Below are 57,671 nucleotides of genomic sequence, written 5' to 3' on the forward strand. Positions count from 1 at the left end.
GTAAAAACGGTCTTGCCGTACTCTGTGCATGTCGCCGGATAATACGTCGCTTCATAGTTATGACCGAGCGGATTTGTATAATTATCCGTATAACTGTCGCCGCAGCGTGTACAGGTATATATTGTATAACCGCCGCTCGTACAGGTTGCTACGGTTGTTGAAGCAACGTAGTAATGTCCTGTTTCCTCTATCGAGTAATTGGTATAGCTGTATCCGCATTGAACACACTCATACTGCAAATACCCCTCGTGCGTACAGCTCGGGCTTTCTACCGACTCCAAATAATAATGATCGATGAAATAAGGAAAAACTGCACTCTTTGTTTTCGATGACAGCTTTATCGTGTGTTCACCTTCATCACGGATCCACGTACCTTTTGTGTATTCAACGCCGTCAAGCGTAGCCGTCCACGACGGTCGATCCCAAGTGAAGTAAACGGTATTATCGGTATCGGACTTAACAAACTCGCCGCTAAGCTCCGCGCCGAGCTGTACCCATACTTCGCTCGACTTGTTACCGTAGTTCCCGTCTATCGCGTAAAAATAATAGGTCGCATCCTCTGACGTATCGGATATTGTGCATGAGTTTCCGATTGCGCCCCAATTACCGTCATTTACTTTCCTATACAGCGTAACGCTTCCCGAATTATCTTCCGCTTTAACGGTAAAGCCTTTATTCGTATTCGAGCCGAAGCTTGCACCTACGCAAGTCAATGTCGGCGGCGTATCGTCAAAGTTGACATAGTAATACGCCGTAGTATTTCCGGCATTGTCCTCTGCATAGAACGTATAACGCCCGTTTGTACTTCCTCTATTTATGGTCGTAGACGTACCCACCGAATAAAACGTACTGTTGTTCGGCGCTTTCATGTACAACGCTTTCAAACCGCTAACACTATCCGATGCCGCCACAGTAAAAGCACTGTTCACGAATTTTCCCGTAGTCGAAGTGCTTGCTCCGCTTATAGACGGCGCTTGACCATCTATATTAAAGGTAAAAGAACCTCTGAATGCACAGTTCGCACCCGCACGAGAATTTATCGTCCACGTGTTGCTATACGACAAAGATACAGAGTATGTTCCGTCGGATAAGCCCGAAGCGCTTGCCGAATTCTTACCCGAACCCAAGCTCTTACCGTCTGCATTATATATTGTTACAGTTATTTTCGTACCGCAACTAACTTCTACCGTAACGGAATCGGACTTTATATATCCGCCGCTTTCCATTGTAGCCGTACCCGACGTGCCACTGCCGTACAAGAACACGCCCGAAATCGTGGTGGTACTTCTTAAACCGCTCGTAAACGACGTACTGTAAACACTGTTACCCGAATAGCCCGTATTAGTTATTCCGCCTGCCGAACCTTCGGAATATGAATATGTATAGTCAAACGCTACGGAATACTTCGGCGTGGTCGCCGCACTCGCTGACATCGGCTTATCCGTGAAAACCACAAGCAGCGTTACAAGTGCAATAAGCACTATGAACACTGCGGCTGTCAAAAAACTTTTTGTTCTGACTTTCAAATCTCACCCTCCTCTTTAATTTCTTCGGTGAATAATTCTCTTGCACACTTGCCCGCTTGTATGCGAACGCAAGCGCGAAGCTCTGTCGAGCCGACAAAGAACGCTTGTCCCGTCACCGCCGAGATTATCATGCGCTGTTCCTCATCATTAAAGCTGTCGCCCGCTCTGTATATGTCCAAGACGTCTTTCATGTCGGGCGCGGACAGCTTAAAGATGAACGTGTACTGACTGTTCTTAATTATCGCGCTCGTCTTGCCGCGCAACTCCTCGTTGGCATTCCAATCAGCTATGTTCTGCGTAGCCGGAATAAAGCTGCCGTTGTATTTACGGATACGCTTCGACATCGAATAGAAGAAATCGAGTGCTATCGGGAACTTCGGATCGATGTACAAATGCGCCTCGTCCGCTATTATAAGCGTTCGTAGGTTCGCTCCGTTCTTGTTACGTTCTCTCGCGTTTATAACCTCCTGCTCTATAAACCTGAACACCAAAAGCATTTGCGCGTTTGCCACTACGTTGTTCTTATTGGCGAACAGGCTTTGGAAATCGAAGTCGATAAGATTGGCATTTACTTGCAAAGTCGAAGGCGCGTTCCAAATGTCGGAATAACGTCCGTTTACGAACTTCTGCAAATACAGCTCGGCCGTCCGCATATCTCGCTGAGTGAGCGCGTCCATTTTCTTTCTGTCCTTACTCTGTAATGTTTCGAGCAAGTCCGAGAATAACGGGAAGTAGTCTGCGGGGAACGCCGAGCAATCCGTGTTTTCCGTAATGCCCATACGCTCATATGTTTCAACGGTCAAGTTGTTTATAAGTTCAATGACGTCGAGCGGCGCGTCTGCAAGAACTATCTTGAAAAAGCTCTCCAACATTTTCAAATGGGTATTGAACGTAACCTTGCTGTCGGCGGGTGTGCCGTCCTCTGTAAGAATCTTATATATATGAAAAGGGTTAATACGCCCTTCTCTCGCATTACCGACGTTGATAACATTGCCGTAAAGGTTGCGCGTAAGCGCAAGATACTCGGCTTCGGGATCGAGCATTATTACTCGCGTTCCGTTTGCCCATTCGTTAAGCACAAGGTTTTTTAGGAAGAAAGACTTGCCGCTCCCCGACTTGCCGATAATCATGGCGTTACTGTTCTGATACAAGTTTCCGCGCTTCCACATATTGAAGATAAACGGAAAGCCGGTCTTGTTATTCTCGCCGAGCAGTATGCCGCCCTCGTCCATAACGAAAGTACGAACGAACGGAAATGCCGCGGCGAGCGACGAACTGTTTATTCCGCGCTCTTGGCTTTTAAGCGTCGATATGGGCGACACCGCCGCTGACTTGAAGCCCTCGATTTGTAAACCGTAAAGCGTAGACGGACGGAAGTTTCCCGTGAGCATCGAACGCCGCGCCGCTTTCTTGTAGTTGTCGTTCTTTGTGTAGTTGTAAGCAGTTACCGTGAGCGTTACGTCGAACAAGCTCTCGTTCTCGGTTTGAAGAGCGTCCAACAGCGTATCCATTGTCGCTCTGTGCGTTTCCGCACTGTTCGCTTCGCTCGCCTTGTCCGAGATGATTCGCTTAGTTTCCATTTCGCCTATAACCTTGTCGATACGCCGAATAGCCTTGAACTTATCTACGGGCTTAACGTGCATTACGACTTTGGTATTTGGTATGTTGAAAAGCTCCGCGCCCCAAGCGTTCCTGACTCGCAAGGGATAATCGGATACGGCGAGCACCGCCGCTTCCGTTCCGTCTACCTTATATCTGTTCGCGTGGAATACTATCTCTTTCGGTTTTACCCAATCGAGAAGCTCCTCGTCTTTCAAGTCCTTGATTTCTCGCTCGTCGAAGTTACGCGAAAAGCTGTACTTCAAAAATACTGCCGTGTCGCGCAATCCAAGAAGCTGCGTACCGAGTCCGCATTTAGCGATTTCGCTTGCCACGTTGACTGCCATGCTTTCCAAATCAAGCTCGTTACGACCGTAAACGATTATGTAGTAGTCCGACAAATACTGTTTGCGGATATTGTTCAAACGGTCAATGCGGTCTATGCGCTCTGTCAGTATGCTTTCCTTTATCTCTTTGATACAGTTCTCTTCGTCGCTGTCCTTTACCGCCGACAACCGCGCAAATAAGTCGCTCGAAAACACGTCCAAGTTTACGGGACGGTCTATCTTGACAATATCCGCGCTTTGGTTTTGGTCTAACAGCTTGAGCGCGTTCGCAAAGTAATTGATGTCGATGTTCTGCTGAACAACATCCTCGATACCGAAGTTCTTTTGACCGACCTTTATAACTCGGCCGAACATACCGCCCTTGTAAGCGATCAGTCCGCTATCCTTAATTTCTTTTAAGTCCACGATCGCGTCTATACTTTCTTTTGCATTCTTCGCACCGACCGTGTATTTCTTTTTCGAGAATAGAAATCGTATATTCTCGTAGACACAGGTATAGAAAATTCCGTCGGGCGTAGGTATAAACATCCCAATACCCAAAAGACCGAGTATGGCTGCTATAACCCATTGCCCCATTGTTATGGAAATGAAGATAATACCGAACACGATAAGCGCGACTATAATGTCAGCCATCGAGTAACATTTCCATACGGTATTTTTTACCTTGATTTTTTTAGGAATAATCCTCATTCACTATCTCCTTCCGTCACGCTAATATCTGCGCTTCCGTCATCTGAAAATTTCTCATCGTCGCCGCTATCCGACGAATCTCCGCTGTCCGAGCTGTCGCCGGGATTGCCGCCGTCGCCGCTATTCTTACTAACGCCGCGCCGAACAACACGGTAAAGTCCCCTTGCACCTTTGACGGCGAAACCGACTGCCGTGCCGCCGATTACTCTTCCACCGTAGAATGCGCTTCTGAGCCAACCACCGCCGGCGTGCATATCGTCCGCGGTTCCGAACAGCCTTGCGAACATTGTTTGCCCCGCGGGTATAATCATCGCTCCGCCTACTATCATAAATATCGTGAACACGGAATTGCCGAAGCTGCCCAAGCCCGGAATACTCATTTGCTGTACAAGCGGCAAAAGCAATATGAACACGTTTACAGCCAATACCGCGCCGTATGCAAGAATGATTTTCGTAACGAACTGCTCACGCCAATTCTTGAACCGCGCCCCGTCATCAAGCGGAAGCGTAGACATTGCAACCGGCATACAGAAATACAGGTAAATGATTTCGTACACCCTTTTGGCAAGATTGAGTATGGCGATGACAAGCGCAATACAAAGAGCTATACCCGAAATGAGCGCCGGAAGATACATAAAGGTATTGGGGTTGACCATACCATTGCACTTCCAGCTCGTCGGCCACACACCGAACAGCGCGGAATTGTAACCGCCGAATATAGCGCCGACGGACAACGAAGTAACGTTTATTTTGTTAATGTTCCAACCGTTGATCCAATTCCCCACACAGGCATTGAATATTACGTTTGAGAGCTTTTTCGAGTTGTCGAGCTGGAATATTCGAGCTAATAGCTGTAACAGCGAATTGGCGATAAGTATTCCTAAGAACACCACTGCAAGCATAGCCATAGTACCGAGCAACGCCAAGAAAAATTTGCCGACGATACTCGATATGTTTCGGTTGTTCGCTATCATGTTCTTGACGAGTCCGACTATCGTGAATATACACGTCAAGCCGACCGCAAGAATGAAAATGCACCAGAATATTGTGCCGACCGTACTGTTACCTGCAAGGAACTCTATGATATTTACCGACTGTCCGTTTATATGAACATTCGTTACCCCCGCTATTGCGGAGAAAATATCCATAAGACCGTCGATGAGCTTCAACAGCCATAAGAAAAGTTGCAGACAAAGCTCTTGAAAAAATATAAGCATTCATCCTCCTTACCGAATAAAGCAAGGCGGCAAGTTACCCTGCCGCCCTGTTCGGTTTTATTTATTCTCTTACGCTCCCACCCAAGCGGACAAGCCGTTAATGAGAAGCGGTGCACCCATCGCTACGACGAAGATAATGACGATACCGATGATAAGGTTTTTCACCATGTCGCGTGCATTTATCTTTTCTTCGTTACGGTGCGCTATTGCGATCTTAATACCTATGTAAGCTCCCCATATAACGACAACCGCCGCAAGAGCTATGACGATATACAGCCAAAACGAATCCATCAAGCCCTTGAGCTTACTTACGATTTCGGCGAGACTGCCGTTTAGTCCCTCGTTCTCTGCTGCCAATAAACCTATATTTAACATCTATAAAGTATTCCTCCTATTATTTCTGTTTTTTCGCCTTGATTTTCTTGTACGCTATAAACCCGCCGACACCGCCGAGCGCAAGCACGATAAGAATTACGAACAATGCGATTGCTACACCGTTACCGCCTTTCTTCGTTTCCGTTACATCTGCGTTAGGCTCGTCGGGAGTCTCAGGCACGTCCGTATTAGGTTCGTCGGGTTGATCCGGCTCAACGGGTGTTGTCGGCTCGGTCGGTTTATCCGGTTGATCGGGATCCGTCGGCTCAGTAGGCTCTACGGGAGTTACAGGCTCGGTCGGCTCAACGGGTTTCTCTTGCGCCGTTACCGATACCGTCTTTAACAGTTCGCCGTTCTCGTCGGAAATAGAGATAATGACTTGTCCGAACATTTCCGAATAGTCAATCTTGTTGCTCGTTTCCTTGAACTCAGCTACTTCACCCTCGTCGTTCGTGAAGGATACGTTGTAGTATCCGTTCTTTACGTCGCCGCAAGCGCACACGCGCATTACGATAACGCTCATATTCTCGCGATCGTCCATCGTTTGAATCTCATGGGCGTGCTTATGGATTTCGGGGATGTCGGGCTTTTCGGGTTCGGGAATATACCCTAAATCGCCGCTCGTTACAAAATCCGAAAGATAGCTGTAATTGCAGTCGATACAGATATGACGCGTATAGCCGAGACTGTCGGGTGTTGCCGGAACAAGCACGTCCAAATACTTATGCCCCGTGGGCGCAACGTAGTCCGTTACGAATCTATCGCCGCAGCCGTAGCAAACGTGATCGGTATAGCCGTAGGTTATGCACGTTGCCGCGTTTACCGTTTCCGTGTAGTCATGACCGTTCGGCTCGGTGTAATCCGCGACATAGCTGTCTTCGCAGGTCGAGCAAGTGTAGGTCGTAAAACCGCCCTCCAAGCACGTCGGCTCGGTGACTACTGCTTCGTAAGAATGACCGAGCGCATCGGTGTAGTTATCGAAGTACACGTCGCCGCAAACGGTACACGTATGTTCCGTATAGCCCCTTTCGGTGCACGTTGCCGCGACCTCTTTATCTTCGTAGCTGTGATTTATCTCGTCCATGTAGTTGTCTGTGTACTCATAGCCGCACGTCGTGCAAAAATGCGTCGTGTACCCTTTATGCGTGCATGTGTTAGGCACAACTATGATTTCGTAGGTATGCCCCTTCGCGCTCTCGGTCTGTTCGGTGTATGTATTACCGCAGTCCGCACAAACATAGAGCGTATAGCCCGCCGTCGTACAAGTCGCGGCTACCGCCGTTTCGGTGTAGTTATGTCCCTTTGCATCCGTGTAATTGTCTTTCCTCTCGTCGCCGCAGTCCGTACAGGTGTATTTCGTGTAGCCCTGATCGGTACACGTTGCCGCGATTTCCGTTTGCTCGTATGTGTGGTTACATACCTCGTCCGCGCTCGCCGCGCTTGCCGTCGTAAACCCGGCGCAGAAAATTCCGGTAAAAAATAACGCCGCACTTGCCGCAAGCGTTACAGCCGTTGATTTAATTGTCTTGTTCATAAACTCTCCTTTTTATTTGTTTTTTGCTTGGTTTTGCAATTCCAAAAGTTTAGGCAGCTCTTCGTCCAAGTATTTGATGAGCGCCTTTAACTTCTGCTGTACGCTTATGTCATAGTTGCCTATAAACATTTTCATAAGCGTAACCTTATCTTCGAGCTTCGCCCGAATCAATGCTGCGGCATCTTCTTCCAAAAGTGCTTCTGCCGCGCGGAATACCTTGTCGTGAACTTCCTTGACTTTGGCTTGCCATAGCTTGTCCAATTCGGCAACACTTACCGCTTGCTTCTTTTCTTCGGCAGCTTGTTCTTGCTCCCTGCGTTCCAAAGCGTCTAACGCCTTGTCTTCCTCGCGCGTATAACTGCCGCCGAGAATATCAAAGACGTAATTACGCTTTTCAAACAGCCTTGCTTCGCGCTTTCCTATGTCCGCCTTACCTGCCGCGAAGTAAACGTCCGCAAGCTCATACGACGGTGTAAACCTTGACCAAATCGGCTCGTATCCTCTGACAGATACTATCGCGTCGCCTTTCTCGTCGCCGTTCAACCTTTCAAGCATACCAACCGTTATTAGCGGCTGATTACTCGCGCCGGTGTTACTGCTCGCATTGACTTCGGCACTCGTGTTTACCGAGAAGTTCTTAATCTTCTTCTGTCCGCACAGCTCCGAGAACTCTCTTCGCGTTTCGGGATCGTCCGAGCCGATAAAGATTTTCACGTTACAGTTTGTTTTTACAATGTCGGCTATATCTTTTCCGTACTTTGCATTGAGCTGTGAAAAGCTCTGCAATACGAACAGGTATCTTATGCCACGTGAACGACCTACCGTAACCATACCCTCTATGTTTTCGAGCTTAGGAAGGTTGCCGAACTCGTCTAAGATGAAGTACGCTTTGCGTTTGAGTATCGCCGTTTCCGTGTCCTTGCGCCGCAAGTTAAGATTTGCCTTTTCGACAAGCTCTTTATAGGTTTGCGTGATGAACAGCGTAACAAAGCGGTGGCGTGTAAAGCGCTCATCGGGAACGATAACGAATATAGCGTTCGGCTTTTCGTCCATATTCACGATGTCTATGTCGTTCTCGCTCGTCATAGACAGAATACCGTCATCGGCGAGTTGCTGTATGTACGCATTAACTTCGGACAAGTAACTCGTAAGCGTTTTGTCGCTTGTTATTAGTACCGTATTGACAAGTCCGCGAACTTTGGAATACTCGTCGCGCCCTTCGAGCAAATACTGTTTGAGCGCGGTAGTGTCTTCCGAACAATACTTGGTGATGTTATGGTACACATTGAAAAGCTGTAACTGCTTCTCGTCCATCTTTCCGCTTATGACATCCTCGCAGAACGCCAAGATAAGTCCGAAGATTAGGTTTCTTGCGCCCTCCTCCCAAGTCGGTTGGTCTTTGTTCTGTACCGGGCAAAGCGTATAAACCAAGTCCATTGTGTTCTCAAAGATTTCGTCTTTAAGCTCTTGAACTCTCGTCCGCGCGTCGTCGTATGACAAGAACACTTCGCCGCAAGCGCAATACTTTCCGTCTTGGCATTTCAGATTGTTCTGCAATTCCTTGACCTGACGAATACGCCTTATAAGCACTTGCATTGGATTCCACCGCTGAGAACTGTACGGCTCGCGTAGGTCGAGCGTAGAGATTGTGTACCCCTCGTTCTTTAACTGCTCGGCGTGTTTCTCATATAGCTCTTTCTTGGGATCGGCTATAAGCAAGCTCGGCTTGCCTTTACTTCTGCCGAGTACCGCGATATTCTGATCGACGAAGCCCGTCGTTTTACCGCTACCCGTAGTACCTACGATAAGCGCATGTAGCTGACTTGTTGATATAAGCTCTAACGCCTTGCCTTTCTTTTCCGCGCCGATAACTATCTCGTCATCCTTGTCCTTTACGCCGTCCCACGTTGTCACGGTAAACTCTTTCATTTTCCGTAAGCGCTTGGTAGTCAACCACTCGGTATCTTCCAAGTCGTTCTCGCGCAACGCCAAGTTTTGTGCGTCGATCCTGTAAAGCATCAAGAAGCCGACAAGCAACAGTCCGTTAGCTACGCCTACCGTAAGCCAATAGTTGCCGTTACCGAATATGCCGCCGAAGCTCTTTACGAATAGCGCGAACAAAAACGCTATAAGCACGCTCACGAACACCGCGATAAAGCCGCCGACTATTAACCAAGTCTTCCACGACTTGCGTTTTTTGTGTTTGTAAGCCTCATGTCTGTTCATTCAAATTTTTGTTACCTCCTAATTATTTAGTTTCGCCGCTACCGCTTCCGTTGCCGCCGTCCGACGAACTTTCTTTTTTCTTTCGCTCACGCTCGATCTCTTCTTCGATTTCCCGTAAGCGGTGTGTAAAGTCCCTTTCAAACAACTCGCTATTTGGACCGAACGATTTGAAAAACTTTCTGCACGCGCGACCTATGTTATTGCGAGATATGCCGAGCACTCGTTTTAGACGTTTATCGTCGGGCCGATACTTGCGTTTGCGCTCCAAAATTTCGGGCTTTATAAACTTGCATAAACTCAAAACCAAGTTGCCTTGCCGCCGCTTGTAATCCGCCTTTAATTCCTCGATAATATGGATGTTCTTTTCATCGATTTTATTGTGATACTTAGGCAGATCGCTTTCCATTTCCTGCGGTGTTACGTTCGTGTTTGAAAACGCCGTGGGCAAACCGCAGATGTTTTTTATTTCGAGTTCGCGCTTATCTACCGCTTTATAGAAGCGCCTATTCGCTTTCATGGCTCTCTGATCCGAGCTGAGCAACAACTCAACGATACGGTCTATTCTTGGACGAAGGCTCTCCATGTCCTTACTGCCGTAAATAAGCCGTCCTGTTTTCGGTAGGTCTTTCGCAAGCGCGATGATTTCTTTTTTTATTTTATCGTCGCTCGCCAAAACCGCACGTACACCCAAAATCTTTTTCAGCTCGGCTATTCCTCTATCGCGGCTTTTGTAAACATTGTCCTTGCTGTCGCTCAAATATAATCCGAGCCGGACGAACATGTTGTCTATGCTCTTTTTGTCTATCTTGCCGCGCCGACGGTAACTCTTTGTTCCGTCATTGTTGTTGAACTTTGGCTCTTTTTCCCAAAACACAAAATGGATATGCAAGTGATGCGGTCTGTCCACGTGCAACGCGCACATTAAATCCACATTGTCCTTTTGGAATTTCGCGTCTTTGAGAAATTGCGGAAATGTACGCTTGATTAGTTCGATACATTTTTCAGGGGTGTCTATCTTGTGCGACTGTTCCTCGTTGAGAGAGATAAAGCCGTGAAAGATATGTCCCTTGTTTTCTTTGAGCCGAGCCTTCATCTCGTCAACTTGTTCTTGGGGTATCATCCCCTTGTCGTTGAATACGCCCGTATTCTTCTGCAAGTATTCGAGCGCGGTGCGCTTGCCCGTTCTCTTTTCTTCCGTCGTGATATACTTGAAAATGTTTTTCACCCCGGTCATATCAAAGAACGCTCGTTCGCCTGCGTGCTTCGTTATCTCCTCGGCAGTCGCGCCTTTCGGCAGTTTATACGGCGTGTACATTATGTTGAATATAACGGGTTGATTATTGCTTATCTTTTATCACCTCCGCATTTTCTTTAAGCCTTCCAACTCGTAATCGTAAAGATAGTCCGGCGTATCGCTCATCAAGCCTTTCTCGTACAAATCTCCATCCAATTTTAAGACATCGCTTACCCGACCTAATTCGTGATAGACCGACGATAAAATCGACTTGTTGATCGTTACGTTCAGCACCGTTTCTTTGAGCAGCTTGACGATAACGTTAAAGCTCTTTTCGTCCAAGCTCTCCGCGGCTTGTCTTTCCGACGGCGGCACGGATGTTTCAGGCAACGACACTTCTCCGAATAGCTTTTCACAAAGAATTGGTAAGCCATAGAACAGCGCATCGTTTACTGTCTTGCTGAAGCTCTTGTAATCGGGATGTTCCATTACTCGTTCAATCTGTTCGGTAATGTCGCTGTCCGTTATTCGTATGTGTTTTTGTATTCCTATTTTTTCTTTCTTCTCGTCCAAGTAACGCCCTCCCATGCGTCGCAGACGCCAAAAGCGGGTTTCCCGCTTGTTGCCTATCGAAAGGGGGATTTATACCACTTTCCTTATCCTGCCTACCTTTTTCCTTGAAAAGCTACCACTTCAACCGCTCTCTCCTTGCGGTTAAGTTACGGCTTCTCTACGCTATTGCAGTTACGTTATCTATCCGCTCTTTCGCTTTTTCAAGATACCGAGCATTTAGGTCTATCCCTATGTAATCCCTACCGTAGCGTTTAGCAACCGCGCCCGTCGTGCCGCTGCCAAAGAACGGATCCAAGACAACGCCGCCGACCTTACTTCCTGCAAGTATGCACGGCTCAATTAGCCGTTCGGGGAACATCGCAAAGTGTTCGTCCATTCGATAGCTGTTGGTACTGACTTCCCATACATCTCGCTTTCGCCGGAACTGTTGGTCAAAGTCCAAGCAGTTCTCGCGTCCGTTAGATATTCCTTGCTGTCCTGCGTACTTATTCGCTTCGCTTCTTCCACGCTTATAACGCGCTTTGCTAACATCCTTCAAAGGCTCTTGTATTGCCTTGTAATCGAAGTAGTATTGCCGCGACTTAGCGAACAAAAAGATATGCTCGTAGGTCTTTGTCGGTCTGTCTTTTACACTCTCCGGCAAGCAGTTTGTCTTGAACCAAATGATGTCAGAACGCAAGTACCAACCGCGCTCTCGAAGCGCGAACGCCGCCATCCACGGTATGCCGATCAAGTCTTTGGGCTTTATTCCACTCCAAGATTTAGGAACTTCGTAAATTCGATTGTGCATATCGAACACGTCTTTGTTCTTGCCGTCAGCGGCCAACGTCATAGGACCTTTGCCGCTCCCTGCGTAGCTGTCGCCCAAGTTAAGCCACAATGTTCCGTCTTTTGCGAGAACCCTGTAAACCTCGGCAAAGACCTCTACAAGCCGCGCTATGTAATCGTCTGGTGTTTGCTCGATTCCGATTTGTTTTTGTTCGCCGTAGTCACGCAATCCGTAATACGGCGGACTTGTTACGCACATATTTGCGCTTTCCGGCGGCAGAGATTTAAGCACCTCTGCCGCGTCGCCGCATAGGATTTTACTCACCCTTTTTCGCTTCCTCGTTCATCGCACTTGCAACCATAACGCTGCCGATAATAACGCCGACCGCTCTTTCTTTGCGCTTGATTTCCGCGAGCTTGTCCGCGCCCTTTTTGCCGTTAATACGGTTCATCTCGGAGATGTCTAACATGCGCTTTGCATACATAAACAATCCCTTGAGATACTCGTCTTTCGTAATAAACGGCTTGCCTTCGAAAGCGTAGGCGCAAACGCCTTTTACAAACTCTCCCGCTTGCTTATCCGTAAGCTCTTTGATAATGTCGTAATGTTCTCTCTTGATTTTGATATTTTTCATAATTCCTCCGAATTTAAGATTTTGAATTTCTAAACCGACTGCTCGTTGATTTGGCGGCGGTCGATGTAGGTATGGGCGTTTTAAGCCCGGCGACGAACTTCATCTCGTCCTTTGCCATTTGTTCGTAATACCCGTCGGCTTTGCCGTCGCGGTACTGTCCCGATGCTTGGAAAATTCGTAGTAGCTGTTCCGTGTCGTTGCCCGTAAACATAGCAAGCCGCGCCATAAGCGAACGCTCGTTCTGCTCCTCAGTACCAAGCACCGACTCGCCGTTAAACAGCGCAAGGAATTTATCTCCGTGCTTCGTCTTACTCGCTTTGTCAACGACATCTCTATCGTCCATTCGCGTAATACTTTCTATTCCTCTGCCTGTCATTTCGACTGCGGCCACCGTTCCTACTACCACCGCTTCCGCCGCGACTTGCTCCGCAACCTCGCTCGGCGGTATAAACACTTCGGACTGTTCTTCCTCGATTTCCTTTAACCGCTCCACCTTTGCGTTCTGTTCTGCGGCACGTTTACGGCTTTCAACTTCAAGCTCGTCGAGCGTTACCTCTTGGAAATCCTTACCCGCCCAAAACGGCAGCTCCTGCATTTTGCCAAACTCGGTCATCAACGCTTCACGGCTTCTAAACGGATAGCCGCTCAGCGCGAGCCGCGTTTGTCCGTGTTCGGCTATCATGTGAACCTTGTAGACTTTCTCGCCGTACTCGTCATTGTCTTCGACTATCGCATACGGCTCGACTTCCTTTTTAATCTCGTTCTCTTTCGCCATTACGTACTTGGAAATCTTTTCGGCATCGGCTATTGCTCTGAACAATACGTTAGGATCGTCCTTGATTTTGTCGCGCCAATGCCGAATGTACGCGCTGTTGTTTTGAATGTGCTTTTCGCCGACCTCAATACCCAAGTCTTGTTCGATGAACATCGAAGCGATCTCGGCGCGTAATTCTTCCTCGGCGTAGCTCGCCGAGCCAAAGCCATCACCCAAATTACGGTTAAGCCTTTTCTCGTGTCCGGTGCTGTGTCCGACCTCGTGCAACGCCGTTGAGTAAAATTCGGGCAAGCTCAAGAACTTATCTCTGTCCGGCAAGAATATCTCGTCCGTTGCCGAACGGTAGAACGCTTCGTCGCCGCCGTATATGATTTTGGATTCGTTATCGTTCCAATACTGCAAAATGTTCTCGGCACGGATATTTCTGCCGTTCGGATCGATTACAGGCTTTTCGCGTTCGGGAATACCCTCTATGACGTCGCCGTTAAATACGCAGTAGTATTTGCGAAGAGCGATCACGTTTTCGTCCATATAATCGTCGCGCTCCGCTTCCGACATTCCGTCAAGAGTGTGCTTATCGAACTTCTGCTTGGTTAATTTATCGTAGAACGAGAAGTATTCGATAGACACTCCTGCGTTCTTGCCCATACTTTTACCTTCCGCGTCGCGCTTGAAATCCCAACCTTTTTCTTTCATTTGGTTATACGTCAGCCAACGGTTGTCGCTGTAACCGCGCTCCATTGTTGCCGCCGAAAGGAAAAGCCTGTTTATACCGTTATAGCGTTTACCCGATATTGCCGATACAGGTGCGCCGGACACACGCCAGCCTTGCCGCCAAAGGCTGTTGTTTGTTTCGAGATTTGCCATAAGCAAATTGTACAGCCTTTGACGCTGCGGCGTGAGTTTATCGTAAACGCTTTTTTTGTCCTTCTCACTCAAAGCGTATCTTTACCTCCTCCGTTAAAATTGGTTGCTCGTCCCCGAAATCGTCCTCGTCCGTGTCCAAGATGTCGTCTATCTCGTAACCTTTCGGAATAACCACTTCGGGAACAATACTTGAGTTCTTTTTCATTTTTACCTCCGTTTTATATTTTCCTTTCTGATTTGTATTCAGCTTGCTTTTGCATCGACTTTCTGCTATAATATAGCTATGAATGAATTAAGTACACAGCAGAAAAAACTATTCGACGACATCAAGCATACCGATGAATACGGCAATGAATTTTGGCTTGCTCGCGAATTGCAAGAGGTATTGCAATATGCTAAATGGGAAAACTTCCATAAAGTCATAAAGACCGCACAAATCGCTTGCAAAATAAGCCAACAGTCCGTTGCGGATTGCTTTCCTGAGGTCAAGAAGTCAATAACTTCCGGCAAAGGGCGCATATCGTCCATCATTGACTATAAGCTTAATCGTTACGCTTGCTATCTCATCGTAATGAACGGCGACCCTCGCAAGGAAGTCATCGCGCTCGGTCAAACATACTTCGCCGTAAAGACACGCCAACAAGAGCTTGCAGAGCTTTACGATAGACTTTCCGAAGACGAAAAACGGTTATTCATTCGCGGTGACATTAAGCAAAAGAATATGCTCCTTGCCGAAGCCGCACACAAAGCCGGTATCATCACGAACCAAGAATACGCTACATTCCAAGACGCGGGCTATCGCGGCTTATACGGCGGCATGACTGCCCGCGATATTGCCGAACATAAAGGTCTATCTCCAGACGACGAAATACTCGATTATATGGGCGGCGAAGAACTTGCCGCTAACCTATTCCGCATCACACAGACCGAAGCTAAAATGCGCCGTGAAGGAACATCTACACCCGCCGCTGCAAACGCCGCCCACTACGAAGTCGGCAAAGCGGTACGCGAAACTATCGCAGGACTTGGCGGCACAATGCCAGAAGAACTTCCCACTCCCGAAAAGAGCATTAAACAACTCGAAGCAGAACAGCGAAAACAAATTAAACCGAAAAAAGATTAAAGATTTTTACGGCTATCGGCTAATAACCGATAGCCGCTTTTATCTCTGACTATTTACCGCCTTTTCCGCTACCATTACCACTTCCGTTGCCGCTCGGTTTGTTGTTACCGTTACTTGCCTTGGGCGGCGTGTAACACGGCGTACCCTTAACAGCTTTAATCGCCGTATGCTCGTAGTAGCTCTGCGCTTTGTCAGCGCGGTATAATCCACTCGTAGAAAAAACGCGGAGCATTTGATCGATGTCGTGATTGGACCAAAACGCAAGGTAGTTCATAAGCGACATATCCGAATTGCTGTGATTGCCGCGCAGGTCCTCGCCGTTATACAGTCTACGAACGGTATCGCCGTTCTTTGCCGCAAATGCCTTATCGAGCATTTCTCTGTCGTCCATAGACGATAAACCCTCGACGCCCATTCCGGTATTTTTCCACTCAGTACGCTTTTCGAGCTTACTCTCAAGAACTCTTTGCATTTCGGGCGTATCGAAGCTCTCTAAGCGGCTATATCCCGCGCCGTCGCCTGTCATAGCGATAAAATGACCGCCCTGATAATACTCCATCGTCTTGTCTTTGCTGAACGAGCGCAAGTCCGCACCTTTCGTCTTTCCGAATACGTGTAAACCTTTGCCGCTTACCGAACGCTCAATATACGTCTTACCACAGAAATCAAGCACTCTGTTTGCTATATCCGTGTATCCGCTTTCGGTAACACACCCGTCAAGATCGATACACGCTATGCCGTCCTTTCCGTCGAGCGCATAAGCAAGCGCGACGCCGCCGTTTTCTTTCGCATACTTACATGCCGTATCAAAGTCCGCCCACGTTTTGGGGTTGTCGCTTTCCGCGAACTTGCCCGTATGCGGACTTATAAGGAACTTATCGAGTCTGCCAGTTTCTTCGTTGGCTCGTGTGCGCACGATTACCCAATTCGGCTTGTTGCGCATTTCTTCGGGTACGTTTTTACGCAGTTGCTCCTCTACTTTCTCGAACTGCTTTTGCGCTTCCTTGCTCGGCTTGCGGAATACGCTCTCGTAGTCCTCATCCGTCTTGTCCGATATTGCCGCTATAAACTGTTCCGCGGTAAGGTCGATATTCTCGTCGCCGTCCTTGAGATGAACTTCAAAGTCTTCGGGGACACGCAAGCTAAGACCGTTCTCGTCCTTGCGCACCATGCCGCTCGGTATGTAGTAAACAAAGCCGGCATAATCGCCTTTCGGCATTTTGAACAGCGTACTATTTTGGTAGTTGGCAATTATGGCATTCTCGCTGAGCGATACCGTATTCCATTTCTTGCCGTCTTCGCCTTGCTGTTCGCGGTACTCGTCCATAGCGGTAGGCTCGCGCTTGTAGTCCGTTTTTCCTGCGGTGTTGTACGCAAACTCTTTTGCGGTAAGCTCGATTTGTTCCTCGCCTTTGCGAAGCGTAATTTTGAAGCCCTCGCCTACATTTGCGACCAAGCTGCCGTTATCGCTCTCGCCGTCCTCTTTTACTACCGAGTTCGGCAGATAGAAAACATAGCCTTTATACTCGGAATCGTTAGGCGCGGCGACAAGCACCGAGTTGTCGTATTCTTTGATGACCGCTTCACGCGGAATGCGGATATTCAGTCGAAGCTCGCGCTCGTACTTATCCGCAGTCGTTCCGTCAACCATTTGGACGAACTCGCGCGCCGGAATACTGATTATCTTTTCGCCACCCTCGTAAAGCTCCACTTGGGAATCTTCGGGGATGCGGATAGAAAGCGCACGTTCTTTCGTATCGCTCTTTATGTCGGTCGTTATTGTGCTTTCTTTTATACGGTCGTTGAATATAGAGTACGCACAGCCCTCGTATGTACTGCCTTTCGGCATTCTGAACCGCGAGTTGATCTGATACTTCTTTATAAGCGCTTCGGGGCTTATCTTAAAAGCAAGCCACTTCCGCTTTTCCGTGTCCTTTGTATCCTCGAAGCCATACTTCTCCTGTCTGAACTTCTCTGCCGCTTCGAGCGTAGGAAAGTCATAGAATCCCTGCGCCCACGTTCCGTCCGTAGTGTCGTAGCCCGGCGCAACAACGAAATCGTCTTTGCGCTGAACGATAGCGACGTTTCTATCGTCACGGTCTTTCGTCATACTTAAAACCTTATATCCCTGCGGGGTAAAGTTCTTAAATTTGTCTTGTGCCATATCATTCTCCTTGTCTATATTTTTGTTCTTGATTTTTTCACTTAAAGCGTAAAGCTCTTGCGGCTCTATACGCTTATAAGTGTAGCCGGTGTGTCCTACGTCGGCGTTCTGATCGATTGTCGCTTGCAACGCTATATCCGAACTGAAATCGCCGTCCAAATACTTGACTTCGCTGCTTTCACGGTCTAACGAATATGCGTTATAGCACGGCTTCCCGTCTGCATTCTGCTCTGCTACCGTTGTGTACAGAATTACTTGCTTATCCCTGATTCTGCTTGCAAGTCCGTCCAATACCGCAGGATGTCCACTCAAGCAACAACCACGACGCTCGAACTCGACTTCAAGCATAGGAATAGTTTTCGCCCATTCTTTGTTTGCTTGACTAAACCTTCCGTCGTAATCGTGTTCGTTTATAGTGGTTGCAACTATGAACGCTATGCGCTCCATTCCGTACTTTTGGATAAGCTCGTTTTCAAAGCCGGCCGCAAGGTGCATACCGTCGAAATTTTTGCTAACCGCTTGATCGATTGCGCGTTTACAATCGATATTTGCTTGCTGAGATTTGCGATAATTGAAGATCTCGCTATTATCTCTTGCATAAGTTTGAGACCGCAGATAAAGCGGCTTAATGCTGTAATACGAGTCCATCGCGTTCATCATGTTCTTCATAGCATCGTCGCCTTCGAGCTGTTCCGGAAAGATGTCCTTACCTATATCCAGAAAGAAAATGCTATTCTTCTCCAGCTGTTCCTTATCCAAATAACAGTAAGGCGCGGCTATGGTGTACATATCTGCCGACTTATCCAACTGCACTATGTTGTCTAATGAGATTCCTGTTGTAAAACGGTAGTACGCTCTATTGTCCGTATCTTTTCCGAAATAAGTTACAGGGTAATAAATCTCGTTGTGCTTATATTCGCAGTAGTCTTTGATATACCGTGCTGTTTCGCCGTATTCTTCGACGTTATAACTCTCGTTTCCAAGATAGTCGTCGTAAAGGTTGTCGAGAATGTGTCCTCGTTCTTCATACAAGGCTTTGAAGTCGTTGTCAGACAGATAATCGTTACCAAGCTGAATGACTTCATAAAACTCGTTTAGTACGTGGATTTTGTAACTGTTCTCGTATATCTGTTCGGGCGAACCTTTGAGCATTTCGTCTTTGAACGCGGCGTATTCTTTTTTAACGCTGTCTATAACTGCTTCTTCGTAGATTGCGCTATTGTTAGGTTCGCTCTTTGCGCGGTCATAGTACGCCTGTCGAATATCCGAAGCAAACGCAAAATAATTCGGTCTTGCTTGCAAAATCCGTCTTTCAAACTGTAAAGCGTTATTGAGCCATACATTGTCCCCGTCGATTCTCGCGCCATATTTTTCCATAAGCGCAATAACGTTTTCTACGGGACAATTCACCGTATCGGCAATAGATTTTGCGCCGACCAATTCGGTTGTTCCACCGTATATCCGCTCCAACGTTTCGCAGTAGTCGTCCATAACCGCAAAGATTTTTTCTTGCTCTGTTCCACCGCCTACTACGAGCGGATCGTTTTTCGCCGAACTTAACCGCATATTTCGTATGACTTTGACTTTGTCGTCGAAATACGACTGCGCTTCCTCTTTCTTATAGAACTCACGCAAGGGATTTCCGTCGTACAGTCCGTTATAGGCAAGAATCGTTCCGACGTCGGTTTTGTCACCGACCTCCAATTCCTTGCCGATCTCGTTCTTAGCCGAAGTGTCGTTAATGACGTACCACTCGCCGGTTATGTTGTTTTCCAAGAGCAGCACGCCGGGCGCAAATGTAGTCCCTGCGCTGTTCGCCGTAAGCAAGTGTGTAGGCTCTTTTGCGGCAACGGTAATCTCGTCATCGAACGCCGGCAAATTCATTTCGTCAACTTCTTGTTCGGTGTATTTGTTCAATGCAATCATCAGCTCTTTATCTACGTTAAACCGATAACTTGCGATTTGCTTAGCGTACTCTTTAAGTTCGGTGTTCTCTACATTGTCCGCAATAGAGCTTTTTACCGAATGTTTGTCCCAACCATAGTGTTCGAGCGCTGAAGACCAAATTCGGTCGGTGTATTCGTCCATAAGCTGCGGCACGAATGACATTATAGCTTTGGTATCGGGCTTCGGCTTGTCCGCGAGATATTTCTTGAGCGCGGCCTTTTCCGAGAAGTTCGTTTCGATAAAGTCTATAGTGAACCGCTCGTCCACATAACTCAAATCTTTCGATGCACACTCGCCCGCCGCTTGCGCAATATCCAAACGTGCAAACAAATACGCTAAACCGTTTTCCGATTCCACATACTTCTTCCATGTGGGCTTTTCTACACCGTACATCTTTTTGTCCGCGAACTCGTCACCGTATTCCATTTCTGTTTCGGTATCGTCCTTACCAAGCTCATAAACTTGAACTCCTCTGTTAAAGGCTCGCATTGCCGCGGTCTTGCGCATAGGAAGCATACCGTCCCACTTATAACCGTATTCGTGCATATCTTCTGTGCTTACGGAATAGTCGGGCAAGATGTCCACTCGCATTGACGCGACCTTGTCTTCTTTATCTATGATTTCGTCCTCCTTAATCTTTGTATTTGTAGGCAACATTCGGTAGTTACCGTCGTCGCTCTCGCCGTCTTCAGCTATAATGACCTCTTCTCGTTTATCTAAGTCAAGCTCGGCGTTCAGAGCTGTTTGTTCTTTTAATAACTCAAGCATATGTTCCCTATGCTCAAACGGTTTTTGTACTTGCTCTTTCGCTATCTCGAAGTCGTCCTTGAGCTGTTGCAAACGCTTTTCGAGCCGTTCTTTACGCTTCGGAAAGTCCTCGATAAAGTTGTCCAATCGGGTAAGATTACCGCTTGAACTTTCGCCTATGTCGATTGTGTACTGTCCGTTAGCCGAGAGTGTAATGTCGCGCTGTCCGTTAAGCGAAGTGATGTTGTTCATACTTATCCTGAATCCGCAATACACCGCCACGACCTTTTCGGGCTTGCTTGAATACAGCGCGTCGGTTAGCGCCTTGCCGCCCTCTTTTTTGTCCGTATAGACTTTACCGTTCACGCTTATCTCGAACGCTTCGGGATCGGCGGGCTTATTCTGTTCCAAACTCGCTATATCCGCAGTTACACGTTCCAATAGTAATTCCTGCTTGCGGATGTCTTCGGGATAGTCCTTGCGGATTTTGTCTTGAAGCGCGTACAAGTTCTTTTTGTGCTGACCTTCCAAAATTCGCAGCCTTGCTATTTCGGTGTCAACTTCCATCTTGCGCTTTATTTTCGGGTTCGCCGCGGTGATTGCTTTTATCTCGGCGTATGACAAAGTTGTTTCGTCGATATCCTCGGCTTCACGCACGGTCAAGTCGCCGCGGTTTATTTGAGATATGAACTTTTGCTTGTTCTCGAGTATCTGGTAGCTGTAGCTGTCGAACGTTCGCTCGGTAACGTAGGTGTAAATATCTACCTTGTCGTTCTCGTTGCCTTGACGGATTATTCGCCCCTCGCGCTGTTCCATATCCGACGGACGGTACGGTGTATCCAAGTGATGTAATGCGACAAGCCGCTTTTGTACGTTTGTTCCCGCGCCGCATTTTTCCGTGCTGCCGATAAGTATTCTTATAGAGCCGCTGTTGACTTTATCGAACAATGCTCGTTTCTGCTCGTCGGTGTTCGCGTCGTGAATGAACGCAATCTCTTCCGCGGGTATGCCGCTTTTCACGAGCTTATATTTTAAGTCGTTGTAAGCGTCAAAGTCAGTACCGTACTCGTAGCTCTCGGATTTCATCTTCGGCGTGGATAAATCACAGAACACTATCTGCGTTCCTTTGATGTCGGCCGTCCGCTCCCATATCTCGAATATTCGCTGTGTTGCTTCGTTGAGCTTGCTACCGCCCTCATCTTCCGAGTCGGGTACAAAGCACCGCGGATCGAGCGCGAGCTTCTTGCCGTCCGAAGTGATTTTCAGCATATTATCTTCTTCGGGGCTTACAAGTCCTTCGTGTATCCTGTCCGCGCGTTCGGCGATTTGTTCTGCAAGCTCTATAACGGTATCCGACGGTTTAAGGCTTATAACATGCCGCTCCGCTTCGGGTACGTCGAGCTTTACAGTGTCTGCCGTTTGCACGTCCGCAAAACTACGGTACATTGTCAGCAGTTCGGGTAAGTTGGTAAACTTTGCAAATCTCGTTCTCGCCCTATAACCTTGACCGCTCGGACTAAGCTCCATACTCGTTACCGTTTCGCCGAAGTCAGCCGCCCATCCGTCGAAGAACGTTATGCCGCTTGCCGCTAATGCTCTCGGCTGCAAGTAGCTTTGCATAGTGTACATTTCCGACATTGAATTGCTTATGGGCGTACCCGTGGCGAATATTACGCCGCGGTCGGACTTGTGCATTTCTTGTAGGTATTCGCATTTCAGCTTGACGTCGCTCGCCCTTTGACTTGCGGCATTAGATACGCCGGCTACGTTATTCATCTTGGTGAACAGGAACAAGTTTTTGTAATTATGCGCTTCGTCCACATAGAGATAGTCCACACCTAAGCTCTCAAAAGTAAGAACGTCATCTTTCTTGTCGCCGTCCATAAGTTTCTTGAGCATAGCTTCGCGGCTCTTTTTAATGCGCTCCAAGTTCTTGACCGCACCGCGCGGCATACCGTTTTCATCCCATTGTTTCTTTACCGTCTGCTCTATGAGCTTAATTTCCTGTCGCAATTTTGCAATCTGTCGCTCTTGCGAAATGGGTATCTTGGCAAAGCTCGATTGCGCTATGATTATGCCATCCCAATCACCCATAGCAACCTTGCTGACAAACCGTTTACGATTGTCTTTCTCCAAGTCTTCTTTTGTTGCGACAAGGATTTTCGCGTTCGGGTACAGCTTGCGCCACTCGCTTGCCCACTGCTGCGTGAGATGGTTCGGTACCGTGACCATAGCCTTTTTGCATATTCCGAGCTGTCGCATTTTCATAATAGAAGCTATCATGGTGTACGTCTTGCCGCTACCTACAACGTGGTGCAACAGCGTGCTGTTAGGGCTTGTTATTATTCGGTGTACCGCGTTCTTTTGGTGTGGTTTAAGTTCAATAGCGGGGTTCATTTCGGGGAATTTCAGATAACTCCCGTCATAGCTCGGCAACCGTATTTGGTTGAACAGCCTGTTATACGTTTGCTCCAAATGCTCTCTACGTTCGGGGTTGTCGAATATCCACTCGGCGAACCGCTCTTTGATTTGGTTTTGCTTTTCTCGCGCGGCTATAGTTTCGGCTTGATTGAGTACCCGGCGTTCTTTTCCATCCGGATCTACTACCGTATCGTAAATGGTCGTAGCTCTCAAATTCATGCTGTCTATAAGCAGCCGATACGCCGGCGCGCGCTGTGTACCGTAAACCTCCTTTTGCTTCATTTGAGTGTCGTAGCGAATACTGTCTTTTTGATCTAACCGCCAACTGCTGTCGAACGGATTGTAGAACATTTCGATGTTGCTTCTTTGCCACCAACTGACGCCTACAAGGTCGCAGTAGAATTGCTTGTACAGCTCTTTGGCTACCCACGTAGCACCAAGCCTTACCGAAATCTCGCTTGCCGTCAACGGCGTGGGCTGTACTTGCTTTAACGCTTCCACGTTGCGCTTGTACTCGCTCGAATGCTCGGCATACGTTTCCGCTGTGTGTAGCTTGTCTACTACTCGCCCCGATAAATACTCCTCGGCAGTTTCAAAGCCCGAATACTTATCTGCTTCATCCACCGTTTCGGGGTTGCGGAAAACGGAGTCGCCAAGCTCGAAAAGTACGGTATCGTAATCCTTGCCCGTAAGCTCCTCGATATACCCAATGTCAACTTTTCCGCGCTCGTTACGGCTTATTTGTAATGCTTCAAAGCAATCGTCCGTATTCGTGGGTACGGTATATGGGCGTATTGTGCGCTTATTGAAAACTTCCGCTTTGCTTATCTTTTTGGTTTCTTCGTCGATGTTTTCGCAAGCGAAAAGGAGCGCACTATCCCCGTCTTCTTTGAACAACCTTGTGTTCGTTTGACTGTTCAGTTCGCCGTATTTACCGACAAACTTGTCGTACATTGCATTGAGCTTTTTTTGCTCTTCCTGCAACACCTCGTCCGAACATCCTTTGATTTGGATGTCCAAAATTCGGTGTAATTCCTCGCGTAAAGCGATCATTCCTTGTAGCCGCTGATAAGCGTCTTTCGGATAGCTCGGTATGCGCTGCTCGACCATTTCATCGCCCATACGCATGTATAAACGGCCGCTGTCGGCTTTGTAGCACATGGGCTTGATATTATAGTCAACTTCTACATCGTCCTGAATAGGCGCAACGTCAGAGCTTGTAAAGAAACCTTGCGGCAACTTATTCACAGCTTCCGCTATTGCTTCGGACAACACTCTACCGTCGGGGTTGACTGTAACATCTTTACCGCCGTACAGTCCTATATCTTCTGTGAGCGTGCCGAGTACCATTTCGGGATGAGCCACAAAGTAATTGTTTATCTCGTACCCTTCCGCGGTCTTGCTCGTGCCGAGCCACTCTATGTTCTCGGTATCCGTGCTTATGCGTTCGGCGCGTTTACGAAAGAACAAAATATCCGCAACCGCTTCCGTGCCGGCAGTTTGCTTGAACGCCGTATTCGGAAGTCGTATCGCTCCAATCAGCTCGGCGCGTTCAGCAACGTATTTCCTTGCGCTCGGATTGAGCTTGTCCATTGTGCCTTTGCTCGTCACGATAGCAACAATGCCGTTCGGCTTTACCTTGTCAATAGACTTTGCAAGAAAGTAGTCGTGGACCTTGAAATTGTAGGAGTTATAGTCGCTGTCCGCAACACCGTAACCGCCGAACGGTACGTTACCCACAACAATGTCGAACTTGTCGTTTGGGAAGCTCGTATCCTCGAAACCCTTTATCTGCACACTCGCTTGCGGATAGAGCTTTGCGGCAATTCTGCCCGTAAGATTATCCAATTCCACGCCGTACAGTCTGCTGCCGTCGGCAATATCTTTCGGCATAAATCCGAAAAAGTTACCCGTACCCATTGCCGGTTCAAGGATTCGATTGTTACCCTTTACACCAAACCTACCAAGCGCAGCATATACTCCGCTTATGACGTCGCTGGGCGTATAATATGCGTTAAGCGTGCTGCTCCGCGCCTGTTCGTAATCTTCTTGCGAAAGCAAGGCTTTCAGCTCGGCGTACTCTTTTTTCCATTGTTGGTTGTTCTCATCGAACGCCTGCGACAAGCCGCCCCAACCCACGAACTGTGCAAGGACTTTTTTCTCTGCTTCCGTGGGGTTGCGATTTTCGGCGTACAGCTTGTTGACGAGCTTTATCGCCGCCACATTGTTTTGGAATCTTGTCTTAGCTCCACCAAGCTCGGTTTGATCTAACACGCCGTTTAAGTCGGTGTTCTGGGTATCTTTTGCTTCTTCAAGCTCGTTCCAAGTATCTTCGTAGTTCGGGCAGAAATCGAGATAGTATGTAGTGTCGAAAGCATCATCAACGATATCGATCTCCGCTACTTCTTCACGAGAAGCAAGCATATCTGCGATCTCGTCTTGATGGTCTCTGACGAACCGCTCGTCCTCACCGAACTCGTCGAAATAAACTACCCAATTACCCTCGCTTGTGTTTTCCGTGCCTTCTTTTACAATGCGTTCAACAATGTCTTTAATTTTTTGCTGTGTGGGCGACAGGTCGGCTTGCTCGTGTGCCTTCCAATATTTTTCGCTCCAAAGCTCTAACGATTCGTCAACGGCATTGTTCCACCATTTGAAATACTCTACCTTTTCCTGTTCGGTAGCGTCGTTAAATGGTACGCAGCCGTTCTTTGCTTCCGGTCTGCTTGAATTGACATAAAGATGAGTAAAATACTCGCTTGCTTCGGTCAAGATGCCCTTATCCCACAGCTCACGGAGCGGAATACAAGCGTCGCAATCTTCCTCATAGCAATAGTACCCACCATCAAGCACCCCGCTCTTCAATGCTTCCGACGAGAGAATATACGGCGCAAGCTCGGCGGCTATCATGATGCCGCCGTGTCCCGCCGTAGACACCTCATATATGCCGTTAGCGATAGGATTACATGACTGCACCTCGTCCCACATAGAATTGGTCGGCTCACGCATATATCCATTCTGATAAGCGTCAAATATCTTCTTGCCCTTTGCCGTTAATTCTTTGAAACGGTTGAACTCAGGTGCTGCTTGTAATTCCGATGTGATGTATTTGTTGTTCTCTATGAGCGTACAGACTTTGTCCGAAAACTCATTCCAATTAAGGTACATTCTGTTTTGGAAGTCATCTCGGTTGCCGCCCTTGTACATCCAAATGCCTTGCTGATTGTATATGGCAAGGAATCCGTCGCCATTTTCTTCGCTTACGCCGTATTCGTTTTTAAGAAATTCGGAAAAAGTAACGAGCTTTGTCGTATTGGCATACTCGTCCAAAATGCGTTGCTTGCGCTCCTCACTCGCCGAAACGATTACTTGGTTTATAAACTCGTTCTTTTGCCGCTCTTCTTCGGCACGTTGTTCACGCAAACGATTTTGCTCGGCCTTATATTCGACGTAGTTTTTCTTTTCCTGTTCGGTCAGATAGTTATCGTCGTCTATTAGGTCAGCTATGCGTACAGCGACGTCGGGCCATTTGAGCGAAACCTGAACGAGATACTCGCCCTTTTCGCCACGCAAAGCCATTTTAATGCCTTTGCCGTCGTGTTCTTGGTTATCTCCGTTCCAACCGCCAAAACCGCCTATACCGTACTCTTTCTTCAAAAAATCTGCAAAAGTCTTTACGGTGGGGTTCTCTTGGTATTTATCAAAGATGCGGAATTTGCCGTGCTGTATGCTGCTACCGTATTTCAACTGCCGCTCTATAAGCGCTTCCTCTGCCGACTGCTCTTTCGGCTCGGCTAAATCCAACAACGTAGGTTGCGGTTTTTTACGCTTGCGGTCTTTTATGCCTTTCTCGTCTTTTTTTGTGGGCTTGTCTTTTGCTTTCGGCTGTGATTTTAATCGTTCTGTCCGAACAGTATCTTCATCTTCGGTAAGCTCGTCGATGTCCTCGTCAAGTTCTTCGTCAATGTCGTTCAGCTCGTCTGCAAGCTCGTTGCGCCAATCGTCCTCGTCTGACTGTTCGTCTACGGACGTTATTTGTTCGGCGCTTTCTTTCTGTGTGGGCTTATCTTCTTGCGTTTTCTCGGCGGGCGCGTTTTGTTCAAGCGCTTCCGCATGTGACAGAATATACTTCGGCTCTTCGTCGGTTTCTATAAGCACCACGCCACGCGAATCAAGCATTTTGTCCAAATACTTATCCATAGCGTGATAAGGTACACCACACATAGCCACTCTCTCAGGCAAACCTACGTCGCGCCCGGTTAGCGTTAAACCTAACGTTTTCGACGCTATAACGGCACTGTCGCCGTACATTTCGTAGAAATCGCCCAAACGCATAAACACGATAGCTTGCGGCTTTTCGTTCTGTATTTCCATATACCGCTTATATCGCGGGTACATAGGATGCTTCGGCTCTTCCGCTCCCGATTGGTCTATATCCGTGTTTTCCGTCTGTCCGACAGAATGCTCGTCTTGCCAATTCGGGTATCTAAACGGAATACCGCTTTCAGGATCGTCATCGTCTACGGCAAATAAAACTTCGCCGTGTTCGTCTACGCCGGCTAATATACCATTCTTCAGCTCGTCGTATTTCTTATAGTCTTCTGCCGTGAATGTGCCGTTGTCGATCAGCTCCTGTTGAGTGCGGTAAAAAGCGTCTTCCCAAAACAGCCATTCAAATTTCGGATTATTCGATACGAACAACAACGAATTGTCTGTGTTGTCGTAAAGCATATTCACATCGTCGAAGTTTTCCGTCTGTCCGAGAAAAACATCGACTCCGATGAAATTATCGTTTTCGAAATGGTCTTTGGTAAAAATCGAATAGCCCGCAAAGAACGTTCGATTTCCGCTATCTACTTCAACAAGATTTCTTTCATCGTTATGAGCAGGAACAACAGGTTCGTCGGATACCGATTCTATATCCGTATCGTCTATGACCGTTACTTCTTCTTTATTTTCCGAAAATGCTTCCTCGATGTCCTGAACAAGCATATCTGTGCGAATGTAAATGTCCTTTACAAACGCCGCATTCTCGGTATAAGAAAACGGAAGTCCGCTTAAAGCTATACCTGTGCTTTTCGGAAAACCTGTCTTTGCATAGAGCGAGTACGTAATACCTTCTATGAGCAACTTATCTCGCTCGGTGTCGCCCGAAAGCGCGTCGCGCTCTTGCAAGTACGCTTGCACTCCTTTATGTATTTTGCGGTAATCGCTACGCTCGTCTGCCGATAAATCCGTACCGTTCAGTTCGTCCAAACCATCAAGCAGTCGCTTCATCGGAAGTATGGGACGCGAATAGCGATTATCTCCGTGCGTATCGTTTGCATCGAAAACAAACTGCTTATAGCCGTCGTTATCGTAATAAGGTATGCCTTTTCTACCCCTTGTAACGCGCCGCCCCATAGCTGCCCATTCGTTAAATGAAAAGCATATCGTGGCGTTCGGGCGGTCAACGATAATCTGACACGCGTCGTGCAAATTGATATGCGGATTTTGCGCTATGAACCGATAAAAGTTTTTAAGCTGTTCGCCGTCCGCAAGCATCGCCGCTATTTGTTCGTTACGATTGCTCAACCTTTTGACTTCGCTCATTCGATTGTTCGTCCTCCTCTATTCGTTTCTTGCCGAAAGTCTTTCGCCACACTCTGCGCTTCTCCTTGAGCGTGGGAAAATATATTATTTCTATTGCCGCTTCCGCTCCAACAAGGCGCACAAGTCGTCTTATCTGTTGTTCGCTGAACGGCTTATGTTCGTTGAGCTTTCTTTGCAGCTCTTCTTTCGTTATGTCGAGCCGCTTTGCTACATAGGGTTGGGTTTTACCGTTATCGTAAATCCAATCCTTGAGCTGGCGCTTTTTAAGCGGATAACCATTATTTGTTTCTTGCATTATAACTTGCCCTCCGTTATAAGCTTTTGTTGTTCATCCTTAGACAAATTATTTTTTAGCCATCTCTTAACAAGGTTGATTTCTCTTCTTTCGCTTGCGTTTCTGACAAATCCATATTCGGAACAGTCATCATCATAGCAAAGGCTGTCTATAACCGAATCCTTATACCCCATATGGTCGATGACTTTAACAAACACACCTTTTTGCGGCAAAGCACCTACAATTCGTATTTGCTTGTCACAGTGGTATTCGTGGTGAGCTATTATAATAGAGATTTCATCCACTGTCAGCTCCGGCGCTCCAAGACTTTGGATATATTGTTTTAATTTACTGTTGGCCATATTGTTCCGTCCTGTATTTATTGGGGATTTCAATAAACCCCTTCACAGTAAAGCCGTAGAAAACGGTAAAAGTCCGTGGTCTAACTAATTTTTTTTATTATTTTTAATAATTTCTTCGTATTGACGCATAAATTCGTTTTATTGCGTCGCTAATAGAACGTTTATCAATGCCGAATATTTCAGCAATATCTTTTTGATTTTTTCCTTCTATGTACATAAGCCGCAGTATTTCTTGCTGTCGCGGCGTTAATTGTTCAATTGCTGCTTGCAACTTTTCGTCCTCGAAATCGTCAAACGAATAATCGCCATAAAAACGTCTGTCCTCATAGTCAATGCCATTCTCCAAATCTTCGTCTAAAGACCGATTCCAATACACTTCACGTCGCGCCTTGCGACTTGTCTTGTATTCTTCATATAGATAGGTATCAATGATTTTTTGATCTCCTGTTTGCTGTAATAACTTTGCCGTTATCTCATCAAGGTACACTGCAACCGTTATCTCATCACCGTTTTTTCTCGATACTTTTAGATTAAATTTTTGCATGAATAAATCCTCCGATTTTGATTTTAGAAAATCGCTATCGGTGGATTTTGACGTAAATAAAAAAGCCCCGACAGCGTTGCAATACGCCATCAGGGAATAGTCAAAAATACGTCATAAAGCAAAAAGCCGAACAAAGCAAATTCGACCTACCACGAAGTAGGCATATTGCTCTGTTCGGCTTGTATCTTTTTTCGGATTATAGCTCGTAACAGTATGAAATTAAGCCGCTTTCACGTTTCACGTTTTCACGTTCACCCCGCGAGGGCTTATGCTCATACTACATTATTTATTACAGCTAATTTTGAGAATTTTTGCCGAAATATCTCGTATAATAGAGAAAAGCACCCGCATTTGCGGATGCCATTCAACCTATATTTCTTTTTGTTTAGTTAAAACTATATCATTATTTATTATTATGTGAACAAACTCACCACACTGCGGACATTTTATAAAACAATCTGTGCCGTTTTTTGCTTGTATCAGCGTTGTGCGGCAGTATAGACAACAAGCATAAAAATATTCTTTTAGTACTCCTCTATGTTCTTCTTTTGCTGATGTCATTAGTTCTCCAAATTATTTTTCGAAGCAGTATTTAATATAATGCTTTTTTTGTTCACCGGCTTTTAATATAGGCATCTCAAAGTCTTGCAAATTGACTGCGTTCGGACAATACTGCGGCTCCAAGCAAAAGCCTTGCCACTTGCGGTACTTGCCGTTTTTGCCGTTTATCTCTGTTATCTGCCCGCCCGAATAAAACTGCAAACACGGAAGATCGGTATATAAAGTCATAGATACGCCTGTCTTTTTGCTCTCCGCGTATGCGGCTTGTTCGCCGTTAAGTATATAATTATTGTCGTAGCCCTTGGTTACCGCAAGAATGCCGCTGCGTATATCTTGCCCTATGAGTTTGTTATCCGTAAAGTCGTACGGCGTGTCTTGCACAGGCTTAACTTCGCCCGTAGTTATAAGCTCGGCGTTTGTTACCGTTATTTTGTCTGCATTTATCCGCAAAACATTATCCAAACAGTCGCCACTATTTTCTCCGTCGAGATTGAAATACACATGGTTAGTGGGACACCACAGCGTGGTTTGCGTGGAAGAAGCCGTGTATTCTATTAGCAATTCGTTATCTTTAAGCGTGTACTTTACGGTCAAAGTCAGTTTGCCGGGGTAGCCCTCTTCGCCGTCAGCGCTTACGTACTCGAATGTGACCGAGTTTTCGGTCAACTCGGTTATTGCAAACGCCTGTTTGTCGAAACCGCGTATACCACCGTGAAGATGATTGTTCCCGACGTTCTTTGTGAGTATATATTCCTTGCCGTCGAGAGTAAACTTTCCGTTCGCTATACGGTTACACACTCTGCCTATAGTAGCGCCGCAGTACGTTCCGCTTTTCTCATAGTCTTCTTGAGAATTAAACCCGAGCGCTATATCCGCGCCATGCACGACTATGGCGTTTATCCGAGCGCCGATCTCCGTAAGCTCTATTGTTATGTTTTGGTTTTTGAGAGTAAGCATAACTTAATCCTTATAGCCTTTGGGGTTCTTCTGTTGCCAATTCCATAACGACGCGCACATTTCGTCTATACCGAGCTTAGCTTCCCAACCGAGCTCGCGCTTTGCCTTGCTCGCGTCGGCATAGCACGCCGCTATGTCGCCCGGTCGACGCGGCTTGATCGTATACGGCAGTTCTTTGCCGCACGCTTTTTCGAACGCATGTATTACATCTAAGACAGAGTAGCCTATACCCGTGCCGAGATTGTACGTGTATACGCCCGACTTGACTGTTTTATCTATTGCGGCCACATGTCCTTTGGCAAGATCGACTACGTGAATATAATCTCGCACGCCCGTGCCGTCCGGAGTGTCGTAGTCGTTGCCGAACACACCCACTTCTTTCAATTCGCCTATTGCCACCTTCGCAATATACGGCGTAAGGTTATTGGGTATACCCTGCGGATCCTCGCCGATCATTCCGCTCTCGTGCGCGCCGACGGGGTTGAAGTATCTAAGCAACACAACAGTCCACTCGTTATCTGACTTATATATATCGTTAAGCATGATCTCTTGAAAATACTTGCTCGTGCCGTAAGGGTTTGTCGTGCCGCCGATCTTACATTCTTCGGTAAGCGGCAAAACTTCGGGATCGCCGTAAACGGTTGCGGACGATGAGAATACTATCTTTTTGCATCCGTGCTTACGCATAACGTCTGTCAATACAAGCGTTCCGTACAGATTATTATTGTAGTACTCTATGGGTTTCGCGCAGCTTTCGCCGACCGCTTTCAGTCCCGCGAAGTGTATTACCCAATCTATTTTATGCTCGGTAAATATCCTGTCTAAAAGCGCCGAGTCGCGCACGTCGCCTTCGTACACTGCTACGTTTTTGCCCGTTATCTTTTTTACGCGCTCTATGCTCTTTTTCGAGGAGTTGTCGAAGTTGTCTATTACGACCACTGCATAGCCCTTGTTTAGAAGCTCTACACATGTATGCGAGCCTATATATCCCGCGCCGCCTGTTACAAGAATAGTCATTGTATATATCCTCTCCCTATAATTTCTCGACGGTTATCCCGTCTGTTATTGCCACGTCGTAGAAAGTCGGCGCGTAGCCCGTTGCCTTTTCATACTCGGCCTGTACGTTTTGCTTGAATTCTTCTACCCTGTTTTTCTTTACCAAAGAAATCGTACAGCCGCCGAAGCCTCCGCCCATAAGCCGCGAGCCTAAACACCCGTCTTGACGTTGCGCCACTTCTACGAGCGCGTCCGGTTCAATGCCCGTCGTTTCGTAGTCGTCGCGCAAAGACGTATGAGAAGCGTTTAGTAGCTTCCCGAGCTTTTTCATATCCCCGTTTTTTAACGCGGCAGCCGCTTCGTACACTCTTCCGCATTCGGTCACAACGTGTCGCGCGCGTTTGAATATTACGGGCGGCAGTTCTGCTTTGTATGCGTTCAGTTTGAGCAAGCTCAATTCCGCAAGACAGTTTATCCTTATATGTTTTTGCAGTATTTTTAGCGCCTCTTCGGTCTGCTCTCGGCGCTCGTTATACTTGCTTTCCACAAGGTTATGGGGTTTATTGCAATTGGTTATAACGAGCGAACAGTCGCCGAGTTCGAGCGGTATGTATTCGCAGTTTAAGCTGTTGCAGTCAAGCAGCATAACGCTGTTCTTTTTTCCGCACGCCGAAGCGTATTGATCCATGATCCCGCAATTGACTCCTGCGTACTCGCGTTCAGCTTGCTGTGCTTTTAACGCTATTTCCACCTTATCCAATGGCTCGCCTGCTACCGTCGCAAGCGCCGCTATGGTGCTCACTTCTATTGCTGCCGAACTCGACAGCCCGCTGCCGAACGGCACGGTGCAGTCGTATAGCATATCTACGCCGATTATCTTATGCCCCGCGCGTTGCCACATAAGCGCCGCGCCCGCTTGGTAGTTCCCGTACTTTAAGTCTTTGTAGCTGTCCAATTTGTTTATGTCGAGCGACACTTTGTCGGGAAGTGTAGTCCAGCTCAGGTTTATCTTATCCGTGCCGTTGGGCCTTACATACACCGTATTTTTAAGACTTATAGCTGCGGGCATGACCTTGCCGCCGCAATAGTCTATATGCTCACCTATTATATTTATCCGCCCTGCAGCAGACATTTTGTAGTCGTAGTCTTTCATGCCGTAAACCCTGCCAGTCGCAAAAATTCCGTGAAATATCTTTGCTCTTTGAACACCGCCGTGTTTTGCAGTATTCGGTAGCAGATACTACCGAGTTCCTCTTGCATTGCGGTATGCACGTCTTTATACTTGCCGCTCTCGTACAGTGCTTTTGCTTCGTCGTACACTAGCTTGAACTGTGCATATTCGGGCGACAGCGGTTTGTTTTGCGCTATAAGCTTTTCCACTTCGGCAAGCTCGCTTTCCAATCTTCCCGGAAGTATGAACAGCCCTTGCGCTTCAATCAGTCCTATGCTTTCTTTCTTAATAGCATGAAACTCGGGATGCGCGTGGAACACGCCGTCGGGGTACTTTTCGCTCGTAATATTGTTGCGCAAGATAACGTTCATTTCGTAGCCGTCCGCGCTTTTTATAGCTGTCGGGCTGATCGCGTTGTGTACGCCGTTTTCGTCCTCTGCAATAATGCCAAGCGTGGGATTACTGTACTCTACCCATGCTTGCATTATTCTGTCCGCTATGTCTACTATCTCGTTGCGGTTCTTGCTTTTTATCCGTAAAGCCGTTCCGGGCCAATCGAGAATACCTACTGTTGCGGTCGGATATTGTTTATCCTTTACTTCGGTTTTTATCTTCGCCCTGTGTAATGGCAGCACCTCTCCGCCGCCTTGGTAGTGATCGTGTGCAAGCACACTACCGCCTATCCTCGGCAACGGAGCGTTACAGCCTATAAAATATTGGGGGAAATTGTCTATGAAGTCTATAAGGTTTTCCAGCGTTTGTCTATCTACGTGCATGGGGGTATGCTCGCAGTTTATCGCTATACCGTGCTCGTTGAAATACCCATACGGAGAATACTGCCAAAACCATTTTTGTCCACCGAGCGTTATAGATACAGTCCGCAAGTTACGCTTGTGCCTTGCGCCGTACCCCTCGTTCTCGCGGCAAATAACGCACTTTGCAAACCCACCGTCTACGCTGTTGCCCGCTTTCGCTTTGTTCGGATCTTTGAATTCGGGCTTGGCCTTATTGATTGTTACGGTCAAGCCGCTGCTTGTATCAAAGCGTGGGTTCTTGTCCAGCACGTCGCGCTTAACGTACTTGTTGTTTACACAGTATCTGTAAAGCCAATCGGTAGCCGCTTTACTTCCGTTTGCTTTGTATATCTCGTCGAAGCGTTTATCTATCTTCGACGGCATTAGACTGAGTTCGCCGTAAACGGCGTCCTCGTTTTCCGCACTGTCTTCTATGTCAAGAAGAATATTGCTGACGTACATTTCGTCGCGCTCGTCGAGCTCTAAACGCTCTTTCGCGTATGCAATCAGCTTATCTATTTGTTGCACATTCATAGTAGGTCCTTTAACGTGTTTTTAACGTTATCCGAAAAGCGTTGTATATATCCCGTTACATACTCGACTATATCTATGCTTTCGTCGTATATTAACGGCGTTAGATCCATTGCGTAATTCAATGACGTATATTCGTCGCAAGAATGACTTTGACCGAACGTTGCGTTAGCGTTCCGTCTGCCCTCTACGGCTATATCGTACCGTTTGCCGCCCGTTATTTGACTGTCGAACACGGACGACAATGCTCGAGCAAGGTTTTGGTGTTGACTGCAATCGAGCAAAACCTTTTCGTCGTCGTTCAGCCAATCTAAGTCGCGCCACACTTCGCAACCGTACACTTTTTTAGGCTTGTCTTTGTCGTTTAGCTTTCGCATTGCCTTAATTGCTTTTACGGCTGTTGCAACATGCGTTTCGTGCTTATCCGCAAGGTTATGGATATACACATGTTCGGGCTTAGTCGCTTTTAATATTTCTACGTAATCGGCTACAACTTGGTCGTTGTTCTTGTCCTTGACTTGCACAGAAGAATAGCCTAATAAAATTTGAGCCGTGTATTCGCCTACCGTCGCAGCTTTCTTTTGTTCGGTTATGCGTATCTTCTTCATGTCCTCGTCGGTGTAATTTTCATACAGTCCGTTTCTCGGACTACCCGCGCCGTCGGTAGTTACCACGCCGCAGAAGTTTTTGTCTTTACTCCCGAAACATTCGGCTATGGGACTGAACGCCATAAACTCTATATCGTCTTGATGTGCCGCGATACAGAGATGTGTCGTTCTCTTTAACGCTTCGTTTTGTTCCGTTCCGTCTGGGATATATACTATCGCTTTGTCGTTGAGATTCATTTTACAATCACCTTAAAGCCTTTTGCCCGCAGCCAATCTACGGATAAATCAAACCATTTACCGACTTTATATAAATTCTGTTGATGTTCTGTAAAATCGCAAACTTCGTCGTCTGCCAAACTCAAACCGTGTCCGCCGTGCTCAAAGATATGAAGTGCGAACGGAATTTTGTTTTTTCTATACGCCTGCGCAAGCATTAGACTGTTTTCCACGGGGACGCAATTATCGTTATATGTATGCCATATAAATGCAGGTACGGCGTTTTTATCTACGCGCTTATCTATAGACAGATTTTTCCGTAGCATTTCGTCGCCGCCCGTTATTACGCTACGCGTGCCCTCGTGCGTATACTCGCCCATAGTGACTACGGGATACGACAGTATAACGGCGTCGGGAATTACGTACGCTATGTCGTTATTTACCATGCTCGCTTCGCTTGGCTTTACCGTGGCGAGAAGCCCCGCAAGATGTCCGCCCGCCGAAAAGCCTATTGCGCAAACTTTCTTTTTGTCTATACAATACTTATCTGCATTATCTCGAATGTACATAACGGCGAGCATAGCCTCGACAAGCGGCGTCGGATACGGCGTTTGGACGCTGTAAGATAAAACGAACGAAACGAATCCGCTGTCTATATACTTCAAAGCGACAGGTTCTCCCTCTCTGTCCGATACTATGGAATATCCTCCGCCCGGGATCACCAGTATTGCGGGTCGTTTACGTGTTTTTATTTCCTTGCTTTCCGTTCGCGCATAGACAGTCAAATAGCCGCCGTTTGCATTGCCACGGTCTTTATCGGAATATTTATATAGGTCTATCGTTTCGATATTCATAACTTGCTCGCCGCCTCCTCATCCAATATTACCGTACAGTCCTTGTGGTTATACAGTATGCTCGCGGGCAATTTTTCGCTCGGGCTGCCGTACATAAGTTTCGACACTATTTCAGCTTTATTCAGTCCGTTTGCGAGCACGATTATCTTCTTCGCCTGCATTATGCTTTTCAAGCCCATAGTGTATGCTTTTCTCGGCACTTCGGATATATCTTCGAATAACCGCGCGTTATCCTTTACAGTACTTTCGGCTAATGTGACTACATGCGTCGTACTGTCGAACGGAGTGTTCGGCTCGTTAAACGCTATATGTCCGTTACTGCCGAGTCCAAGTAATTGTATATCTCTCGGATACTTGTTTAATATTTCATCATAACGCTTACACTCCGCTTGTTCGTCGGTTGCTATTCCGTTCTCTATGTAGGTGTTGTTTAGGTCTATATCTATATGGTAGAACAGGTTCTTCCGCATAAAGTACGCATAGCTTTGCGGATGGTCTTTCGGCAAGCCTTTGTACTCATCGAGATTGACGGCGCGAATATGTTTATAGCTTGTCCCGTTCTCTTTATGGTCGGCCATGAGTCTATTATACAGCCCGAGCGGGGTTGTACCCGTTGCGAGGCCGAGCACGGCGTTATGCTTTTCCCGTACTGTTTCTATTATTATCCGAGCCGCTTTCTCGCTAAGTTCGTCGTAGTTTTCGGTTAAAAGTATAGTCATGCTTAACGTTATAAATTCTCGCCATTAGATTTAATAATATCTCGGTAAACATATGCGGAATCTTTGAAAATACGCTCTTGTGTAGTATAATCCACATAAACAAGCCCGAAACGTTTGGCGTAGCCTTCCGTCCATTCAAAATTATCCAAAAAGCTCCAACAGGAATATCCGATAACGGGCACACCTTCGTCGGCGGCGCGTTTTAATTGTTTAATATGTGTGCGCAAATACTCCGATCTTTGTGGATCGTGAACTTTTCCGTCCTCGTATACGAAATCGACGTTAGCCATTCCGTTTTCGGTTATCATTATAGGCAAGCCGTAACGCTTGTAAAAGAACTTCGCCGACCAATACATGCATTCGGGAGTCATAGTCCAACCCATAGTCGTACGCGGCGCGCCCATGGGTTCGCGCTTGCCGAAATATTTGGCATTATATATATTGTAAGCATAAAAATCGAGTGGCTGATGTATAACCGATAAATCTTGCTCGGAGAGCCAATCGCATCCATTTGGCGCTTTGCCGAGCACTATAGGATCGGACCACCATGCCGTATTAAATGCACCGCCGTTTTCTTTAATATTAAAACTGTAATCGTATGCTTGTTGTTCTTCGGCAGGTGTTGACGGCATTTTAAGTTCACCTTGCGTGGGCGCATACCCGATTTTGGGCATAATCTTTGCGTTATCGCGTATAACCTTTACCGCTTTGCCATGCGCAAGCATTACATTGCGCGATATACTTTGCATTTCCCGATTGCTTACTTTTTCGAACGGCGAATGTTCGCCTGTGCCGTAACCCATAGCTATAAAGCATTGCGGTTCGTTGAAGGTTATCCAATACTCCACTTTATCGGAAATCGCATCGACTATGGTTTTAGTATATCTCTCAAACCATTCGGTTGCAAGCGAGCTTTTCCAGCCGCCTTTTTTATACAGCCACATAGGCATATCCCAATGATACAGCGTGCACATCGGGCGTATCCCGAGCTTTTCGAGCTCTGCGACAAGCTCTACGTAGAACTTTACGCCTTGCTCGTTTACGGTAAATTCGTCCTTAGGATAAATTCGTGCAGGAGAAATGGAAAATCTATATGTATTGACGCCCAATTCTTTAAGCAGTTTAAGATCGTCGCGCCATCTGTGAAAATGGTCGCAAGCCACTTTGTTATCCTCGCCGTTACGTATATGCCCGTCTATAAACGGCACATCCCAAACGGACAGTCCTTTCCCACCATCGAGATACCCGCCGTCCTGCTGTGCGGATGCACCGCCTGCGCACCAAATAAAATCTTTTGCAAAAGCCATAATAAGTCTCCTTTTAAGATAATAGTAAATTGAAATATTGTTTTGCTGCAAGCAACCAATCGGTTTGAATTATATCGAAACCGAGCCCGAGAAGCTTACCCCAGCCGTATTCCCCGCCCCTTTCGAGCGAAATATCGTCGGTCATACCCGCGCTCAAAACGGCATTTTCGTCGTAAACTATGGAGTTGCCCCACACAAGCAACTCATTATCGTGCATTGCGTCGATATAACGTCGTCCTGCTACCTCATCCGACTCGCTGTCGAACAGCGCCTCCACGCCTATGCAGTTGACAGATCCACGCAGTCTATCGGTTATACGATCGACATGCTTTACAAACGGCATAAACATTAAATCGGGCGCATACTTTTCGATCTCACGTATTTTTTCTTCGAAAGGATCGGATTTGACTATTACTTGTTTCTCCACATGCGCGTTTCGGATCTGCTCGGTTATGCCCTTGATGTCGGTTTGAAATTTATCTACGTTTATATAGACCTTGTCTTTTAAGAATGCGAACGTTTCCGCAAGCGTCGGAATTCGGTAATGCGTCTTGGCTTCGTCATTGTTGAGAATAGGTGTGGACGCAACATCTTCGGCTGACATTTCGGCAACGGTTTTTCCCGTTTTAAGATATGCGAATTCCATACCCGGATGAAATGCAAAATATTCTCCGTCCTTGCTTTTTGCAACATCTATCTCAATTATGTCCGCGCCTTGATCGATTGCAATTTTATATGCGAGTAATGTATTGCACGGTATATTTGCACCATTCACGCCGCGGTGTGCGGCAAGGAACGGAGTTATTTGCTTTTGTCTGTTTTCAAATATACTTTTATTAAAATCAATCATATTCGTCCTGCGCCCCTATTTGAGCTTATTTGTATTATAACAGTCAAGATAGTGTATATCAATAAACAATGAAAAAAGGTTAAGATAATGCAACTTCCAAGGTTAGCATAACGCTCTCATAATCGCCGAGCGACGTCAACGGCAAACCGATTTTCATTAAAGCCGAGCCGCTTGCCGAAATACCGAGTTCATTTACCGAATAAACTTTATCTTCGTCCAAACCGCAAAGCTTTATTATATGTTCCGTTCGTCTGCCGCGTAAACACTCATAAACGACGAGCGCGCGCATTTTATCTTTGCTTACTCGCATAATGCAAAATTCTTTACCGTTAAACGGGGACGACAGTCTATACGTATCGCCTTTCAAAATAAGCGATTCGTTGCGTTTGTAATTTTCAATCTGTTTCTTTATCTCGCATTTATCGTCGTCCTGCAACTTTGACGGATCGAGTTCATAGCCGAATGCACCGAGCGACGCTACATTCGCGCGAGTGTAAAGCGATATAGTACGCCCCGTTTGGTGATTTGGACAAGCCGATACATGACAACTCATCGCCGACATAGGATAACATAATGACGTACCCCACTGAATTTTCGACCGCTCGTAAGCATCGGTATTATCGCTCGTCCAAATCTGCGGAAAGTAATATAACATTCCTGCGTCAAACCGTCCACCGCCACCCGCACAGCCCTCAAAAAACACATTTGGAAACGCTTTCGTCAACTTTTCAGCCAAATCGTAAACTCCGAGAATATATCTGTGAGCAAACTCTCCTTGATTGTCAAGCATGCGCGAATAAAAATCCGACAAGCTGCGATTAAAATCCCATTTGACGTAAGATATATCATGTTCGCATAAAATTTTACTTACGGCATCAAGAACATAATCCACAACTTCCGCTCTCGTAAAATCCAAAACGAGTTGATTGCGCCACCGTGCGGGAGCCACCCCGTCTTTTCCTATCGCCCAATCGGGATGAGCGCGGTACAAATCGCTGTCCTCGCTTATTGCCTCCGGCTCGAACCACAGTCCGAATTTAAGCCCGCGCTTTTTGCAACGGTCTATAACAGTATTAAGCCCGCCTTTAAGCTTTTTGTCGTTTACACGCCAGTCACCCAAGCCCGACGTATCGTCGTTTCGCTTGCCGAACCATCCGTCGTCGAGCACGAAGGTATCTACGCCCAATTCCACCGCTTCATCTATTATTTCGAATAGTTTATCATTGTCGAAATCGAAATACGTCGCTTCCCAATTATTGATAACGACGGGACGCGGTTTATAAACATATTCGGGCGATATTACATGTTCGCGCAAAAAATCCTCATAGTTTCGTGACAGGAATCCGAGCCCGCCGTCCGAATAACATAGCGCGACTTGCGGAGTAACGAAATTGTCGCCACAGCCAAGCTTCCATCCGAAATTCGTATCGTTTATACCGCCTTGTATTCTTACTGCTCCGTTATACCCCTTTTCGGCGGTTATCGAGAACGAGCCACTGTAAACAAGCTGAAACCCGTAACACTTACCTTCTTCTTCGACACAGCCGTTACGTAAAAATGCCCCAAACGGATTCGATTGATGCGACGATGCCCCGCGCAAAGACTGAATTTTCATTATTCCTTGCTCGATACGCGATACGACGGGCGTACGCTCTGCCGCCCATGCTCCGCACAAACGCATAAATTTGTAATCGTCATCGGGAAGTTCGATGCAACAAGAAAACGCCTTTTTCAGAATTACGGTATCTTTACCGATATTCTTTATTTCTGCGTTCCGTACCAAGACATCACAATCGTCGAAAGCCGTATAATTCAACACTATATGCGTATCGGAAAACTCATCCGCAAGCGTAATTCGCAAGGTTTTGCCGCCGTTACGTGCGTGCGGCATGCCCTTAATATCGGGCGCACCGTCCGTAATACAGTAGCTTTTGTATTTCAATCGACTCATTGCCGCCCCGTCTTTCCGTTCAATGATAACGCTCGGTTCTCGGTAATCGCCGTGTGCGAAAAACCCGTATTCGGTGGGCATTGTATCGAATGCCATATCGTAATTTTTGTCGTCCGATTTAGGCTCTAATCTACCTCCGATACTATTTATATAATAATGCACGTCGCTCACGGAAATTTTTTTACCGTAATAGGCATGTTGCAAATATCCCGCGTCATTTACATACATTGCATAAGTATAACGCTTGCCGTTGATAACGAATATATTTTTGTTTTCCGTTATGTTCATGAAAATCACCTATTGTCTAACACCTTATCTTTCAACAAGGGCGCGAATATACCGCCTTGTACCGATCTATTTCTAAACATAATATATTCGCCTTTTACGGTACCGTACCAATCGATAAACGGCTCGCGCGACGGACTTTCCGCTAAAAATTTAACTATCGGCGCATACAATTTCTCGCATTTTGTTTTATCGTCGGTGATAGCCGCGCACCATAGTATCCAATCGGTTTTGGAATAGTCTTTGCGCGTATCGAGCGGCGTTCCGAACCGATTACCGACTTTTATATAATGATCGACTTCGCGTTCGCAAACGTCCTGTCCTATCAAATTAAACCCGAATAATTTATCGAAAAGAATATTGTATTTAAGCGAATAAGTATCTTTCTGCCCGTAAGCGAGCGGCATTACGCCGTCGCCCGCGAGCGTTTTCAACTGTTGCGCAAACTCTGCGGCTTTTCGTTCATATTCGTCGGCGAGCGCTTTCTTTCCAAGTTCGCCGCAAATTATCGAAAAAGCTTCTATTCCTACAAGCGATTTAATTGCAAGATTGACATTATTAGCCAAATGCCCGGCAAAATCGTCGGTGCAAAGTTGGCTTTCGGGCTTTAAGCCGTATTTTTCGAGATATGTTACCCATACGCTCAATAAATCGAAATTCTTTTCGGCAGTTGCTATATCCGCTCCCGCTTTGACTGCCGCCGCTGTCATTATCAGCATATTACCGCATTCTTCCACAGGCATTTGTTCTTTGTCTGAATACGAATTGCTGCCTTCGGGGCGCAGATAAAGCATCTGTGCGGTTTCGGGAAAAGACCGCAGATCGTTTTGCCCGCAACCGAACTTATCTTCGGCTTTGCTCGCGCTGTAAATTTGTCCCGCACACCAAGGATACAATCCCAGATCGTGCGGAGCAAAATCGTACGTCCATACGGGCATGCGCGCAAATTCGTATACGCCCGTCATCATAGCATTAACGAGCTCCGGCTTGTAAATAAGATACAACGGTACGGACGGATAGCTAACATCCACCGTACCTATAAAGCCACCCGAATTGCACTCCTTGGAAAGGAACAATAACTCGCCTTTTTTGTTCTGCACAAGCTTATGCGAGCCTACGCTTTGACGTAATGCCGCGCACGCAAGAACATAGTAATCTTTACCTATTCTATCGCAGTCCGATTTTAATTGTTTATCAAAGTCGTCGCATTTACATAAAATGTCGTCATGGTTATTGTGCGCCCACTTTATAGCATCTACTATCGTGCCGCCGTCCTTGAAAAAGTATCCCTTGAGCCATTCTCCGAAATAAAATATCGAAATAAGATCGTCGAAAGCGACTGTAAAATATCCGCGTTCGGCTTTACTCGAAGCGACGATATAACTGCGTTCACCGTTTTTGCGCATATATTCCAAAGTCCCGTCGTCCACATATCGATTGAGCGCGGTAGACGTAATATAAAACGCTTCGTCGCCGATAAGGTACGTCGTACCCCAATCGGGCGCGTCGGCATCGCTCGTGTTCGATAATACCAAATTGCGGTGTCTTGTGAAAAACGCCGATTCGTATCCCGTTATCGGCAATACCCCGCCCACAACATCGGCTCGTTCGTCGTTATAGCAAAAGTCCTCGTCGAGCGCAATAGCTACCGAAAAATCGTCGGGTAATTTGTTGCGTTTCGGTTTAATTTCGTACTCGGTGAAACAAACCGGACACGACATTATTTTAAGATCGGTGAGTAATCGCGGCGAAATAAAAGCGACATTCAAAACAAACTCGTCGCACTCGAAAGTATATCGCGTGTCGAAAGCCGTAATACTCACGCTCGTTTGTTTCAAATTATCGGTGTCGTCACGCCTGCCCATAAAGCAATATGTTTTTCCGCTAAAACGAATGAAGCCGTAAGCCCTGTGGTCCAATCCCGTCCAAAACGACGTATCGCCTCCGTTTAGCGTTTCGGTGCGCGACCAAACTGAAAACATAGGATCGATTATCCATATTGGATATGCGGGTAAAAGTCTGTTCATGTGTGTGTCTCCTAAATCCTGTTTACCGTTATTATATCCTGCCACCTACAATTCGTACGAAGTTCTGCGTCGTCGCACAGTTCTTTCGTGGGCAGTATTTCCGTCTCGAGCTCGGCTATTTCGTTCGTTTTACCGACTGTATAATCGCAAAGTATGTCTCTGCAATGCAACATTCTTTGTTTAAGACCGCCTATCCTAAGGTCTTGAATCTCGAAGCCGAACGGCTTGTTCTCGATATTCCACTGCTCTCCGAACGCTTTATAGAACTTATCGAGAAGGCGCACGAGCGTCGGTATTTCGTCCGCAAGCGCTTTAAGCTCTGCCATATCTTTTCGGGCATAAGCAGACCGAGCACGCATACCGAAATCGTATTTACTGCCTACAAGCTCGCAAAGTGCGGCGACCGTGCGGAATATATACCCATACTTTTTTGCGCGTCTTGCCGCCGCACGGTTTCTTTTCGCCGCGTCCGCAAACTTTTGTTTGTACTCGGGCTTTGCAGCATAATCGTACAGCCCACACAGCAAGTCGTTATATAAAAACACTTTGGTGACGTTGCCGCCGTAAAACTTACCCGCGTTATCCGTCACTCGTTCGGCAAGCTCCGTAACCGAAAAATCGTCGAATTCGACGCCGGTGATCCGCTTAAACGCTTTTTTGCAATCCCGATTGCCGTAGGCATACTCGGCGCTCGCAACAAGCGTCGGCAATAACGAAAAGGTCGAACACTCGCCGCCGTCGTCGCCCCACATGGTAACGGTAACACTGTCTATTTCGTGCTTGATACATTCATCGAATGCGAGCTTATTGCGGTTTGCCGACATAGTAACCGACGGTGTAAAGCCGTTCCATCGCCACGCTCCGCAAGCAAACGATACGTTTTTACAAAGCTCTTTATGCGCGGCAAACATTTTGTCGTAATACTCCACGTCGTTGCGGTAGTAATCCCAATACATAAGCGTCAAACATTCAGGGATTTTGTCGCAAACGTATTTTGTTGCGGCGTCCATCGGCTCGTATTTACCGCCGTTTGCAAGACGAAAAAACATATCCGACCACATTATACAAGAGAATCCGTGCTTTTGTGCGATTTCAAGTACGCGACGCAAATGCCGTAACAGTATATCGTATCGATTTTCGTAACCGTGCGCGTCGAGATATTTGCCGAGCCCGACCATGTGCGCTTCGTCCATACCGATATGCACACGTCGCGACGTAAAACATTCGGTAAGCGAATTGAACATTTCGTCTATAAGCTCGTACGTTCTTTCGTCGCCCGCGAGCAAAATGTCGTTACAGTCTATTATAGGTTTGAATCTATCCCACCGTATAATGCCGTTTAAGTGTGCCAAAGTCTGAACGCACGGCACAAGCTCTACACCGAAAATTTTTCCGTATGCGTCCAGCTCTTTCAGTTCGGCTTTGGCATACCGTCCACGCATGTAACCGAAAAACGGCTCTTTGTCTATAGCGTAAGTATCTTCGGTATACAGCATAAGCGTGCCATAGCCCATACAAGAACATAATCGTATGAGTTTTTTTACAGAGTCGGTATTGATTACGGCATTACGCGAACAATCGACCATTACCGCCATGTCTTCAAATACGCAATGCTCTCGGCACTGCGTTTCGCCGCACACAAGTTTTACGAATTCACGATAAAACTCACATTCGCGCGAATATGAAATACAAAAGCCGTCCGCGTTATGTAATATACTTGTTTCGCCACGCACGGCGGTAAGCTTAATCGTGCCGTTTGTCGAAAACTTATAGCTGTCGTGTAATTCTTGTAGTCCGCTGATAAATTTTGCGGGCAAATCACTTATATCGAAATCCATAGCAAAATAATTTATATCACGTCACCCGTAATAGGATCGAATACATAAATATCGTCGAACGAGAAATTTACGGCTATTTCGTCGTTTGTCGTTATCTTTTCTTTTGCATCCAACTGCCCTACCATATTTTTACCGCAGAACGTAAAATGCACATTATATTCGCCGCCCAACAGCTCACAAACGGTCGGCTTGACGAAAATACAATTCTTATACTTTTTGCCCTTGACTTTTCTTTCGAGCTTAATGCGCTCGGGGCGAATGCCTATCGTCAATTCATGATTGTTGTTTGCGCACTTAATCAGCTCGTCGAGCTTTTGAGCACATACTTCGCGCTCGAACTTATACGGATCGACAGTTTCTTTATTCTTTTTGCACTTTGCAAACAATGCTTTGATTTTTTTGATAAAGCTCGATTTCTCTTGTTTGTGTTTTTGTCGCTCCGCATATTCGCCCGTTACAGATAAAGTTTTAAGAATATGCTCTTTTGCTTTTTCGTCGAAATTATCGTTGAGCGCTCTGTATTTTTCTATCGCTTGCTCATACATTGTGTCGTGACGCTTGATAAACTCGTCTTCTACGTGGATCACAAGATCTCCGTTCGATAGCGTTTTGCTTTGTCTGTCAAATCGAACGCTGAACACATTCATAGTCGGCGAACCGATAAACTTCGCGACAAAAATATTGCACGGATTGTTATAAACGTCTTCCGGCGAACCTATCTGCTGCACGAATCCGCGCGACATCACCACTATACGGCTCGCCATAGTCATCGCTTCCGTTTGATCGTGCGTAACATATATCGTCGTCGCGCCTATGCTGTTGTGCAATTTGACTATTTCCGAACGCATGGTAAGGCGAAGCTTTGCATCCAAGTTGGATAAAGGCTCATCCATCATGAATATGGGAACATTTTTTATTATAGCTCTGCCGAGCGCGACGCGCTGCATTTGACCACCCGAAAGTTCTTTGGGTAGCTTATCGAGATACGGTACGAGATCGAGCTTTTCGGCGGTGTCATACACACGTGTCTTTATCTCGTACGGAGTATATTTTCTTTGCTCGATTTTAATGTTTCCGTTTTCGTCGAGTTCGTTGAAGTCCTCATCGTACTTGGCGTCGCGCCCTTGCACTTTTGCGCTTTCGGCTTCGACGAGCGATTTCAGATCCGCACGAATAGCCTCCGTTATCTCTTGCTCTTTGTTAACGAGTTGTTCAAGCGAAAATTCATGGAAAGTCTCAAACACCTTACACAAAATTTTCGCCGCTTCGAGCGTTATATCGAAAATCGTAGCGACTTGTTCTTCCTTTTCGGAATGCTTGCCCTTTGAATTGAACACATTAAACAGCACGCCGATAAACTTATTGAACGCCACTTTCGTTAAAACACTCTCTATTTCCGCATTAGCTTTGAGAACGGCGTTAACGACGGGCATCGGGTATTTGTTTATAGTAAGCGGGAACGCTATATTGTTGTACACTGTCATTTGCGGATACAGGGCATAGCTTTGGAAAACAATAGCCATTTTGCGCTCGTTTGACGGCTTATAATTCAAAAGCTCGTCGCCGAGATATATATCGCCATCCGAAATATCTTCGAGTCCCGCAATCATGCGAAGCGTAGTAGATTTGCCGCAACCGGACGGTCCGACAATGACTATAAATTCGTTTTTCTCTATATCGAGATTAAAATCGTACACAGCTTTTTCGCCATTGGGATAAACTTTTACCAAGTGTTTAAGCGATAAAAAAGCATTGTTTTGTCCGATTGTGTTTTCCATAAAAAACTCCTTACATCTTTATGCCTGTTGAAGCAAGTCCGTCGATCATCTTGTTTTGCGTGAAAATAAATATGATGACGATGGGTATCATTGTGAATACGCTGCCCGCCATTGCCATACCTATCATGTCGCGTCCTTTACCTTGCGTCCAATCGGTAAGTCCGACGGTAACGGTGTTCCAATAATTGACTTCGCCTTGCCCCGTTCCCGCCAAAACAAGCTGCGGCCAAATAAGATTGTTCCACGCACCGACAAACGAAAACAACACGATAAGCATTATTGTGGATTTTGCAAGCGGAATAACTATACGTCTGAATATCGTCATGTGGCTTGCCCCGTCACTTTTGGCGCTGTCTATTATATCGACGGGTATGGACGCAAAGAAGTTACGCATCAAAAGCATATTGAATATACCGGAGATTCCGGGCATGATTATCCAAAAGTATGCGTAGATATATCCGCCGACGCCGCCACTTATTTCAAGCGAATTCTTGACTGAAGCGAACATGGCGTATGCGGGAGCTGTGCCTATCACACCGGGAACAGCCATCCACAGCGTCAGGAATTTGACCAATGTGTTTTTGCCTTTGAACTTCAAAAATACAACGGCATACGCTATCATTAAGTCGAAAATAACCGTCAAGCCAACGGACGCAAAGCTCGACCAAAGCGAGTTGATTATCCAAAAAGGCAACTGATCCGCTTTGCCGGTATTTTCGTTGAAGAAAAACGTGGAATAATGTTTGAGCGTCCATTCTCCCGCCGACGGAAACAGTCCACCCGGATTGAGTTCGATGTCGTTTGTGGTTTTAAGCGAAGTCCCGATCATATAAACGAGCGGAAAAACAAAGAATAATGCCGCTATAAAGAGCACGATAAACGAAACTATTTTATCTTTCCGTGCCGACCGTTCGGACTTTGTGAGCCGTCTTTTTTTTGCCGTATCATTCGAAGTCATGTTGCACCTCCGTTACGGGCGAACATTCCGCCTCGAGTAATGTTTTGTTTTGCAAATATATATTGCATTCCGTTTCGAATTTATTTTTACGCTTTCTTTCCGTCATACACACTCTTTGTATTCCTCCGAAAACCATGGATATAAGCCCGAAAACTATTGCCGCCGCACAAATGTATCCCGTTTGACGCGCAAAAAATCTATTTGATAACATAGACTGAATAAACATCATCGGCGCGACGTATTCGCCGCTGTTGGTTGTATCCGACAGCGTGTACGGTTGTCCGTAGAGCGCGAGATAACCAATAAGCGTAGTGAACAAACATATCGAAACGGACGTCTTGATATTCGGAAGAGTAACGTAAAGAATTCGTTTCCACTTGCCGCCGCCGTCCATTTCGCATGCTTCGTACAAGCTTTTAGGCACGTTTTTGAGCGCGCCGGAAAATATTACAAAGTTAGTGCCCGACTGCCACCAAATACTCGCTATCAGCATGACTACCCAACGAAGCGTGTCGCCATGCCACGGTTTGCCGCCCAACCATTGTATTTCCTTGCCCAACCAAGCGTTTAACAGTCCCGAAGCGTCGCCCGCAAAAATATTGCCGAAAAGTATGCCCATTATGCTTATGGAAACTACGCTCGGAAGATATATAAGCGCTCTGAAAATTTTATACCCCGGCGGCTGCATATTTACGAAGTACGCCAGCGCAAGCGGAATAATTATAAGACACGGCACGGCGACCGCCGCAAACACGAACATCGTTAAAAACGATTTCCAAAAATCGAGCGATACGCCGTTGGTGAAGTCGAATATATTTATAAAATTTCCGAGACCTATAAACTTCGATTCGTCGGGAACAAGCGGATTGTATTCCATAAATGAAAATACAACGCCCAGTATTACCGGCAAAAGTGTGAAGATGATAAAAATTATCAGGAAAGGACTTGCAAGAGCAAGGGCAAGAAGAACTTCTTGCCGCCTGCTCTTTTTCCTTCCCGCGTCTTTTACAGCCGCATTATCCATCATACGTCACCGTGCCCGTTACAAGACGAAATCCAAATACTTGTTGAATTCGTCTTGATACTTTTTAATAGTTTCGTCGTCCTTGGCATTGGTTTTGTTGGGTATGACGTCGATCATTATTTGCCCAAAATTCTGCTGCCAAAGATTGGACGCTGGAACTACACCCAATCCCATGAGATTGTCGATATCGGGATAGAATTTTTTCATGTAATTTTTAATGAAGTAGTCATTTGAATATGTCGCCGCACCGTCTACGGTTTTGGACATACTTATGTGTCCCGCTTGTGCCCATTCCGTAGCTATGGTCGTATTTTGAGTGAACCATTTGATAAATTCGAGAATAGCCGCCTTCTTGTTAATATCGCTTACGGCAGTCGTCATGGCAAAAGCATGAGAGTAAGTAAACAGCTTATCGGCGTTTTCCGCATTTTCGTCCATTGCGAACCATTTTGCGATAGACGTTGCACCTATATACTCGTCCATGGTTTTTTGCAAACTCTCGATCTTGTTCGTATCGGTATACTGTTCGAGATAAGTATTAACTACCCACGGTTGAACTATCGTAAACAGCGCTTGATCGTTCAAAAACGCTTTAAGCCTATCCGCTTCCGAAACATTATCTCGCATAAGCTGCGGAGTACCCGTAATAAGCTCGCGTATCGATTCTATCGCTTTTTTCATTGCAGTGCGATTGGTTTCGTTCCCGTACCAACTTGCGTGGTAATCACTGTCGTAAAGGCTGCCGCCGTTTTGAATGTATGCCGTCGGGAAAACATAGTCTTTGAAAGATGTGTGACGAGTAGATACAGAAATGGGCGTTATATCCTTTTGTTGCGCCGCCGCCTTGCACGCCGCTATCATCTCCGCACGATTCTCGGGGATTTTTCCGTCGTAGCATTCGTCGAGCATTTTTTTGTTATAAAGCACGACTGCGCTTTGCGCGTCGCTCGCTATACTATAAACTTTATCGGAGCCCAACGAAGAATACGGTGCTACGCAAGCCGCAAGATTGTTTAAGTCTATATTTATACCCGAAAGCTCCATCGCCTCGTCAAATGGCTGAATGAGCTTATTATCCAAATACATTTTGTGTCCCATTTGATGCGACATAATAAAATCGGGCGCTTCATTCCTATTCGCGATTTGATCTTGCACCTTGGTGTCGAACTGATCCTGATATGTAGGACGACTTTCGACGCTTATTTTGCCGCGATACTGAATATTGAACTGTTGAATCATCTGCGAAAACGGTACTGAGTCTTCGCCGCTCACAACGGTTGCGAGAATTATTTCCACGTTATCGAAAATAACGTTGCCGTTTTCGTCCTTGTTGAGCGTGCCTGTTGTAGTCCATCCGTCGCCGCCGCCACCGCAAGCGGTAAGCGAAAACGCGCATACGAATGCGCAGATCGCGCATATTATTGCCGTAATTTTCTTTTTCATGATAAACTCCTTTTTAGTTTATTTTCTGCGTGGTTACGCTTGTTTATAAATGTGGTATACAAACCCGCAATTCCTGCCTATTTCAACCGTTTCCGTAGTAGCATTGGTAAGCGTTTTTTGAGTCTTTGTTACAGCCGTATTGTTGCCTTCGACATCCGTCCACACATCGGCTACGTATTCACCCGCGCCCAAGAATGAAAAGTCAAGATTTACCGTATTGGGCACAACGGCATTTATACACGCCACAAACCAATCGTCGCCCGACTTTATCGCCGCACAGTAATACATATCGGGTTCGCCGCCCAAGAAAATCATTTCGTCGTGTTTTGCGGGGAGTGCTTTATAGTAGCTGTTTACCGTCTCGTCGTAATACTCGCTCGCATAATCACCCATGGACGGAATACCCGATTCAAACAACACCGCAAGCGCCATTTGGTGTCCGACGGTAAGACCGCGATTTCTCGGCTTTACGCACGGCGTAAAATCTGCCGCGCCCAAAAGATTGCGCGTAAACATGTGGTTAACCGTAACCGTACTGTCTACGGTATCGAACTCGTTGCCGTAAATACCTTCGCGATTGATGACGTTGGGATATTTGCGACGCTCGCCCGTAGGCTTATTCGATCCGTGCGCATTGACTACCATTTGCCGTTTTGCACATTCCTGATAAATTGTTTCATACCATTCTATCGCACCGATGTCCTCGCTCTGATGCGGGGGTTTTTCCACCGTTTCGCCGCTGAAAAAGTCTATCTTAATTCCCGATGCGCCCCAGCTTTTCCATTGGTCGAGCTTTTCCGTAAGTATTTCTTTTTTGCCCTTACCGAAAGTTTTATATGCGTCGCACCACACTATGACCTTGACGCCCTTTTGCTTGGCATAGTCCATAAAGTCAAGGAACACATCCATTTGACTTTCGAGATCATTATCCCAATTGCCGTCGAGAATGTGATACTTCCAACCCATAGCGACCGCAAGATCGACATACTCTTTATGCAGTGCATAGTCCCGTTGATTATCTACGCCCGGATAGCGCAACCAGTTAAATGTAGAAACACCCGGCTCTACCCATTCGTAATCATATATCTTTTTCTCGTCGTCCGTAAGTTCGTCGTAATTATCCGGACGCCACGGCGTTACGTCGTCATATACTTTTTCGTGCATTTCACTTTCCACGACCGTAGCAAGCGTCCCCACCGAGCCTAACCGCCACGGTGAAGTGAACGGGTATGCCACTTTATTGTCGTTTTCGGTAATGCCAGCGGGAGTATGTACCGTTTGTAAAATACCCGTGCCGTAATTCTTTTCCTGTTCTTTAAGGAACGAGCCGTAAAACCCGCTTCCTATCAAATCGGATTCGGTAATAAGTGAATACAGATCGGCGCTACCCACTTTATACAATATCGGCATAGCAAGCGTGGAGCCGCCCAAGCCCGCAACGTTTTTGTAAACGTATGCGTTTTCATAAGCAAAGAATTCGCCCTCTCTGCCCCACGCCGCACTCGTCTTATACGGCTGTGTCCAAAGCTGCGCATTGCTCGGCAACGCAAACTCGCTGTTTTCGGCGAGCACCGTCATAGTCCCACTCGAACCGTCTATCGCGCGAATGTTGTATCTGTAAGCATAGCCGTCGTCGTACGCGCGCATTATGACGTCGAGATAAAATTCCCACGCCTTAAAAGTTATAATCGTTTCATTGCAGTCGTAGCTTACGGTCGCGTGTTTTCCCGTAATATTTTCGTACTCGCCCGTTATGCGCTTATTCGACGAGCCTTCCACCGTCAAAAGTCTCAGATCGTCCTCCGCAATGGTAAAGCCGAGCGCCGATTTTTGAACAATCGCCGTACCGTCTTTTGTCACGGAATAGCTTAATTTACCGTCCGCATCCATTACAACCGAAGATGTTATCGATCCGTCGGGCGACTTAACTATCCATTCTCCCATATTGTTCGTCGTTGATTCGGAACAACCGACGAATGCAATGGTAGACATACATATTGCTCCGCATAGAGCCGTCATAATGATTTTTTTGAATTTATTCATATCGATCTCCCTATTCGCGATTATGCTTCCGCAATGCTCGCTTTGAGTCGTTCAGCCATGGTTTTTAGCGCATCCATATCCTGCGCCTCACCCTGAATCAACGGTTTTAAGTAAGAATTCGCTACGACGTTAGTCGCTATATTTATGGTTTTGGTACTGCCGTCGAGCGTATAGAAATTTTCGGGATCACCGACTTTATGCAAGAGCTTTACCTTGGTATTATCCGAATGGATAAACTCGTCGCTTTCTACTACCGATTTACGCACGGGATACCACCCGTTACGTGCAAATGCGTATGAATGTCTGCTGACGTAATCGGCAAACACGCCGGCGGCGGCAAGTTCGGTATTCGTAAGATTCTGCGATCTGTAAAAACCGAGTCCGATGCTGTTTACCGGTATCCTATCTTTATATTCGCCGTCCGAATAAAGCCCCGAAAGCGGCATTACGCCGTATGCGTCGTTATCGCAAATGTCGCGAATAGGCGTAGGCCAGCTTATTATTCCCATAAACGCCGTTCCCGCTTCCACACGGCTACGCGCATTGTTTTCGTGTGCGTCGTCACCCACAAGCAATCCGTGATGCTTTCCCGAGCTGCCAAGTAAGTCGTACGTATTGTTAAGCGCCGTTGCCGCCGCCGTAAGTTTTTCGTCGTCATCCCACGTATTGCGCACCCCGCCGTTCGCATACTCGAAGTAGTCCGCGCCGTTTTGTGCAAATGCCGCAAGCGCAGACACTTCTGTCCATGTAGCCGAGCTGTTGCAAATAAGCGTTTTGAAATCGGGATTGCTTTCCGACTCTCCGTCATATACTTTTTTAAGCAATGCGCCGAATTCGGTATAGCTCTCGGGCAAAGCATTGTCGCCGTTGTACTTTTGCATGAGCGCCTTATTATAAATGATGAACGGCACGCCCGAAACAAGCGGGATCGAGCACAATCTACCGTCTACCGAGCTATCGCGCGAAGCCCCTGCGTACCAATCATCTGCCGAATACTCTATACCCGCCAAAGTGTAAATCTCGTCGATAGAAAAGTAGTTTTTGTCGGTCTCGTTTTTATTGAGCGTTTTTTGAACGCGCAACGAGAATGTATCTTGATTGGAAAGCGTATAGGTAACATTTACTTTAATCTTGCCACTGAACTCTGGATCCGCGTTGAATTGCTTTGCAAGATTCCACATAACGTTGTCGTTAATTCCAGAATCCCAGCCCATGCCGAGCCATACATTTACGTTTACGTTTTCGAATATCGGTTTGCCGTTTTCGTCGAGCTTCATGGAATTGTCGCGCTTATATCCCGCGTACAGCGTAGTATCGCTCGTCGCGACGTCGGACACGAAGTCCCATTTTTGAGTACACTCTTTGTCTTTGTACCAGCCCGTAAAAATATGTCCGAGCCGAGACGGTATAGGCGTTTCTATCTCATCTATCTCTTTACTCTTACGCGAGCTTATAACCGTGTTTTTATGTTTGCCTCCGTAGTTTTCGTCAAACGATACGGAAACGTAATCTACGTTTTCCCACTTTGCATACAGCGTGACATCGCCCGCGAGCGGCTGACGAAAGTTAAACTTGTGGGTAAGCCCCTCGTCGGTGTACCAGCCTTCGAGCTCGAGACCGTCGCGGTGTGGATTCCAATTTACCGCTTTGCCGCCACTCGGGACGCTTACGCTTCGCGAAGAAATTTGCGCGTCGTAGTTCAAGTGATAAACCACATTATACTTATCGCCCGAATTGCCGCACGCCGTAAGCGAACTCATGCCGAATACCATTGCGGTACAGCACGCAACCGCTATAATGCGTTTTAAATACTTCTTCATGCCTATTCCTCCTTAAACCGTTTCGGCTTGCGCTGCGCTCGCCGACCATTTGATATTTGTGTAAGCTCCATTAATGTTCACATTTTTCAGCGACAGTATCACCGCGTCGGTGCTTCCGGTGAAAGTGAACCGGATAGCCTTTGAACCGTTTTCCAAACTCGTCGCGCTTATCGTGTAATTCCCGCCGGAACGTGTAACCGTATATTTGATCTTTTCGGTCGCGCCAAACCATTCGTTATTCAGTGTGCCGTCAATGGTAGCTCCATCCAAACTTTTGTTAATAAATGTTCCGTTACCGTTGTTATCTATACGCATTACACTGAACGTCTTTACGTCTCTATACGCGTAGTCCTGTATTGCAAGGTGAATCTTGTTGTTGCCGCTCCAATTGCTTCCGGCAGAACTCGTATCCGAAGCAAACGCGAACTCGAATTCGAACGTAAAATCGCCGTCGAATATCATATACGGACTGAACCAAGCGTCATTATCGCCCATGCCGTTAGCGTTTACATTGCAAGCGATCCCGTTCGTCTCGTCGCAAGTAACGGCGAAACGATTATCGTCAATCGACGTTCCGTAAGACCAATTGTTGTTTTCTTGGAAAGGTCTGTACGCGTTTATAAAATTCATTCCGTCGGTTGTAAGCTCGTTTAGCTTTTTTATCGCCTCTGCGCCGGTCAAATAAGATGTTAGTATACCCGTTTTGACCGAGCTGTTTTGGAATATACCCGGTACGGTATCGATATCGGCTAATTCTTTATTTGTGTAGCCCATAACATATTCGTCGTTGACAAAGACGTAAAAGAATTTTTCGTTACGCATAACGGATATCGTGAGCGGGAATGCGTTACCCCAATCGCTCGTTCTGAGCTTGGGATCGTTCAACGCATAGTATATAGGAGTTGCGGACGTAGTATGGTCAAGCGTCGTCCAACCGTCGGCGTCCATATCGAAGTATTTAACTTTGAGCGCTCTGTCGATTTTAATATTACCGGCGGCGCCGCACTCGCCTCTGTCCGCAAATGCTGCCAAATACTTTTTAACGTTGTCGCCCTTTGCCGAGTGTGTTACGCCGTAAATCATGTCCGTTCCGCCCTGCGAATCGGCAGTGAACGTAACTTCAGCGTAGTAAACCTTGCCGGCGGTCACGTCGAGCTGCGCAAATGCTATGCCGTCGCCGCTTATGTAGGCAGTCGGGTTTTGCCCGTTGTCGTAATTAGCGCCGGCTGTATAACTCAGTTCGTGCGCGCCGTCACCGCTTATCGATCCGAACACCTTTTTGTGCGCGTGCACCGTTACGTCTTTCGTCACATCGCCTATCGTATACGTAACGATGTACTCGCCTATCGCGGTTGCCGTTATAGCGGTCTTGTCGGAGTTGAGTGTCGCCGTTTGGCTGTCGCAAGCGACAACGACCTGCGTCGTTATATCGTCGCCGTCGGAAGAAACAGCGGTAAATGCCGGGAGCGTTATTTCGTCGCCTATAGGTCCGTAAATATCGGTGACGTTGTCCGCAATCGTTATTACAGGCTTATTCGACGTAATGATAATCTCCACGGTATCCGTCTTACCCAAAGCGGAAACGGTTATCGTAGCCCTGCCGACACCCGCTACCGAAAGTGTAAAACCGTCTACCGATATTACCGTCATATCGCTCGAAGTGACCGTTACGGTCGTATTTTCAAGCGTATAATATTCCGCGGGATCGAGAGATACGGTGATCGTGCGCGTATCCGTCGAATCGTCTTTCCATGCTGCCGTAAGCGCTTCTTTATTCGTTACGGATACCGCGGAAAGAGCGGGTATTACGGTTATCGTAACGCTATCCGTAAAGTTGCCCGATTTTGCCGTTATCGTTGCGGTGCCCGCTTTTAACGGCGTGAGCGTTTTACCGCTTACCGATATGACGGTCGGATCGCTTGACGATACAGTCGCGTCATCCAATCCAAATACGCTTACATCAACCATACGCGCGGAGTCGCCCGCCGCCCAACGTGCGGTAAGCTCGGTTTTATTGACTATGGATAAGCTTTGCTCGGGTACGGACCATTTTATATTAGAGTACGTCCCCTTTACACCGCAGTTTTTCCAAATGAGTATTACAGGCTCGCACGGGCTTTTCCAATTGAGCGCGCCGTGATCGTCGTACGTCCACACATTGAGTTGCGTTCCGTCGGGACGGCTTATCTTAAACGTGTATTTCGCAAGCGGCTTGTTGTTTACGTCTACCGTACAAATACGCGATACCGAATATTTCAATTTCATTTCGCCGTCGAATTTATACCATTCGCCGCCGTTCACGATGTTATCCGGATGTTCCCAATCCCAGCTGTTGGGCTTGTTTACGCTGAAACACTTCGCCATTGCGCATAGCTGTCCGTTTACGTTATCCACCCTGCTCGCGCCGAATAAAAACGCAGGGTTATTACCGTAGTTACTGCTCCACGAATCGTAATCATCGCGCGCGTGCCTTACTTCCAAGCCCATATATCTATTCCAATCGGAAGCGCTCGCAAAGGTATCTGCGGCAAATGTATATTCCCACTCAAATGTAAAGTTCCCGTCAAAAAAGATATACGGGGTAACAATACCTTTATTTTCGCTTGTAAGCGTATCGGTATCGAATGTATAGTTTGCGCCGAGTGCCGCCGCGTCGGACGACGATATATGCTCGCTCGCCTCGTTTTCCGTTTTCCACCAATCGCTCGGAGCGAACTCGCTCATGAGTTTGCTGCCGTTATCGGTAAGTGAATCGAACTTTGCTTTCGCGGCGTCGCCCGTGAGCCAAACTATATTCGATATATCCGTTTTTATGCCGCTCTGTTGGAAATATCCGGGAACAGTGTCTTTATCCGAGAAATACTTGTTTGTCACCGTGCACACATAATCGTCGTTGACAAAATAGTAGAAGAAATCGCCCACACGCACGGTCGCAAGCTTGCAAGGGAAAGACTCGAGCTTGTCTATGCCGCGGAATTTATACAAACCGTCAGTGTAAATTATTTGTGTACGCGGCTGATTACCTTGATTAAGTTGCCAACAATCGCTGTCGTTTACTATATCAAAGTCTTTCACTCTGAATGTTCTCGTGCCGTTCCAATATTTTTGTTCTTCACCTTCATATTCCGGTTCGCGAGTAATCGCCGCGCCTCTGTCTACATACGCGGTAAGATAACGGGTATTGTCGGCTTTGACAGAGTGCGTCATACCGTAATATGTACCCCAGTCGGGCTTGCCGTCGGAGTTTATCGTAAATTCCGAATAGTAGATTTTACTCGGTTCGGCATCAAATGCAGCCCATGTACCGTCCCATCTATCGAAAAACACTACCTGTTCTTCGTCAGCTACGAATTGCTTATCTTCCTCATATGACACTGCGGAAAGATCGACCATTCCGTAC

37 protein-coding genes (1 of these 37 running past the window's edge) are annotated in these 57,671 nt (G+C 46.8%); 1 reads left to right on the forward strand and 36 read right to left on the reverse strand.

The genetic code is table 11. From position 1 onward, the window contains the following. From HDT28_04070 to HDT28_04125, 12 genes are all read right to left on the reverse strand, one after another. On the reverse strand, positions 1 to 1,526 hold a 1,526-nt coding region (locus HDT28_04070), incomplete at its 3' end, for a hypothetical protein (GenBank protein ID MBD5131753.1). Then, positions 1,523 to 4,162: a DUF87 domain-containing protein gene (locus tag HDT28_04075; GenBank protein MBD5131754.1), complete on the reverse strand. Its 2,640-nt coding sequence runs from the start codon at positions 4,160 to 4,162 to the stop codon at positions 1,523 to 1,525. The genes HDT28_04070 and HDT28_04075, both read right to left, overlap by 4 nt. Further along, on the reverse strand, positions 4,159 to 5,379 hold the full coding sequence (locus HDT28_04080; protein ID MBD5131755.1) for a hypothetical protein: 1,221 nt from the start codon (positions 5,377 to 5,379) through the stop codon (positions 4,159 to 4,161). The genes HDT28_04075 and HDT28_04080 overlap by 4 nt, the downstream gene beginning before the upstream one ends. A 69-nt stretch (positions 5,380 to 5,448) precedes the next feature. Further along, positions 5,449 to 5,754: a hypothetical protein gene (locus HDT28_04085; protein MBD5131756.1), complete on the reverse strand. Its 306-nt coding sequence runs from the start codon at positions 5,752 to 5,754 to the stop codon at positions 5,449 to 5,451. 19 nt (positions 5,755 to 5,773) lie between these two features. Beyond that, positions 5,774 to 7,288: a hypothetical protein gene (locus HDT28_04090; protein ID MBD5131757.1), complete on the reverse strand. Its 1,515-nt coding sequence runs from the start codon at positions 7,286 to 7,288 to the stop codon at positions 5,774 to 5,776. A 12-nt stretch (positions 7,289 to 7,300) separates the two neighbouring features. Then, entirely contained in the window at positions 7,301 to 9,514 is a 2,214-nt protein-coding gene (locus HDT28_04095; protein ID MBD5131758.1) for a type IV secretory system conjugative DNA transfer family protein, read from the reverse strand. A gap of 22 nt (positions 9,515 to 9,536) precedes the next feature. After that, complete coding sequence (locus HDT28_04100) at positions 9,537 to 10,829, reverse strand: hypothetical protein (protein MBD5131759.1); 1,293 nt, start codon at positions 10,827 to 10,829, stop codon at positions 9,537 to 9,539. Between the two features lie 39 nt (positions 10,830 to 10,868). Further along, positions 10,869 to 11,321: a hypothetical protein gene (locus HDT28_04105; GenBank protein ID MBD5131760.1), complete on the reverse strand. Its 453-nt coding sequence runs from the start codon at positions 11,319 to 11,321 to the stop codon at positions 10,869 to 10,871. Positions 11,322 to 11,478: 157 nt separating this feature from the next. Next, entirely contained in the window at positions 11,479 to 12,348 is an 870-nt protein-coding gene (locus tag HDT28_04110) for a site-specific DNA-methyltransferase (GenBank protein ID MBD5131761.1), read from the reverse strand. A gap of 58 nt (positions 12,349 to 12,406) precedes the next feature. Next, a complete protein-coding gene (locus HDT28_04115) occupies positions 12,407 to 12,724 on the reverse strand; it encodes a hypothetical protein (GenBank protein ID MBD5131762.1) in 318 nt (105 codons plus the stop codon). Between the two features lie 13 nt (positions 12,725 to 12,737). After that, entirely contained in the window at positions 12,738 to 14,438 is a 1,701-nt protein-coding gene (locus tag HDT28_04120; protein MBD5131763.1) for a DUF1738 domain-containing protein, read from the reverse strand. Continuing rightward, positions 14,431 to 14,571, reverse strand: coding sequence for a hypothetical protein (locus HDT28_04125; protein ID MBD5131764.1), 141 nt, complete (start codon positions 14,569 to 14,571; stop codon positions 14,431 to 14,433). Before HDT28_04125 ends, HDT28_04120 begins: the two co-directional genes overlap by 8 nt. A gap of 78 nt (positions 14,572 to 14,649) precedes the next feature. On the opposite strand from HDT28_04125, the gene dinD reads away from it, so the two are divergent. Next, positions 14,650 to 15,489 (forward strand): DNA damage-inducible protein D, encoded by an 840-nt coding sequence (gene dinD / locus HDT28_04130; protein ID MBD5131765.1) that lies wholly within the window; start codon positions 14,650 to 14,652, stop codon positions 15,487 to 15,489. Positions 15,490 to 15,538: 49 nt separating this feature from the next. Here dinD and HDT28_04135 read toward each other — a convergent pair whose 3' ends face one another. From HDT28_04135 to HDT28_04250, 24 genes are all read right to left on the reverse strand, one after another. Continuing rightward, the gene (locus tag HDT28_04135) at positions 15,539 to 28,360 is read right to left on the reverse strand and encodes a DUF3849 domain-containing protein (protein ID MBD5131766.1); all 12,822 of its coding nucleotides are present in this window, start codon (positions 28,358 to 28,360) and stop codon (positions 15,539 to 15,541) included. Then, a complete protein-coding gene (locus HDT28_04140; protein ID MBD5131767.1) occupies positions 28,329 to 28,655 on the reverse strand; it encodes a hypothetical protein in 327 nt (108 codons plus the stop codon). Before HDT28_04140 ends, HDT28_04135 begins: the two co-directional genes overlap by 32 nt. After that, positions 28,655 to 28,996: a hypothetical protein gene (locus HDT28_04145; protein MBD5131768.1), complete on the reverse strand. Its 342-nt coding sequence runs from the start codon at positions 28,994 to 28,996 to the stop codon at positions 28,655 to 28,657. The genes HDT28_04140 and HDT28_04145 overlap by 1 nt, the downstream gene beginning before the upstream one ends. 103 nt (positions 28,997 to 29,099) lie before the next feature. After that, positions 29,100 to 29,540 (reverse strand): sigma-70 family RNA polymerase sigma factor, encoded by a 441-nt coding sequence (locus HDT28_04150; GenBank protein ID MBD5131769.1) that lies wholly within the window; start codon positions 29,538 to 29,540, stop codon positions 29,100 to 29,102. A gap of 369 nt (positions 29,541 to 29,909) precedes the next feature. Continuing rightward, complete coding sequence (locus HDT28_04155; GenBank protein ID MBD5131770.1) at positions 29,910 to 30,101, reverse strand: hypothetical protein; 192 nt, start codon at positions 30,099 to 30,101, stop codon at positions 29,910 to 29,912. 12 nt (positions 30,102 to 30,113) lie between these two features. Beyond that, positions 30,114 to 31,058 (reverse strand): galactose mutarotase, encoded by a 945-nt coding sequence (locus tag HDT28_04160; protein ID MBD5131771.1) that lies wholly within the window; start codon positions 31,056 to 31,058, stop codon positions 30,114 to 30,116. 3 nt (positions 31,059 to 31,061) lie between these two features. Then, positions 31,062 to 32,075 (reverse strand): UDP-glucose 4-epimerase GalE, encoded by a 1,014-nt coding sequence (galE, locus tag HDT28_04165; protein MBD5131772.1) that lies wholly within the window; start codon positions 32,073 to 32,075, stop codon positions 31,062 to 31,064. Between the two features lie 16 nt (positions 32,076 to 32,091). Next, entirely contained in the window at positions 32,092 to 33,207 is a 1,116-nt protein-coding gene (locus HDT28_04170; protein ID MBD5131773.1) for a galactokinase, read from the reverse strand. After that, entirely contained in the window at positions 33,204 to 34,553 is a 1,350-nt protein-coding gene (locus HDT28_04175; protein MBD5131774.1) for a galactose-1-phosphate uridylyltransferase, read from the reverse strand. The genes HDT28_04170 and HDT28_04175 overlap by 4 nt, the downstream gene beginning before the upstream one ends. After that, complete coding sequence (locus HDT28_04180) at positions 34,550 to 35,395, reverse strand: PIG-L family deacetylase (GenBank protein ID MBD5131775.1); 846 nt, start codon at positions 35,393 to 35,395, stop codon at positions 34,550 to 34,552. Before HDT28_04180 ends, HDT28_04175 begins: the two co-directional genes overlap by 4 nt. Continuing rightward, positions 35,392 to 36,228, reverse strand: coding sequence for an alpha/beta hydrolase (locus HDT28_04185; GenBank protein ID MBD5131776.1), 837 nt, complete (start codon positions 36,226 to 36,228; stop codon positions 35,392 to 35,394). The genes HDT28_04180 and HDT28_04185 overlap by 4 nt, the downstream gene beginning before the upstream one ends. Beyond that, entirely contained in the window at positions 36,225 to 36,947 is a 723-nt protein-coding gene (nagB, locus tag HDT28_04190) for a glucosamine-6-phosphate deaminase (protein ID MBD5131777.1), read from the reverse strand. Before nagB ends, HDT28_04185 begins: the two co-directional genes overlap by 4 nt. Positions 36,948 to 36,955: 8 nt before the next feature. Next, a complete protein-coding gene (locus HDT28_04195; protein MBD5131778.1) occupies positions 36,956 to 38,254 on the reverse strand; it encodes a family 1 glycosylhydrolase in 1,299 nt (432 codons plus the stop codon). Between the two features lie 13 nt (positions 38,255 to 38,267). Then, a complete protein-coding gene (locus HDT28_04200) occupies positions 38,268 to 39,104 on the reverse strand; it encodes a glycerophosphodiester phosphodiesterase family protein (protein MBD5131779.1) in 837 nt (278 codons plus the stop codon). A gap of 79 nt (positions 39,105 to 39,183) precedes the next feature. Then, the gene (locus tag HDT28_04205) at positions 39,184 to 41,343 is read right to left on the reverse strand and encodes an alpha-galactosidase (GenBank protein MBD5131780.1); all 2,160 of its coding nucleotides are present in this window, start codon (positions 41,341 to 41,343) and stop codon (positions 39,184 to 39,186) included. 5 nt (positions 41,344 to 41,348) lie between these two features. Further along, on the reverse strand, positions 41,349 to 43,367 hold the full coding sequence (locus HDT28_04210; GenBank protein ID MBD5131781.1) for a DUF4965 domain-containing protein: 2,019 nt from the start codon (positions 43,365 to 43,367) through the stop codon (positions 41,349 to 41,351). 11 nt (positions 43,368 to 43,378) lie between these two features. Continuing rightward, positions 43,379 to 45,205, reverse strand: a complete 1,827-nt coding sequence (locus HDT28_04215; GenBank protein ID MBD5131782.1) for a beta-N-acetylhexosaminidase — start codon at positions 45,203 to 45,205, stop codon at positions 43,379 to 43,381. Between the two features lie 11 nt (positions 45,206 to 45,216). Continuing rightward, the gene (locus HDT28_04220; protein ID MBD5131783.1) at positions 45,217 to 46,983 is read right to left on the reverse strand and encodes an ABC transporter ATP-binding protein; all 1,767 of its coding nucleotides are present in this window, start codon (positions 46,981 to 46,983) and stop codon (positions 45,217 to 45,219) included. A 10-nt stretch (positions 46,984 to 46,993) separates the two neighbouring features. Further along, positions 46,994 to 47,941, reverse strand: coding sequence for a carbohydrate ABC transporter permease (locus HDT28_04225; GenBank protein MBD5131784.1), 948 nt, complete (start codon positions 47,939 to 47,941; stop codon positions 46,994 to 46,996). Continuing rightward, the gene (locus HDT28_04230; GenBank protein MBD5131785.1) at positions 47,928 to 48,968 is read right to left on the reverse strand and encodes a sugar ABC transporter permease; all 1,041 of its coding nucleotides are present in this window, start codon (positions 48,966 to 48,968) and stop codon (positions 47,928 to 47,930) included. The genes HDT28_04225 and HDT28_04230 overlap by 14 nt, the downstream gene beginning before the upstream one ends. A 15-nt stretch (positions 48,969 to 48,983) precedes the next feature. Then, positions 48,984 to 50,408 (reverse strand): hypothetical protein, encoded by a 1,425-nt coding sequence (locus HDT28_04235; GenBank protein MBD5131786.1) that lies wholly within the window; start codon positions 50,406 to 50,408, stop codon positions 48,984 to 48,986. A gap of 33 nt (positions 50,409 to 50,441) precedes the next feature. Further along, the gene (locus HDT28_04240) at positions 50,442 to 52,451 is read right to left on the reverse strand and encodes a glycoside hydrolase family 97 protein (GenBank protein MBD5131787.1); all 2,010 of its coding nucleotides are present in this window, start codon (positions 52,449 to 52,451) and stop codon (positions 50,442 to 50,444) included. A 20-nt stretch (positions 52,452 to 52,471) separates the two neighbouring features. Then, positions 52,472 to 54,271: a hypothetical protein gene (locus HDT28_04245; protein MBD5131788.1), complete on the reverse strand. Its 1,800-nt coding sequence runs from the start codon at positions 54,269 to 54,271 to the stop codon at positions 52,472 to 52,474. Between the two features lie 12 nt (positions 54,272 to 54,283). Further along, positions 54,284 to 57,671, reverse strand: the 3' portion of a protein-coding gene (locus tag HDT28_04250; GenBank protein MBD5131789.1) for a hypothetical protein. Its footprint extends 878 nt past the window's final position; 3,388 of the gene's 4,266 nt are visible here — the last part of the coding sequence; its start codon lies beyond the right edge, outside the window — the gene reads right to left on this strand; it ends in the stop codon at positions 54,284 to 54,286.

The organism is Clostridiales bacterium, assembly GCA_014799665.1.
GTDB lineage: Bacteria > Bacillota > Clostridia > Christensenellales > Pumilibacteraceae > Anaerocaecibacter.

Bases quoted from the DNA above. Each gene is read 5' to 3' on its own strand.
- HDT28_04185 (MBD5131776.1), bottom strand. From the start codon at position 36,228: ATGAATATCGAAACGATAGACCTATATAAATATTCCGATAAAGACCGT.
- HDT28_04245 (MBD5131788.1), bottom strand. From the start codon at position 54,271: ATGAAGAAGTATTTAAAACGCATTATAGCGGTTGCGTGCTGTACCGCA.
- galE (MBD5131772.1), bottom strand. From the start codon at position 32,075: ATGACTATTCTTGTAACAGGCGGCGCGGGATATATAGGCTCGCATACA.
- HDT28_04090 (MBD5131757.1), bottom strand. From the start codon at position 7,288: ATGAACAAGACAATTAAATCAACGGCTGTAACGCTTGCGGCAAGTGCG.
- HDT28_04170 (MBD5131773.1), bottom strand. From the start codon at position 33,207: ATGAAAGACTACGACTACAAAATGTCTGCTGCAGGGCGGATAAATATA.
- HDT28_04125 (MBD5131764.1), bottom strand. From the start codon at position 14,571: ATGAAAAAGAACTCAAGTATTGTTCCCGAAGTGGTTATTCCGAAAGGT.
- HDT28_04150 (MBD5131769.1), bottom strand. From the start codon at position 29,540: ATGCAAAAATTTAATCTAAAAGTATCGAGAAAAAACGGTGATGAGATA.
- HDT28_04145 (MBD5131768.1), bottom strand. From the start codon at position 28,996: ATGGCCAACAGTAAATTAAAACAATATATCCAAAGTCTTGGAGCGCCG.
- HDT28_04155 (MBD5131770.1), bottom strand. From the start codon at position 30,101: ATGACATCAGCAAAAGAAGAACATAGAGGAGTACTAAAAGAATATTTT.
- HDT28_04135 (MBD5131766.1), bottom strand. From the start codon at position 28,360: ATGAGCGAAGTCAAAAGGTTGAGCAATCGTAACGAACAAATAGCGGCG.
- HDT28_04200 (MBD5131779.1), bottom strand. From the start codon at position 39,104: ATGATTGATTTTAATAAAAGTATATTTGAAAACAGACAAAAGCAAATA.
- HDT28_04175 (MBD5131774.1), bottom strand. From the start codon at position 34,553: ATGAATGTGCAACAAATAGATAAGCTGATTGCATACGCGAAAGAGCGT.
- HDT28_04115 (MBD5131762.1), bottom strand. From the start codon at position 12,724: ATGAAAAATATCAAAATCAAGAGAGAACATTACGACATTATCAAAGAG.
- HDT28_04110 (MBD5131761.1), bottom strand. From the start codon at position 12,348: ATGTGCGTAACAAGTCCGCCGTATTACGGATTGCGTGACTACGGCGAA.
- HDT28_04075 (MBD5131754.1), bottom strand. From the start codon at position 4,162: ATGAGGATTATTCCTAAAAAAATCAAGGTAAAAAATACCGTATGGAAA.
- HDT28_04095 (MBD5131758.1), bottom strand. From the start codon at position 9,514: ATGAACAGACATGAGGCTTACAAACACAAAAAACGCAAGTCGTGGAAG.
- HDT28_04225 (MBD5131784.1), bottom strand. From the start codon at position 47,941: ATGACTTCGAATGATACGGCAAAAAAAAGACGGCTCACAAAGTCCGAA.
- HDT28_04205 (MBD5131780.1), bottom strand. From the start codon at position 41,343: ATGAACATAACGGAAAACAAAAATATATTCGTTATCAACGGCAAGCGT.
- HDT28_04195 (MBD5131778.1), bottom strand. From the start codon at position 38,254: ATGGCTTTTGCAAAAGATTTTATTTGGTGCGCAGGCGGTGCATCCGCA.
- HDT28_04210 (MBD5131781.1), bottom strand. From the start codon at position 43,367: ATGAACAGACTTTTACCCGCATATCCAATATGGATAATCGATCCTATG.
- HDT28_04080 (MBD5131755.1), bottom strand. From the start codon at position 5,379: ATGCTTATATTTTTTCAAGAGCTTTGTCTGCAACTTTTCTTATGGCTG.
- dinD (MBD5131765.1), top strand. From the start codon at position 14,650: ATGAATGAATTAAGTACACAGCAGAAAAAACTATTCGACGACATCAAG.
- HDT28_04160 (MBD5131771.1), bottom strand. From the start codon at position 31,058: ATGCTTACTCTCAAAAACCAAAACATAACAATAGAGCTTACGGAGATC.
- HDT28_04235 (MBD5131786.1), bottom strand. From the start codon at position 50,408: ATGAAAAAGAAAATTACGGCAATAATATGCGCGATCTGCGCATTCGTA.
- nagB (MBD5131777.1), bottom strand. From the start codon at position 36,947: ATGACTATACTTTTAACCGAAAACTACGACGAACTTAGCGAGAAAGCG.
- HDT28_04100 (MBD5131759.1), bottom strand. From the start codon at position 10,829: ATGTACACGCCGTATAAACTGCCGAAAGGCGCGACTGCCGAGGAGATA.
- HDT28_04180 (MBD5131775.1), bottom strand. From the start codon at position 35,395: ATGAATCTCAACGACAAAGCGATAGTATATATCCCAGACGGAACGGAA.
- HDT28_04085 (MBD5131756.1), bottom strand. From the start codon at position 5,754: ATGTTAAATATAGGTTTATTGGCAGCAGAGAACGAGGGACTAAACGGC.
- HDT28_04230 (MBD5131785.1), bottom strand. From the start codon at position 48,968: ATGATGGATAATGCGGCTGTAAAAGACGCGGGAAGGAAAAAGAGCAGG.
- HDT28_04220 (MBD5131783.1), bottom strand. From the start codon at position 46,983: ATGGAAAACACAATCGGACAAAACAATGCTTTTTTATCGCTTAAACAC.
- HDT28_04140 (MBD5131767.1), bottom strand. From the start codon at position 28,655: ATGCAAGAAACAAATAATGGTTATCCGCTTAAAAAGCGCCAGCTCAAG.
- HDT28_04215 (MBD5131782.1), bottom strand. From the start codon at position 45,205: ATGGATTTCGATATAAGTGATTTGCCCGCAAAATTTATCAGCGGACTA.
- HDT28_04240 (MBD5131787.1), bottom strand. From the start codon at position 52,451: ATGAATAAATTCAAAAAAATCATTATGACGGCTCTATGCGGAGCAATA.